Source organism: Spirillospora sp. NPDC048819, assembly GCF_040650055.1.
Classification (GTDB): domain Bacteria; phylum Actinomycetota; class Actinomycetes; order Streptosporangiales; family Streptosporangiaceae; genus Spirillospora.
In genome coordinates this window covers 1-55,432 of sequence record NZ_JBEZGN010000022.1, presented here as the reverse complement: position 1 = coordinate 55,432, position 55,432 = coordinate 1, and the positions used below count along the sequence as shown (strand labels likewise).

Genomic DNA, 55,432 nt, shown 5'->3' with positions numbered 1-55,432 from the left:
CGAGAATGTCGATGATCTCCAGGCCGCGGCCGTGGTCGAGCATCTCGCCGGCGCGGTCCGGGCGTGCCCCACCATCGGCGCGCCACTCCCTGAGCGTGTCGAACGCCTTGACGACCAGTTCGTCGTGGCCCCGCCCGTCGCCGCGCTGGTAGACCCAGAGTTCGGCGCCGGGAGATCTCTCCTGGGACGTGGCGTGCTGCAGGACGTTCGTGGCGAGTTCGCTGACCATGAGGGTGACGTCGTCGACGTCCCGGACGGACAGCCCGAGCGCGGGCAGCAGGCTCGCGACGTGGCGCCGGGCCATGGCGGCGATCGACTCGTCCCCGGGAAGAGGGAGGGATGCGCAACCGCCGTTCTCCAGCCTCCAGGGAATCCCGCATGCCATCGCGGTCTTCGTCATGACGCCCACCCTCAGAGTTCGCGGAGTCATACGCGCTTCAAACATTCGCAATTCAGACACTCGCGACATGAACCTCTATGGTTCGCGACTCGCTATGTGTGAATCACAGATCCAAGCTTCGCACATTCGGGCGGGTAAGGCCCGGCACACCACAAAGGTTCTCCGGGCACAGTTGAGACGTTCACCGAATGCCCCTGAAGGCGTACAAAACACATCTTCTCGCGGTGATCTGAACGTGTACCGGCGGAGGCGGGACCGGCCGGCGCCGGCGCTGTAGCGTTGACGACGCCTGAGAGAGGGCCGCACACATGAAGATCCCCCAGGGGTGCAGCCCTGGGGGATCCGGTGTGCGGCCCGATCAGCGGTCGTAGCGGCCCGCACGCACATCGTCGAGGAACGATGCGAACGTGGACCGGGCGACGACGTGCGCCCCGGCCTCTGGTGTCCTGCTGTCGCGCAGCGCCGTGGCCGTCTCGAGGTCGGCGACCTCGACACAGCCCCCGTTGCTGCTCGCGCTGGCGGTTGCCTTGAACCACCGTGCCTGAGAGAGGTCCATGTCGGTCTACTCCAGCGTCGTGATCAGTTTCTCCAGGTGTTCCGCGGTGTCGGCGGTGCTCAGCGCCGCCTCGCGGATCTGCTCGAAGATGCGGTCATGTGCCTCCACTTTGCCGGGGTCGTCGATCTGCTCGATGGCGGCATCGTTCTCCAGGAAGACCATGGGCGGCTCACCGTGGGGGAACCGGAAGATGTTGACCAGCGTCGACATGCCCGGGTGCAGGCCGTCCGACAGGCGCAGCAGCCTCAGCTCGACGTTCTGCCGCCCGGCCATGGCCAGCAGGTGGCGGAGCTGGGCGCGGCGGTCACCGGCGTCGCCCCACTCGTACATCAGGGACGCCTCGGTGACGAGCGCGACCAGCTTCGGCGCCGTCCCGTCGTCGCGGTCCAGGACCTGCTGCCGCCGCACCCGCGCCCGCAGCGACCGCTCCCGCCACTCGGGCGGCTTCGATCCCGAGGTCAGAAGTGCCTGCATGTACGGCAGGGTCTGCAGCAGCCCCGGCAGCACCAGCGGCATGACCACCCGGATGTCCGACGCGTCGCCCTCGAAACCGGGGAACTCGTTGTCGAACACTTCCGGGTAGTCACGCCACCAGGCCCGCTGCCGTGCGCGCGTCGCCAGCTCCTCGAGCTCGTCGAGATCGCTGCCGCCGTAGATGCGCGCCAGGTCGCGGATGTCGCTGAGCTCGGGCCGCACCCAGGTGTTGGCCTCGAACCGCCCGACCTTGCCGCGACCCCAGTTCAACCGGTCGCAGACCTGATTGGCCGTGTATCCCGCCTCGACGCGCAGCTCCCTCAAGCGGCGCGCCAGCCCCCGCTTGGCGACGGTGGCGCCGTACGCGTCGCTCACCGGCGCCACCTCCCTTGACATACGGCCGGCATCATCATACGCCTTCCGAATTTGTGAATCACAGATCTGTCGGCGAGGAACCCGCGTGATCGAACTCGCCGTTCTTGACACCGTCCAGGAAACAGGCCCACTCGTGTTCGTCGAACACCGAGATGAGGTCGCCCGACGTGCGCAGAAGGGTCCACTCGCCGACGAAAGCGACCTCGATGCCGCCTTCGTCACTCTGCGAGCGCTTCCAGTCCACGGTGTCCGGGTCGATGCCGAGTTCCTCCACGGACGGCTTCTTCATCCTGTCTTCCTCGCCACAGCGCAGTAGCCCCACCGCGACCCATCACTGTCGGCGGCTTCAGGGTCCTCGGCACCCCACATGCCGACGTAGGTGAGCGCCGCCTCCGCCCCCTCGTACGGCGGGACGATCTCCAGCCCGGTGAAGAAGCGCTCGACCTCCGAGCGGGTCCGCGGAAAGGCGCCGGCCGAGGAACGGGAGTACACCCGCTTGAGGTTGCCGACCGACTCGTCGACCTGCCGGTCACTGGTGATGGACGTCAGGGCCAGGTAGCTGCCCGGCACCAGCCGCTCCATGTACTGCCGGATGAGCCCCCAGGGGTCGTCGTCGTCCGGCACGAAGTGGGTCAGCGCCACCGCCAGCAGCGCGACCGGCTCCGAGAAATCGATCATCGCCAGGGTCTCCTCGTGCCCCAGCAGACCGTCCGGGTCGCGGAAGTCCGCCGTGATGAACGCCGTCCCGGACGAGCCCGCCAGCAGCTCGTTCGCGTGCACCGCGACCAGCGGATCGTTGTCGGCGTACAGGATCCGCGCGTCGGGCGCGACCGCCTGCGCCGCGTCGTGGGTGTTGTTCATCGTGGGCAGCCCGGCGCCGATGTCGATGAACTGCCGGACGCCCTGCTCGGCCAGCCACCGCACCGAACGCTGCAGGAACCCGCGGTTCGCCCATGCCGCGTCCTCGAGCTCGGGCATCTTCGCGCGGACCGCCTCCACGGCCGTGCGGTCGACCTCGTAGTTGTCCGTGCCGCCGAGGATGTAGTCGTACATCCGGGCCGGACTGGGGACCGTGATGTCCACACCCGGTGGAGCCTGCTCGATGTCGCTCACCGTTTCGCCTCCGTCGCCGCAACTTGTGATGCACGAATTATGAAACATGTCCGGCCTCGCGGCGATGGTTCCGCCGTGTCCGGTCGCCGGCGATGGTTCGGCCTCCAGGTCAGGGGCATGACCGGGGCTATCGCATCGGCCGGAGGGAGGAAGACCATGAAGACCGCGCCGGAACTCGCACTGAGGCAGCTCACGATGCAGTTCATCGGCAACGCGACGACGCTGCTGCGCTGCGGGCCGTTCACGCTGCTGACCGACCCCAACTTCCTGCACCGCGGGCAGCGCGCGTACCTCGGGCACGGGCTGACCTCACGTCGGCTGACCGAGCCCGCGCTGAGCGTCGACGACCTGCCGCACCTGGACGCCGTCGTCCTGTCCCACCTGCACGGCGACCACTGGGACCGGGTGGCGCGCGCGAAGCTCGACCGGGGTCTGCCGATCATCACCACACCGCACGCGTCCCGCCGCCTGCAGGGCCGGAACCGGTTCCGGCACACGGTCGGCCTGCGGTCCTGGGAGTCGCACACCCTGGTCAAGGACGGGGCCCTGCTGCGCGTCACCGCGATGCCGGGCCGGCACGCGCCCGGCCCCGCGAAGATGCTCCTCCCACCGGTCATGGGCAGCCTCCTGGAGTTCGGTCCCGCCACCGGCGACGTCCAGTTCCGCCTCTACATCACCGGTGACACCCTCATGTTCGACGGAATCCAGCAGATCGCGCGCCGGAACCGCCACATCGACCTGGCCGTCCTGCATCTGGGAGGCACCAAGCTGCCCGGCGGGCTCATCGTCACCATGGACGCCGCGCAGGGCGCCGACCTGCTGGAGACGATCCGTCCCGCGAACGCCGTCCCGATCCACTACGACGACTACACCGTGTTCAGCTCGTCGCTGGACGACTTCCGCCGCGAACTCGACCGCCGCGGCCTGGCCGGGGACGTCACCTACGTCGACCGCGGCCAGACCCACACGTTCACCCCCGACCGGAGCTGAACTCGCCCGGAGCCGAACTCGCTCGGATCGCGAGCGGTCTTCCATCGTGCGGGCCGATGCTGCGGCCATGCGCGAATCGACCCAGATCCTGATCATCGGCGGCGGGCCCGCCGGATCCACCGCGGCGTCCCTGCTGGCCTGCGAGGGGTTCGAGGTGACCCTGCTGGAACGCGACACCTTCCCCCGCTACCACATCGGCGAATCCATCCTGCCGTCCTGCCGCCCGATCTTCGAGCTGACCGGGGTCTGGGACAAGGTGCAGGCGCACGGCTTCCAGCCCAAGGGCGGCGCCTACTTCCAGTGGGGCCCCGAGGAGTGGGAGGTCAACTTCTCCGACCAGGGCTCCGACAACGTCAACGCCTGGCAGGTCGTCCGCAGCGAGTTCGACCAGATCCTGCTCGACCACGCCCGCGAGCTGGGCGTGGAGGTCATCGAGGGCGTGGGCGTCCGCGAGATCGAGTTCGACGGTGACCGGGCGGTCGCCGCGCAGTGGCAGGAGGCCGGGCGGCCCGACGTCCGCGGCCGCATCGCGTTCGGGCACGTCATCGACTGCTCGGGGCGCGGCGGCGTGCTGGCCACCCGCCACCTGAAGAACCGCCGGTTCCACGGGGTGTTCCGCAACGTCGCGACGTGGGCGTACTGGAAGAACTTCAAGCCGCTCGGCAAGGGGCCGGAGGGCGCGATCGCCATCCTCTCGCTGCCGAACGGGTGGATCTGGGGCATCCCCCAGCACGACGGCAACCTGAGCGTCGGCCTGGTCACCGGGCGGGACCTGTTCAACGACAGCCGCGCCCGGCTGGGCGGCGACATCCAGGCGGTCTACGACGAAGCGCTCGCCCAGTGCCCGGCCATCCAGGACATGCTCGACGGCGCCGAGCAGGTGACCGGGATGAAGACCGAGCAGGACTACTCGTACGTGTCCGACAGCTTCGCCGGACCCGGGTACCTGCTGTCGGGCGACTCCGCGGCGTTCCTGGACCCGCTGCTGTCGTCCGGCGTCCACCTCGCCACCTACAGCGCCATGCTCGGCGCGGCGTCCGTGTCCAGCGTGCTGCGCGGCGAGGTCGAGGAAGAGGACGCGTGGCGGTTCTACGAGACCGTGTACCGGCACGCCTACGAGCGGCTCCTCCTGCTCGTGTCGGTGTTCTACGAGAGCTACCGGGGCAAGGAGTACCACTTCTACAACGCCCAGCGGCTGACGTCCGACGAGCGGGACAACCTGCACCTCCAGGACGCCTTCGACCGCATCATCACCGGCATCGCCGACATGGACGACGCCGAGAACGCGTACAAGGCCGTCCGGGAGCACCTGCAGGGAGCCGACAGCGGCGACCCGAACCCGCTGAACAACCTCAACCGGGTGCACGAGATCAAGGCGTCGCCGCTCGACCCGGCCAACGCCGTCGGCGGCCTGTACCTGGTGACCCGGCCGCGGCTCGGGCTGGGGCGCGCCGACGCCGCGAAGGCGAGCTGACCGGAGACGCGAGCCGACCGGAAACGCGGGCCGGCCAGAGACACGAGCGGCGCACCACGTGGGAGGCGTGGTGCGCCGTTTCGCGTCCGGGTGGGGGACGGTTCGGGCGAGGTCAGACGAGGGACGCCGCCTGGGCCAGGCCGCGGACGGTCCCGGCCCGGTCGGCGAGCGGCGGGAGCGCCGCGAACACCCCCGTCAGGCCGGTCGCTTCGAGCCGGCCGAGATGCTCGGCCACCTGGGCGGCGTCGCCGGTGATGCCCGTCATGCCGAGCGCGAGGTCGACGAGCCCGAGCTCTTCGAGGAGCCTGGCGTTCTTCCCGCCGACGGTGTGGTCCCACACGTCGTAGCGCCGCTCCATCTCCTCCACCGCGCCGAGCAGCTCGGGCGGGACGGTCTTGCGCATGTGCGGCGACTTCAGCCGCAGCGCGACGTCGGAGGCCAGCGCGGCGCCGATCTCGGCGTTGGCCTCGGCGCGGGTCCGCTTGACCGAGATGAAGCTGAAGCCCCAGATCTGGACCGCGTCGGGGTCGCGTCCGGCCTTCTCCGCCGCCTCCCGGACGGCGGCGACCTTCCGCGCCACCCGCTCCTCCGACATCCCGACGGTGGTGACGACCCCGTCGGTCAGCTCGCCGCCCAGGCGCAGGCTCGCCGGGTAGTCCGCGGCGACGAAGATCGGCATGGGGCGGACCCGGGTCAGGGCCTCGGTGTCGTACCCGTCGACGTGCGCCGACCCGCCGTCCAGGACGGCGCGGACGGCCGTGACGTAGTCGCGGAGTTCGGCGGGCGTCGCCACCGGGGAGCGCCCGACGACGCGGCGGACGCTGCCGCCGTTGCCGAGGGCGAGCATCATCCGCCCGCCGGTCAGCTCGTCGAGGCTGGAGACGGCGGTGGCGGTCGCGACGGGATGGCGCAGGAACGGCGTGGTGACCATCGGCGTCAGCGTCGCGGTCCGGCTCTCCTGCGCGGCGACGGTGAGCGAGACGTACAGCTCCCAGGCGCGGGCGGGCGTGTCCCCGACGCCGATGACGTCATAGCCGAGGGCGTCGGCGAGCCGCACCAGATCCCGGAATTCGGTGAGATCGTCCGCCCATTCGATGATCGCTCCCAGTTTCAAGAATCAGCCCTCCCGGAAATAGCCGCACGCACACGATTCCTTAAAGATAGATATGGTCGATAGTGCGCGCAATAAGGCTCCAGGCGTCGTCGAGCCGTTCTCGACCGGCAACGCGCAGAACGGGGAAAACGCCCTCGGCGGGGCGGTTTCCATTTCCATTGAGGCTCGACCGCCGCCCCATCCTTTCACCCGACGATGGTGGCCACAGCCAGCCCGTGCACAAGTGCGAGGAGAGTTCGAATGGACATCGGAGTCTGCCTGCCGACGACCGTCCCCGGTGCCGACGGCGCGCAGCTGATCGAGTTCGCGCGCCGCGCGGAACGGCTCGGATTCCACAGCCTGACGGTGGTCGACCGTGTGGTCTACGACAACTACGACCCCATCGTGACGCTGTCGGCCGCCGCGGCGGTCACCGAGCGGATCAGGCTGACGACGGCGATCCTGCTCGCCGCGTCCCGGCCGAGCACCGTCGAGCTGGCCAAGCAGCTCGCCAGCCTGGACCGGCTGTCGGGCGGCCGGCTGGTCGTCGGCGTGTCCTCCGGGATGCGCGAGGACGACTACACCGCCACGGGCACCGATCACGCGAGCCGAGGCCGCCGGCTGGACGCGATGATCGAGGAGCTCCGGGAGGTGTGGCGGGGCGAGGGCCCGGTGCCCGGCGTCGGCCCCCGCCCGGTGAACGGCGACATCCCGATCTGGGTCGGCGGCCACTCGCCGGCCGGGCTGCGCCGCGCGGCCCGGTACGGGATCGGGTGGATCTCCCCCGGCGGCCCGCCGCAGAAGTACCCGGAGATCGTCAACCGGGTGAAGGAGCTGTGGGCCGAGGAGAAGCGCGAGGGGTCGCCGCGGATGGGCGCCAACTGCTACGTGGCGCTCGGCCCCGGCGGCAAGGAGGCCGCCACCGAGCACATGATGAAGTACTACTCCTACATGGGCGAGATGGCCGCGCACCTGGCCAAGGGCGCCATCTCGGAGGAGTCGATGCTCCGGGACGTCGTGGACGGCTACGCGGCCAACGGCTGCGACGAGCTGCTGCTCCTGTCCGTCACCGCCGATCCCGATCACCTGGATCGGATCGCCGAAGTCGTGTTCCGCTGAGCGGGGTGGACCCCATGGAAGCGACCCCGGAACGGCCCCCGCGCACGATCATCATCGGCGGCGGCATCGGCGGGCTCGCCCTCGCGCAAGGCCTCCGGCAGGCGGGTTTCGGCGACGTCGTCGTGCATGAGCGCGACCGGTCGCCGGTGGGACGCATGCAGGGCTACCGGCTGCGGATCAGCCCCGAGGGCGAGCAGGCGCTCCGCGAATGCCTGCCCCGCCGCGCGCAGGACCTGCTCGTGGCGACGTCCAACGCCCGTGAGCAGGAGGGCCTGGTCGCCTACGACGAGCAGCTCGTCAAGGCGTGGGCCCCCGAGTTCAGCGACCCGCGCGGCGACGACCCCGACAAGGTGGACGCCGTCGACCGGGTCACGCTGCGCCGCGTCCTGCTCGCGGGCATCGGCGACGCGGTGCGCTGGGGCAGCCGGTTCACGCACTACGAGGAGGCGGACGGCAAGGTCGTGGCGCACTTCGCCGACGGCCACCGCGACACCGGCGACGTGCTCATCGCGGCGGACGGGGCGAACTCGCAGGTGCGGGCGCAGCTGCGGCCGGACGACCGGCACCACGACCTCGGCGTGCGGGCGATCCTGACCCGGACGCCGAGGGAGACGGCGATCGGCGCCGGCATCCCGGACGTCCTGCGCGACCAGTTCGTCAACGTGACCGCCCCGGACGGGGTCCGGCTCGCGTGGATGCCGATGGTGTTCCGCACCCCGCCGCGGGAGGCGGCGGCTCGGCTGTGGCCGGGACTGGAGTTCGACGAGACCGACGACTACTACATGTCCGTGTTCAGCGTCCACCAGGACCACCTGGGGTACACCGACGACGCGTTCTTCGCGATGAGCGGCGCGGACCTGTGCAAGCTGGTCCTCGACAAGACCGCCGGCTGGCATCCGGACCTGCGCGCCGTGTTCGCCCACGCCCAGCCGGAGGAGACCTACCCGCTCGCACTGCGGGCCACGATGCCCGTCGAGGCGTGGCCGGCCGGGCCCGTGATCCCGCTCGGGGACGCGGCGCACACGATGCCGCCGACCGGCGGGGTGGGCGCCAACACCGCGCTGCGCGACGCCGCGGGCCTGTGCCGCGCGCTCACCGCCGCGTTCCGGGACGAACGGGAACTGGCGGACGCGGTGACCGGCTACCAGCGGGAAATGGTCGGATACGCGACGGAGGCGATCGACATGTCGCTGCGGATCGCCAAATGGTCAATGAAGAAGATCGACGTCAACGAGACCGAACATTCCACCACACCGGCGCAATGACGAGAACGAGGAGAACGCAGTGACGACCACCGCCCCGGACACCGGCACCCCATCGGGAATTCTGCAACTCGCCAATGCCTTCTGCGACGCGAAGGCCGTACTGACCGCCGTCGAACTCGGACTGTTCACGACGCTGCACGACAAGCCGGCCGGCCAGGAGGAGATCCGGGGGGCCCTCGGGCTGCACGGCCGGGGCCTCGCCGACTGGCTCGACCTCCTCGTCGAACTCGACCTGCTCACCAAGAAGGACGGCCGCTACCACAACAGGCCCGGAGCGGACCGCTACCTCGTGCGCGGCCAGGAGTCCTACATCGGCGGGTTCATCGAACGTTCCAACCGCAACCTGTACCCGGCGTGGGGGCGGCTGTCCGAGGCGCTGCGCACCGGCGAGTCGCAGACGGGCAGCAGCTTCGAGGCGGTCGTCCAGAACCCGAAGATCCTCGGCCAGTTCATCCACTCGATGGACGCGTTCACGCGCGTGCTGGGCCCGCAGCTGATCTCCGCCTACGACGGCTGGTCCGGCTACGGGTCGGTGCTGGACGTCGGCGGCTGCCGGGGCGCGCTGACGGCGCAGATCGTCAAGGCGCACCCGCACCTGTCCGGCAAGGTGTTCGACCTGCCGCAGATGGAGCCGTTCTTCGACGAGCTGGTGGCCGAGAAGAGCCTCGCCGACCGGGTGTCGTTCCACGGCGGCGACTTCTTCGCCGACCCGCTCCCGTCCGCGGACATCATCGTCCTCGGGCACGTCCTGCACGACTGGGACCGCGACCAGCGCGGCCTCCTGGTGCGCAAGGCGTACGAGAGCGTCAACCCCGGCGGGGTGCTGCTGGTCTACGACCGCATCCTCGACCGCGCGTCCAGCCGGTCCGCGAACCTGCTGGTCAGCCTGGACATGCTGCTGGTCACCGACGGCGGCTCGGAGTACGAGGTCAGTGAGCTGCGCGAGCACGCGGAGGGCGCCGGGTTCACCGACGTCACCGCCCAGGACCTCGGCGAGGACGACACCCTGGTGATCGCGCGGAAGGCCCGCTGATGGGACGGCCGGCGTTCCTGGTGCTCGGATCGACCGGCGGGGTGGGGCGGCACGTCGTGGCCGGGCTCGCCGCCGCCGGCGAACGGGTCCGCGCGTTCACCCGCGACCCCGGCCGGGCCCGCTTCGGCGGGTCCGTCGAGGTCTTCGCCGGAGACCTCAAGGACTCCGGCGCCGTGCTGGAGGCCCTCCAGGACGTGGAGGCCGTCTTCATGGCGACGAGCCCGGACGCGCTGGAGCACGAGTTGACCGTCGCCGACGCGGTCCGCGAACGCGGCATCGGCCGGGTGGTGAAGCTGTCGTCGGTGGCGGCGAACCCGCCCGTCGCCGGCTCCGACTCCTACGGGCGGGCGCACGCGGCGTCGGAGGAGGCGTTCGCCAAGTCGGGCGCGGAGCTGACCGCGCTGCGCCCGGCCGGGTTCGCGACGAACGTCCTGCAGTGGCGCCGGTCGATCGCGTCGCAGGGCAAGGTGTTCCAGCCGTACGGCGACGTCGCCCGCGCCATCATCGACCCGGCGGACGTGGCGGCGTGCGCCGTCGCATGCCTGACGAGCGGTGGGCACGGCGGGCGGTCCTACCAGCTCACCGGGCCGGAGGCGCTGACGGCGCCGGAGCTGACGGCGCGGCTGGGCAAGGCGCTCGGGCGGCGGCTGGAGTTCGTCGCCGTGGAGCCGGCGCAGGCCAGGGAGGGCATGACCCGCGCGGGGATGCCGCCGGACCTGGTGGACGGGCTGCTGGCCTCGATGGCGGAACCGGGCCCGCTGCGCGGCGGCGTCCCGCAGCCGGACGCGGAACGCCTCCTCGGCCGGCCGCCCGCGACGTTCGAGACGTGGCTGGCCCGCCACCTCGACGAGTTCCGCGACCAGACCGGCCAGACCGCCTAGCACGACCGGAAATTCAGCAGGCCCCTCGGAGATGACCACCCGAGGGGCCTGCCGCTTGTGGGGGCATTCGCCCTGTGCGGGCCTTAGCCCTGTGCGGGCCTTCGCGCTGGACGGGATCAGACGGTGGCGCCCGGCCTGGCCGCCCGGATCACCCTGCGGAGGCCGGGGGCGGTGGGCGGGGACCCGGCCGCCTCGAAGTCCTTGCGGCGCTGCCGGGCCCGCACCGCCAGATCCGAGTTGCCGAGGACGGCGTCGGCGGGGCCGACGAGGTTGACGCGGCGGTTGAACGCGCGGCCGAGCTCGACGTCGAGCAGCACGCCGCTCGCCACCCCCTCGGCGATGAGCCGCTGCCGCTCCATCTCCGCCCGGTCGTGCTCCGGTACGTCCTGACCGGTGATGCGGTAGATGCGGGAGCGGTCCATGGCGGCCGACTCGCGGTAGACGGCGTCGGCCTCGCGTCCGACCGCGTCCTCGTACGCGACGGCCATCGCGGCGGGGTCGCCGCCGTGGCTCCCGATGCAGGCCGCGGCCGTGAAGGCGTAGGTCAGCGCCATCGCCGCGCCCCAGCCGTAGGCGGGGTTGGTGGTGCACAGGGAGTCGCCGACGGGCAGCAGGCCGAGGACGGCGGGCTCGCCGCCCACCACGTAGCGCCTGCGGACGTTGTGATGCCCGCCCATGATCTGCACGCCGTCGAGCGGGGTGCCGTTGGACGGGTCGACCCAGGGCGCCACGTCCGGGACCGCGCACGCGGCGGCCTCGAACGCCCACGTGTTGCGCAGCAGCCGCAGATCCTCGTCGGCGGGCGGCCCTTCGAAGCAGATCGCGAACGTGTCGTTGTCGCCGGGGAAGCCGATGTAGGAGATGCCGTCGGCCTCGCCGCGCAGCGTCGCGACGGCCGTCTTGGGCAGGTCGCAGCCGGGGGTGAACCGGTAGTAGCGGCTGAAGTAGACGGTCTGGCAGTCCTGGACGTCCGCGCCGACGCGCACGCCCTCGGCGGCGAGCCAGCGGGGCACGGGCGTGCGCTGGCCGCCGCAGTCGAGGACGACGTCGGCGGGCAGCTCATCGCCGTCGGCCAGCCGGACCCCCGTCACGCGCGGCGGTTCGCCCGGCGTCCGCAGGAAGGTCAGGCCGGTCGCGACGGCCGGGCAGGCGAAGGCGACGCCCGCCTCGGCCTCGGCGGTGCGCCGCAGGGCGAGCTCGAAGGCGGCGCGCCGCGCCCACAGGTTGGCGAAGTCGTCGTCGGACGGCCGCCAAAGCTCCTCGGGGATGAGCCGCTTGAAGAGGTTGATCACCTCGATGCCGCCGGCGCGGAGCCGTTCGAGGACGTCCGGCGCGTGCTCGGCGAGCAGGTTGCGGGTCCTGGCGGAGAAGCCGTGCGGCAGCCGGAACTGGGGGACGCCGCGCCGCCGCCACTCCATGAACGGGTCCCGGTCGTCCGGCGGGGCGGGGTCGCGCTCGACCACCGTCGCGGGCAGGCCGCGCCGGGCCAGAGCGATCGCCGCCGCGAGGCCGGCGACGCCACCGCCGAGGATGACGATCCGAAGGTTGTCGTCCGTGGTCGCCCGGGCTTGCGTCACGGCTGCCTCTCCTCGCGCTGGACTCTCCTGCGGGCAGGGCGCCGGCGAGCAAGGACGGCGCACTCCCGGATCGTCGCCGGAGAACGTCCACGCCCGGTGGAGGAGCGCTCGAACGGCGCTCGCCAGTGGCGGTGACATCCCTCGGCGGAGCGCTGACATCCCCCGGCGGAGCCGAGTGCGCCTCTAGCCGCCCGTGTCAGCCTCGCCTGGGAAGGATGGAGGTCGATCATGGACGAGACCGTTCCGGTGCTCATCGTCGGCGGCGGCTACGCCGGCCTGGCGTCCGCGCTGTTCCTGGCGCACCACGGGGTGCGCTCGATTCTGGTGGACCGCCATCCGGACGTGTCGGTGCAGGGCCGCGCGCGCGGGATCAACCAGCGGACGATGGAGATCTACCGGCCGCTCGGCGTCGAGCCGCGCATCCGGGAGGCGGGCCGGCCGTTCGACGGGGAGTCCGGCGTCGTCCGGTGCGAGTCCCTCGCGGGCGAGTGGAACTGGCTGCTCGGCGAGGAGGCGCGGACGTCGCTGCCCGACCTGACGGCGTGCGAGTTCGAGATGGCCGACCAGCGCACCGTGGAGCCGATCCTCATCGAGGCCGCGCGGGCGAAGGGCGCCGACATCCGCTTCGGCACCCGGTGCCTGGCGGTCGACGCCGGCCCCGACGGCGTCACCGTCGAGATCGGGGACCGCGACGGCGGGCGGCGGCGCCTCATCCGCGCCGATCACGTCATCGCGGCGGACGGCTTCCGCGGCCGGACCGGGCCGTCGGCGGGCATCGTCCGCGAGGGGCCGGGCGTCACGCAGAGCTGGGTGACGTTCGTCGTCCGGGCGGACCTGTCGCACATCATCACCAAGCGGGCGATGTTCTGGATCGTGGTCAACCCCGAGATCGGCGGCTTCGGGTCGTTCCTGACGACCGCCGTCCCCGGCCAGTGGGCGATCAGCTTCACCTACGACCCGGCGAAGGAGTCGCCGGACGACTTCACCGACGACCGCTGCCGCAAGGCGGCCCGCGCGGTCATCGGCGCGGACGTGCCGCTGGACATCGTGGACATCGCCTGCTGGGAGGAGGCGGTGGGGGTCGCCGACCGGTTCCGCGCCGGGCGGGTGTTCGTCGTGGGCGACAGCGCGCACGTGTGGCCGCCCGCGGGCGCGATGGGCGCGAACGCGGCCGTGCAGGACGCCCACAACCTGGCCTGGAAGCTCGCCGCCGTGACCGGCGGCTGGGCGTCGGACGGGCTGCTGGACACCTACGAGGCCGAACGGCGGCCCGCCGCGCTGGCGCTCGCGGACATCACCGTCCGCCGCCAGCAGGCCAGGTTCGGCGAGGAGCCGGACGGGGACGACGTGGACGACGTCCTGTGCACGTTCGGGCAGCGCTACGACTCCGCGGCCGTCGTCGGCGCCGGGCACGGCCCCGTGTACGGCGGCGGCCTGGACCAGGGCGCCGCGCCCGGCACGCGAGCGCCGCACCTGTGGCTCGACGTGCCCACCGAGGACGCGGACGGCGAGCGGATCACCGTCCACGACCTGTTCCATGACGCGTTCGTGCTGCTCACCGGCGAGGACGGCGCGGCGTGGACGGACGCGGCCGACAAGATCGCCGCACATGCCGGGATTCCGCTGCGTGCGTACCGGGTCGGGTCGGCCGACGGCGGACGGCGGGCCGCCGAGCTGTTCGACGCCGAGGACGTCTTCGAGGCCCGCTACGGGCTCGGCCGCGCCGGCGCCGTCCTCGTCCGTCCCGACGGGTACGTGGCCTGGCGGTGCCCGTCGGCGGCCGGCGACCCGCACGCGCTGCTCACCGAGGCCCTGCACCGGATCCTGCGCCCGTCCGCCCGGCGGTCCTGAACGTGTGAAGGCCCGCCCGGGCCTGGACGAAAAGGCCGGGCGGGCCTGAACGGAAGTCCGCCCCGGCCCGCCGCCGCGGGGGCTCGGCGTGGGCCGGGGCGGAACTTGGCTAGCTTCCGGCGGCCGCCGTCTGCGGCGACGTCACCGGGGCGTCCCAGTCGATGAGGTAGCGCTGCTCGGGACCCAGCGTCTTCTCCGGGTTGAGGAACGTCTTCATCATGATGGGCATCATCAGCTTCATCATCGCCTTGGCGAACGAGCCCATCGTCTTGCTGTTGTTGGTCTTGTTGCCGCGGTCGATGACCTTCTCGACCCTTTCGCGCCGCAGCCCCTCGTAGGCGGTGAAGGCGCTCTGCGGGTCGGGGAGGTCGCGCAGGCAGCGGGCGAGCTGCACGGCGCTCTCGATGGCCTGCGAGGCGCCCTGGCCCGAGCTGGAGGACGGCGCGTGCGCGGAGTCTCCGACCAGCACCATCCGCCCCCGGTGCCAGGTCGGCACCTTCGGCATGTTCTCCAGCGAGCCCAGAACGACCAGGTCGCCGGCCTCGGTGTGGGCGAGGATGTCGCTGCACGGCTTGTCGTCGGCGTACAGCTCGCGCAGCCGCGCGAGCCAGTCGGCCTTGGACGTCTTGCGCGCCTCCGCCGACGACAGCGGCCGGTCGTTGGGCAGGTTCGCGAACCAGGCGGTGCGGTCGTCGGGCTGCACCCAGTAGCCGAAGAAGCCGCGCTTGCCGAAGACGAAGTACGACGACTCGCGGTCGGACGGGACGGCGATGTCGGCGGCCGCGCCGAAGTTCAGCAGCCGGGTCGTGGAGGGCTCCGGCGCCTTCGGGTCGATCAGCCTGCGGACGGTCGACCTGATGCCGTCGGCGCCGACGAGCACGTCCGCGGTCGCGGTGGTGCCGTCGTCGAACCGGGCGGTGACGGCGTCCGGCGACTCCTCGACGTCGACGAGCCGCTTGCCGTACTCGACCCGGATGCCCTGCGCCTCGGCGGTCTCGTGCAGGACGCGGCACAGCGTGTCCCGCCACAGCCCGCGGCTCGGCGGCAGGCCCTCCAGCCCGGGGAACTCGCCGATCTTCTCGCCGAACCCGTCGTACATCTGCCCGCGGTTCAGCGGCTGGCCGATGCCGAGCGCGGCCTCGTACGCACCGATGATCTTGAGGGCGTTGAGCCCGTTCGGCGCGATCGTGAGCGTGACGCCGACGCCCTCGGCGGTGCTCGCGTACGCCTCGTACACGGTCGCCTCGATGCCGGCCTTCCTGAGCGCCATCGCGGTGGCCGGCCCGGCGATCCCTCCGCCGATGACCAGTGCCGTCCTTGCTGCAGTCATGTTCGGCTCCCAAACAGTTCTTTCCATGTGCGGATGTAGTCCGGGTGCTCCATCGCCTCGATCAGCTCGGCCACGAAACGGCACTCGGCGTCCAGCATCGTGACCCGGTACTGCTCCTCCACCAGGAACACCCACGTGACGCCCTCGGCGGCGGCCGCGTCCATCCGGCCGCGGATCTCGCCGATCTCGGTGGTCAGGGCGGTCAGCCGCCTGGTGAGCAGCCCGGCGGTCTCGTCCGGGGACAGGACGCTCAGCAGCGACAGCGCGACCCCGAAGTGCGGGTACTCGTGGCGCGGCTGCGCGACCAGCTCGCTGAGCCAGTCGTGGAGTTCGGCGCGTCCCTCCCCGGTGAGCGCGTAGACGGTGCGTTCCGGGCGCTGGGTGTCGCGGACGGTCTCCTGCTCGACGATGAAGCCGGCCTTGACCAGCTGCTTCACCACCATGTAGAGGGAGCCCCGGTTGTAGTTGATGCTGCGGTCCTGCTCGGTCTCCTTCAGCCGCCGGCCGAGCTCGTACGGGTGCATCGGCTCCAGCATCAGCCAGGCGAGCACGGCCAGGGCCAGCGGATTCCCCACCTTGCGCCGTCTCTCCATCGAAGCCTCCTCACCTCTAGCCAGCTCTAATTATCCAACCATGAATAGTCAATGTCAACTATGAAGCCGCGGCGCATTCGGGGCGCCCGCCCCCCGGACATGCCAAAGGCCCCCGACCTGCATGGCCGGGGGCCTTGACCAGGGGAATCAGCTGTTCACCAGGTGACGGGGACCTCGCTGAAGCCCTCCATGAACCCGCCGAGCCCGCGCGGCAGCTCCGCCGCCGGGACGGCCAGGCGGACGTCCGGGAACCTGCGCAGCAGCGTCTCCGTCGCCACCTGGAGCTCCATCCGGGCCAGCGCCGCACCCACGCAGTAGTGGATGCCCGCCCCGAAGGTCATGTGGTGGTTCTCCTTGCGCCGGATGTCGATCGTGAACGGGTCCTTGAACACCCGCTCGTCGGTGTTGGCGCCCTCCTCCGACAGCAGGACGCTGGTCCCCTCCTTGATCACCGAGCCGTCGGACAGCTCGATGTCGGTCAGCGCGTACCGCAGCGTGCCGATCGACGACCCCATGATCTGCGTGCGCAGCAACTCCTCCACCGCCGACTCGACCAGCGACGGATCCGCCTTCACCTGCTCGAACAGGTCCCGCCGGTGCAGCAGGACCGCCGTCCCGGTGCCGATCTGGCTGGCCGTGGTGACATAGCCGGCGATGAGCAGGCTCTGCGTCCAGTGGTGCAGCTCGTAGTCCGACAGGCGGTTGTCGTCCTCGTCGCGGATCTTGATCAGGCTGCCGATGAGGTCGTCGCCGGGGTCGGCCCGCTTTGCGACGATCAGGTCCGCCAGGTACGACCACAGGCCCTTGCGGCACTCCTCGACCTCCTCCGGCGGCAGCTTGCTCACCGAGAGGAAGCCGTCCACCAGCCCGCGGAACTTGTCGCGGTCCTCCGGCGGCACGCCCAGCAGCTTGCAGATCACCAGGATCGGCAGCGGGAAGGCCAGCGCCTCGTTCAGGTCCGCCGGCTTCGGCCCGGCCTCCATCGCGTCCAGCAGCTCGTCGGTGACCGACTGCGCGAACGGGCGCAGCCGCTCGATCCGGCGCGCGGTGAACGCCCGGGTGACCAGCCCGCGCATCGCGGTGTGGTGCGGCGGGTCGCCGTCGATCTTGGGGTCGACGAACAGGTCGTTGTCCTTGGACACCCGCGCCATGCCCGGACGGGCGATGTTCTTGCTCAGCCGGGGATCGGCGAACAGGCTCCGGACGTCCTTGTAGCGCGTCACCATCACCGCGGTGTCGCCGCTCGGGAGCCGCACGTCGACCTGGGCCGTCTCGTGCAGGCCGCGCAACCGTCCGGGGACCTCCATCACCGGGGTCCATTCGAAGGGATAGGGAATCGGGGTGCTCGAACTCATCTGGTCGGCGACCTTTCTCGTCGGCTGTCCGTGACCGTTGCCGTGACCGGCCGGTCCCGCCCGTTCACACCGGCCAGGACGGTCGTCGCAGGCAGCATTCGGCGAACGCCCATTCGTAACGGACGCTGATGGAGAACTGCTCGATGATCAGTTGGCGCTGCCGGGCCGAGCAGCCGTCGCCGGCCCGGTCGACCATGTCCAGGAACGCCTGGACGGCGTACCCGTAGGACTCGCCCGGGTGGTAGACCTCGATCCACGGCGCGTACCGCGAACCGGGCTCGACGCCGCTCTTCAGCCCGTCGGAGACCTCGGCGTTGAACCACACCATGGGGAGCAGCGCGCCGAGGCCGTCATGGAACGACCGTGCGCTCGCGGCCGCGAAGAACGAAGCGTGCGCGTGGGTCGCCGGGTCGGCCGGAGCCTGCTCCCCGAGCTTCGGCAGACCCAGGTCGCCCGCCAGGCCCGTGTAGGCCTCGCGCAGCCGGCCGGCGGCCTCCAGCGTCCCGACGACCGACTGGCCGAGCAGGCACGCGTCGAGATCGTCCGGCGCCAGCGCGGCGCACCGGGCCAGCGCCCGCGCGTAGGCGGGCAGCAGGTGCCCGGTGTCCTGCTGGACGAAATGGGCCAGCGACTCGCCCGGCAGGGAACCGTCCCGGAGACCGGACCAGAACGGATGGTCGTGGACCTTCCGCAGTACCGGGTCCCGGATCTCCCTGAGTTCGTCGTGAAGCATCCGTCTCCTCCATCGCAAGGCACGGCTCGGGCTCCGACGCGGACGCTACGGACCGGCGCTCGAAATCCCCTGGAAGACGTCCGGCGGTCCTTTGGAACGCGTCCCGAGCGGCCTTCGAGCCCGCCGATGGACATTGCCCGCATGGATCTCGGATTGACGGACAGGCGGGTGCTCATCACCGGCGGCACCCGGGGCATCGGACGGGCGACCGCGCACGCGTTCGCCGCCGAGGGCGCACGTGTCGCCCTCACCTTCCACAGCTCCGACACGGCCGCGAAGGATCTCGCGGAGGAGCTGGGCGGCGGCGGGCGGGCGCTCGCCCTGCGCTGCGACCTCGCCGACCCCGGCTCCATCCGGCGGACGGTCCGGGACGTCGAGGACGCCTGGGGCGGCGTCGACGTCGTCGTGGCCAACGCGCAGACCTGGGTGTGGGTCGATCCCGAGAACGTCCCGCCGTACCAGGAACAGCCCATGGACCACTGGCTCGGCCTCTTCCGGGAGAACGTCGAGGGCCATATGTGGACGGTGCGTGAGGCCCTCGGCGGCATGCGGGAGCGCGGCTGGGGACGGATCGCCCTGCTGTCGTCCGTCACCGCGCACTACGGCAACCCCGGCTCGGAGTTCTACAGCGCGGCCAAGGCCGCCCTGCACGGGTTCGCGCGATCCCTGATGTGGACCCGCGACGGCGTCCTGGCCAACGTGGTGGCGCCCGGGGCCACGCTGACCGAGAGCCTGGACGCGGTGGACCCCGTCCTCCTGGAGAAGGCGACGGAGGAGACCCCGAGCGGCCGCCTCAGCACGGCGGACGACGTCGCGCGCCTGATCGTCTTCCTCTGCTCCGAGGCGAACGGCAACGTCAACGGCGAGGTCGTCCACACCGCCGGCGGCCGCTGACTAGCGGCGCCACTCCACGAGTTCCTCGTTGGGCCTGCGCGTCGCCGCACCCGGCGGGACGGGGGTCTGCACGGTGTCGTCGAGGTGGCCGACGGTGATGATGCCCGCGAGGGACACGTCGTCGGGGAGACCGACCACGTCGGCCAGGGACTGCAGCTCGTCGGTGTAGACGGAGCTGACCATTCCGGTGGCCAGGCCCTCGTTCAGGGCGGCCAGTTGCAGGAGCATGAACAGGGCGCCGCAGTCGAACCACCAGAACGGGACCGGCCAGGGGATCTCGGAGTAGCCCTCCCGGATGTCCCCGGCCGCGTTGTAGCGCTCGTGGTAGGAGTTCTCGCGCGTGCACACGTAGAGGTGGACGGGCGCCGAGGCGATCCAACGCGGGAACCCGAGTTCCACGTAGCGGGCCTCCGCGATGTCGGCGGCCGCCTGGCGCAGCTTCGGGTCGGTGACGACCACGACCCGGTGCCCCTGGCTGAACCCCGCGCTGGGCGCGCGGCGCAGGCCCTCCAGGATCCGCAGGATCGCCTCGTCGGAAACGGGCTCGTCGGTGTAGCTGCGCTCCATCCGGCGCCGGCGCAGGACGTCAGAGAAATCCATGACGATCTCCTCTTCTCAGATGGCGCTGTCAGATGGCCAGTTCGACGCCGTAGGTTTCGAGCCAGGTGTTGAACTCCAGCGCCATCTCGATGTTCATCCTGCTCACCCACTCGTGGGCGATGCTCGACGGCTCGTCGATCGTGCGGCGCATGGCGGCCGTGTCCAGGAACGGCAGCGCGGGCGACGAGGGGTCGGTGAGCACGTCCCGCAGCTCCTCGTGGAGCATCGCCGCGTAGGCGGGGTCCTGGGTGACGGGCCACGGGCTCTTGGTCCGCTTCAGCACCGACTCCGGTACCAGGTCGGAGACGGCCGCGCGCAGGATGCTCTTCTCCCGGCCGTCGAACGTCTTGAACGCCCACGGCGTGTTGTACATGTACTCGACGAGCCGGTGGTCCGCGTACGGCACCCGCAGCTCCAGGCCGTGCGCCATGGAGAGCCGGTCGCCGCGGTCGAGCAGCATCGGCAGCCACCAGGTGAGGGTGGTGTAGGCGACGTCGCGCATCCGGCGTTCCTCGTCGCTCTCGTCTTCCTGGTGCGGCGCTTCGGCCACCGCGTCGTGGAAGTGGTCGGCGTAGTAGACGCCGAGTTCCAGCTTGTCCATGAGGCCGCTGTCGAACAGGCCGCGGCCCTGGCCTTTGGGGGAGCCCGGCTGCCGCGGCTCGTTCGCCGTCCATGGGAACGTCCCCGCGCCCAGCAGTTCGGGGTCGTGCATCCAGTTGTAGCCGCCGAAGATCTCGTCGGCGACCTCGCCCGCGAGCGCGACCGTGGAATGCGTCTTGATCCTGCGCGAGGTGAGGTAGTTCGACGTGTCCATGTCGCCGAGCGTCGTCGGCATGTCCTGCGCCAGCAGCACCTGCCGGCGCGTCTCCCGGTCCATCAGGTCCCGGGTGCCCAGCACGATCGGGACGTGGTCGGTGCCGAGATGCCGCGACACCTCCGCCGCGTACGGCTCGTCGGGCGAGAAGCGGACGTCGTCCGGCTGGAACTTCTTGGCGTACTCGTCGAAGGTGGTCACGAACGTCCGGACGCGTTCGCCCTCAAGCTGCCAGCGCCATTTCGCCGCGATCGCGGTCAGGGCGCTGGAGTCCACGCCGCCCGACAGGGCCGTGCACAGCGGGACGTCCGCGACGAGCTCGCGGAGCACGATCTCCTCCAGCAGCGACCGGACATGCCGGACGGTCCCGTCGACGTCCTCGGTGTGCGGGCGCGCCTCCAGCCGCCAGTACGTCGTGTCGGTCACCCCGTCGCGTCCCACCGTCAGCAGATGGCCGGGACGCAGCTCCGCCATGTCGCGGAACACCGACTGCCCCGGCCGCTTGGCCGTGGCGAACAGCTCCCGCAGCCCGTCGACGTCGACGACCGGGCGGACCAGCCGGTTCGCGAGCAGCGCCTTCGGCTCGGAACCGAACAGGACGCCGTCCGGCCGCACCGAGTAGAACAGCGGCTTGACGCCCAGCCGGTCGCGGACCAGCACCAGTTCCTCGCGGCGCACGTCCCAGATGGCGAACGCGAAGATGCCCTCCAGCCGCTCGGCGAAGGCGGTGCCCCACTCCAGGTAGGCGCGGAGCACCACCTCGGTGTCGCTGCGGGTGCGGAACCGCTGCCCGCGCGCCTCCAGCTCGCTGCGCAGCTGCTTGAAGTTGTAGACCTCGCCGTTGTAGACGATCACGGCGAGGGGACGGCCGTCCTCCTCGACGGTCAGCGGCTGCGCGCCGCCGGCCAGGTCGATGACGGACGTCCGGGTGTGCCCGAGGGCGGCGTGCCCCCTGATCCACACGCCCCGCGCGTCCACGCCCCGCTTGGCCAGCGTCTCGGTCATGGCGCGCAGGGTCGGTGCCTCCCCGGCGAGATCACGCCCGAAGTCCACCCAGCCGACGATGCCGCACATCCACGTCTCCCTCTCAGTTGTTCCGGCCGCGGGCCCGCAGCGGGCCCGCCCGATGTGGATCTATTCGATGTGGATCGACCGGGTCGGGCAGCCGCGCGCCGCCGTCCGGACCGCCTGGTGCAGGTCGTCCGGCGGGTCCGCGTCCAGGAGTTCGACGGTGCCGTCCTCGTCCTGGTCGAAGACCTCGGGGACGCGGTAGACGCACAGGCTCGCCACCGCGCACGTCTCCTTGGTCACGCTCACACGCACCGCACATCACCGTCCCGGATCTTCACCGCCGCGTGGGTCCTGCTGGAACTGTGCGGGGCGGAGGTCGCGCGACGCTCGAAGATCGGTACAGCACCGGGCCGGGGCGCCGGGGCGTCTCGACCGAGGCTCCACCCCGGTGCGGCACGGTCACCGGAACGTGTCGGCGACGGAAGGACGTCCGGTGACTGTGCGCACGGCCCCAGACATCGGTTCTGTGCAGGGGATACTCCGCCTCGGCAACGCCTATTGCGAGGCGCAGGCGCTGCTGACGGCGGTGGAGCTCGGCCTCTTCACCGCGTTGCACAAGGCGCCCGGCACCGAGCGGGACGTCCGCGACCGCCTGGCCCTCGACGGGCGCGGCCTGCGCGACCTCCTGGCGCTGCTGGCCGGGCTCGGCCTGCTGGAGGAGGAGGGCGGCCGGTACCGCAACTCCGAGGGCGCCGACCGTCACCTGGTGAGCGGCATGCCCGGGTACGTCGGCGGGTCCCTGCTGGGCGCCAAGGCGAACCTGTACCCGCTGTGGAACGGGCTGACCGAGACGCTGCGCACCGGCAGGCCGCAGGCGGAGGCGGACGGCTTCGACGCGATGCTCGGCGACCCCGCGGAGCTGCGACGCTACGTCCGGATGATGGAGGGCGCGCTGCGTCCGCTCGTCCCGGAGCTGCTGAAGGCGGTCGACTGGCCGGCGCACCGGTCCGTCCTGGACGTCGGCGGCTGCGCGGGCGACCTGGTGGGACGTCTCGTCGCCGATCACCCGGCGCTGACCGGGCACGTGTTCGACCTCCCCCAGATGAAGGCCCCGTTCGACGAGCGGATGGCGGCGCTGGGGCTGTCCGGCAGGACGGTCTTCCACGCCGGCGACTTCTTCCGCGACCCGCTCCCCCGCGCGGACGTGCTGGTCTTCGGGCACGTCCTGCACAACTGGTCGCCGGGACGGCGGGAGATCCTGATGCGCAAGGCGTTCGAGGCCGTCAATCCCGGCGGCGTGCTGCTCGTCCACGACCGGATGCTCACCGAGGGCGGCGCGGGCGGCGGCGCGGACGTGGACGGCCTGGTCGCGAGCCTCATCATGGCCCTGGTCACCGAGGAGGGGTCGGAGTACGGCGTCGGCGAGCTGACCGCGCTGGCGGAGGCGGCCGGGTTCGCGTCGACGTCCTGCCGGCCGCTCGCCGAGAACGAGACGCTGGTGCTCTGCCGCAAGAGCTGAGCACCGGCCCCACCGCGCGGGCCGGGTCAGCCGCGGCGGAAGACGGCCACGGCCAGTCCCGCGAAGACGACCATGATGACGGCGCACCAGGCCAGGGCCCGCGGCACGAAGTAGCCGGCGTCGTGCCCGAGCACGTGCACGGCATGGTCCCCGAGCGTCAGGGCCCGGACGGCGTCGGCCATCCAGGTCATCGGCTGGTTCTCGGCGAACGCGCGGAGCCAGCCCGGCATGGTGTCGACGGGCACGTACGCGCTCGACCCGAACGTCACCGGGAAGACCAGCAGGGACAGGCCCTGCGCGGCCTGCCCGTTGCGGGCCAGCAGGCCCAGCGTGATGAAGACCCAGCTGAACGCGAGCCCGAACACCAGGCACAGCCCGAACGCCGCCAGCGCCGCCAGGGCCGTCCCGTGCGGGCGGAAACCGATCCCGAACCCGACGAGGGCCGCGATCGCGAGGCTCCACGCGAGCACGGCGGTGTCGGCGAGGACCCGCCCGGTCAGCACCGCCGCGGACGGCGACGGCAGCGAGCGCAGCCGGTCCACGAACCCGGTGTGCAGGTCCTCGGCCATCACGACGGCGGTCCCGATGAGCGTGAACGGCACCCCGGCGGCGATGAAGCCGGGGACGGCGAAGTCGACGTAGTCCAGGCCCTTGTAGGTGCCGAACGCCCCGCCGAACACGTAGCGGAACGTCACCAGGAACCCCACCAGCTGCACCGTCCCGACGATGACGAGCTGGGGCGTGCGCAGGAAGGTCAGCACGGCCCGTTTCGCGACGAGGAACGTGCCCATCGGCAGGCCGGCACCCCGGCCCCCGGCGGTCGCGCTGACGGTCATGGTCGTCTCCTCAGACATCGGTGGAGGTTTCGGCGGGTGCTTCGGCGGGGGACGCCTTTCCGGTCAGCGCGAGGAACACCTCGTCGAGGCTCGGCCCGCGCACCCCGATGTCCGCGACCGTCACGCCGGCCGCCTCCGCCGCGCGCAATCCGTCGACCAGCGCGTGGACGGTCCCGGCGTCGCCGACGCCCGCGCTGACCCGCCGCACCGCCGCGTCGATCTGCGGTTCGTGGCCCGCCCGTGCGAGCACCGCGGCGACCGCCGCCAGGTCGGCCTCGTCGCGCACGTGGACCTCCAGCACGTTGCCGCCCACCCGGCGTTTCAGCTCGGCGGGCGACCCCGCCGCCACCGCGCGGCCATGGTCGATGATCACGATGTGCCCGGCGAGCCGCTCGGCCTCGTCCAGGTACTGGGTGGTGAGCAGCACGTCGGTGCCGCGCTCGACGAGCCCGTCGATGGCGTCCCACAGGTCCAGCCGCGCCCGCGGGTCGAGGCCGGTCGTCGGTTCGTCGAGAAGCAGCAGCCGGGGCGCGCTCACCATGCTGGCGCCGAGGTCCAGCTTGCGCCGCATCCCGCCCGAATACGTCCGGACGAGCCGGCCCGCGACGTCCGTCAGGCCGAAGCTCTCCAGGACGGCCGTCGCGGCGGCCCTGGCCGCGCGGGCGGACTGCCCGTACAGGCGGGCGACCAGCTCCAGGTTCTCGCGGCCGGTCATGGCGGGCTCCACCGACGCGAACTGCCCGGCGAGCCCGATGGCGCGGCGCACCGCCCGCGGGTCGCGGCGCACGTCGTGCCCGGCGACCCGCAGCACGCCCGCGTCCGGCTTCACCAGCGTCGCCACGGACCGGACGAACGTCGTCTTCCCCGCTCCGTTCGGCCCGAGGACCGCCACGACCTGGCGGGGCATGACGTCGAGGTCGAGCCCGTCCAACGCCGTCGTCCTGCCGAAACGCTTCACCAGGCCGCGCGCCTCGATGGTCGGTTCGCTCCCGGTCGGTTCGCTCCCGGTCGGTTCGCTCTCGGTCGGTCCGGTCACCGCCGCCTCCCTCCGCACACCCGGGGGCAGTCGATCACCGCGGGCTTGAGCGGCACTGGAGCCGACGGCGAGCGGCCGGTGGTCCGGTGGGACGATGCGCGTCATCTTCGCCACCTGGGCGTGGCCGTCACATCTGTACGCAATGGTTCCGCTCGCGTGGGCCTGCCGGGCCGCGGGGCACGAGGTGCTGGTCGCGAGCGAGCCGCAACTGACCGGGACGATCCTGCGCACCGGGCTGCCCGCCGCGCCGGTCGGACGCGACGTCGACGCGGTCGCCGTCTTCCGCGACATCGTGCACCCGCCGGAGGGGCGGCCGGGCAAGGGCGGCGGCGGCCCGCGCGTGCTCGGGCTGCTGGCCGAGCTGGCCGAATCCATGACCGACGACCTCGTGAAGCTCGCCGAGGGCTGGCGCGCCGACCTGATCGTGTCCGAGCCCACGGCGTTCGCCGGGCCGCTGGCCGCCGCCGCGGTGGGCGTCCCGGCCGTCCGGCACCTGTACGGGGTGGACCTGCTGAGCGCCGCGGGCCGGTTCCTCCCGGACGTGCTCGCCCCGATGTGCGAGAAGCTCGGGCTGGACGGCGTCGAACCGTTCGGCGCCGCCACCGTGGACCCGTGCCCGGCCGGGCTGCAGGTCCCCACCGGGTCCCGGCGGCTGCCGATGCGCTACGTCCCGTTCAACGGTGCGGGGGCGCTCCCGCCGCCGACCCCGCGTCCCGCCGCCCGCCGCCCGCGCGTGTGCGTCACCTGGGGCACCACCTACAGCAGGCTCTACTCCCGGATGTTCCTCGCCGGGGACATCGTCCGGGCCATCGCCGATCTCCCGGTGGACGTGATCGTGGCGGTCGCCCCCGGGCAGCGCGACCTCCTCGGCGCGCTGCCGCCGGAGGCGCACGTCGTCGAGGGCGCGCCGCTGCACCTGCTGCTGCCGAGATGTGACGCCGTCATCGCGCAGGGCGGCGCCGGGACGATCCTCACCGCGCTGGACAACGGGCTGCCGCAGGTCCTCGTCCCGCGCCTGCCCGACCATGTGCGGCACGCGGCCCGGATCGCCGAGACGAACGCCGGCGTGGTGGTCCCCGCACCGGGCGTGGAGGCCGCCGCGATCCGCGACGGGCTCACCGCCGTCCTGGACGACCCCGCCCACCGGGACGCCGCCCGGTCGCTGCGGGACGAGATGCGCGACCAGCCGCCGCCCGCGCGGGTCGTCGCCGAACTCGCCCACATCGGCGTGGGCGCCACGGCGGACCGGTGACCACCGGGACTGCCGGGACCGCCGCATGACGTCCGCGTCGAGCCGTTCGCGAGCCGCCTTCGATCTCGCGTGGACAGGCTCGGTGCGGGCCGTCCCGGCCGTACGCAGACAACGGACACGAGCAGGCAACGGACACGACGGGAGCACACGGTGGGTTCCTCCCCGGAATTCGAGCACGAGTCCTTCGCGCGGCGGCACCGCGGAGGGATGCTGCTGGAAAGGCACGGCCTCGACCTCTATCCGCATCCCTTCCTGGGCTTCACCCTCTCCCCCGGCCACCGCTCCGACGTCATCAACATCGACGACGAGGGGTTCCGGCTGTCGGACTCCCCGTCGGGCACGGTCGACTGCGCCGGCTGGCTCGCCGCCGGCGGGGGCGGCATCGTGCTCGGCAACTCGGTGGCGCTCGGCCTCGGTGCGACCGCGGACCGCTTCACGCCCGCCTCGCACCTGGCGGACCTGACCGGGATCCGCTGGCTGAACCTCGGCCTGTGCGCCGCGATCTCGCTGCAGGAGGTCATCGCCGCCGCGCCGTTCCTGCACGCCGCGTCCGACGTCGCGATCATCGGCGGCGGCACCGACCTCGTCAACCAGTTCGGCTCGCTGACCCCGGACGGCGCCTACGGGACGATCTCCTACGAGCGGACGTTCGACGACCTCGTCCGCGTCCCGGTGTTCGACCTCGCCGCGCTCGCCGCCGGCAAACCCGTCCCCGACCTGGACGAACGGCGCCTCGCCCCGCGGGCCACCCGGACGTGGGACCTCGCCGAGGCGCAGGCCCGGATGGAGGACACCGCCCGCCGCAGGCTCCGCGACCTCGCGCTTCTCGCGCGGGCCGCCGCGCCGGGCACCCGGATCGTCCTGTGCCTGCAGCCCCTCGCCACCCCCCGCACCCGCGACCTCACGGCCGCGGAGCGGGAGCGCTTCGACTTCGACGCCCCCGTCTTCGGCATCCTGCACAGCACGTTGGAGAAGTGCTGGGACGCCTACGCCGGCCTCCTCGCGGAGGGCTGCGCCGAGCTGGGGGTGTCGTTCCTCAACATGTCCGCCGACCGGTTCGAGGGGGACGCCTTCGCCGACATCGTGCACCCGCACGACGACGGAAACCGGCAGGCGGCGCGGATGATCCAGCGGACGCTCGACGAAGCGCCCCTCCCCACCCTCTGAGCCCTCCCAACCTTGTGAAAGGCGTATGCGATGTCCCAGGCGGCGACCACCCGGACCGAGCAGATCCAGCAGTTGCGCGACATCCTCACCGACGTCCTGGAGGTCGAGCCGGACGAGTTGACGGAGACCAGCCATTTCGTTAACGACCACGGCGCCGACTCGCTGATGGCCATCGACATCATCTCCAGCATCGAGCGGGACATGGGCGTCCACCTGCCCAACGAGGTGCTGCCGGAACTGACGACGCTGACGGCCGTGCTGGAGGTCCTGGAGCGCTACAGCGGGGCGTCCGATGAGTGAACGCGTGGTGGTGACCGGGCTCGGCGCCGTCAGCAGCCTCGGGACCGGCGCCCACGTGTTCGCGCGGGCCGTCCGCGAGGGACGCAGCGGCGTGGCGCCCATCCGGGGCTTCGACACCACCGGCTTCCCCTACACCTACGGGGGCGAGGTCGCCGACTTCGAGCCGGAGCGGATCCTGCACCGGCTGGAGACCGGCCGCTGGGGGCGCAGCGCCCTGTTCGCCGCGTCGGCCGCGCGGCTGGCCGTCGAGGACTCCGGCATCGACCCCGACCGGATCTCCGGCGAGGTCACCGGCTCGGCGATGGGCACGACGTTCGGCGAGTCCGCCGTCATCGAGGCGCTCACCGGCCAGTCGGTCGAGGGCGGCATGAAGGCGCTCGACCCGGCGCTCGTCCCGCAGGCCCCGGCCGGGCGGATCGCCGCCGCGGTCAACGCCGAGCTGGCGCTCACCGGCGAGGCCCACACGATCGCGACGGCCTGCTCGGCGAGCAACTACGCGCTCGGCTACGCCTACGACATGATCCGCACCGGCGAGGCCGCGTTCATGCTCGCGGGCGGCGCGGACTCGGTGAACCGCTGGTCGCACGCCGGCTTCTACCGGCTCGGCGCCCTCGCCGAGTCGGTGTGCCGCCCGTTCGACGCCGGCCGCTCGGGGATCCTCACCGCCGAAGGCGGCGTCGCGCTGTTCCTGGAGACGCTCGACGGCGCCGTGGCGCGCGGCGCCCGCGTCTACGCCGAGGTCCTCGGCTACGGCGTCAACTGCGACGCCAAGCACCCCGTCGCCCCCGACCCGACGAGCATCGCCGCGTGCGTCCGGGCGGCGCACCAGGACGCCGGGGTGCGCCCGGCGGACATCGACTACATCTGCGCGCACGGCACCGGTACCCCCACCAACGACGCCACGGAGGTCGCGGCGATGCGCACCGTGTTCGGCGACGCGCTGCCGCCGATCAGCTCGATCAAATCCATGATCGGGCACACCATGGGCGCGGCCAGCGGGTTCGGCGCGCTGATCTGCTGCATGGCGCTGCACGAGGGGTTCCTGCCGCCCACCGCCAACGTGACCGAACCCGATCCGGCGCTGGGGGACGGGCTGGACTGCGTGCCCGGCACCGGCCGCGCCGCATCCCCGCAGATCGTGCAGAACAACGGGTTCGCGTTCGGCGGCAACAACGCGATCACCGTGCTGGGGCGAGTGGCATGACGCCCGCACAGGCACAGGCACAGGCACCGGCACAGGCACAGGCACCGGCGACCACGATCGTCGCGCCGCTCGTCATCACCGGCTGCGGCGTGGTCTCCCCCGCGGGCCACGGCCTGGCGCCGCTCACCTCGGCGGGCGGGCCGCCGGCCGCCGACCTCGACGCGATCGGCGGGGACTTCCCGCCGGTGGCGCTCGCCGCGGCACCGGACCTGCGGGTGGCGGAGTCCCTCGGCACGAAGGGGATCCGGTCGCTGGACCGCACCACGCTGCTCGCCCTGGTGGCCGCGCACAACGCCCTCGGGACGCTCGGCGCCCCACTGGCGGACGAGGAACGCGCGCGGACCGGCGTCGTGATCGGCAGCAGCACCGGCAGCGTCCGCAGCTCCAGCGAGTTCTCCCGGGAGACGCTCGTGCGGGACAAGCCGTACCTGGTGCGCGCCAACCGGTTCCCCAGCGCGGTCATGAACTTCTGCGCCGGCCAGCTCGCGATCTGGAACTCCCTGCGCGGAGTGAACGCCACGATCGCCGACGGCCGCGTGTCGGGGCTGGCCGCCGTCCGCTACGCCCGCAACGCGATCGCGCGGGGGCGGGTCGACCGCGCCCTGGTCGGCGCGGCGGAGGAGCTGTGCGCCGAATCCGCCTGGGCCTGGCACCACTCCGGCGCCCTCGCGCCGGGGACGGCGGTCGGCGAGGGCGCGGCCGTGTTCGTCGTCGAGACACCGGCCGGCGCGGCGGCGGCCGGGCGGACGCCGCTGGCCGAGCTGCTCGCCTGCGAAGTCGGAACCCCCGGTTCCGGGGGGATGCGCGCTTCGCTGGCGGGATGCGTGGACCGGGCGCTGCGGCGCAGCGGCGTTTCCGCCGCCGACGTCGACACCGTCTCGCTCGGCGCGACGGGCATCCGGGGGCTGCGGGCCGCCGAGGAGGACGCCGTCCGGGCCGCCCTTCGCCGTCCGCCCGCAGACGGGCCGACGCCGCACTGGATCCGGCCGGCGGCACGGCTGGGCGAGAGCTACAGCGCGAGCGGCGCACTGCAGATCGCCGCCCTGCTCGCCGCCTGGCAGGCCCCCGACGCCGCCGGCGGCTCGGTGGCCGTCGTGACCTCGCTCGGCGACGACGGCCACGCCGGATGCCTCGTGATGCGCCGCCCCCAGCCCCCTTCAACCGGGCATTGAGCCCGCCGGGTCACGCTTCAGACGTGACTGCGCCAACTGCGGCATGGACCCGCTGCCCCCAGTGCTCAGAACTGATCTACGGCGGCCGCTACGAACGCATCCTGCGGACATGCCCGGGATGCGGCCGCCACGACCGGCTCACCGCCGAGCAACGCGTCGAGCAGCTCCTGGACGCGGGCTCGGCCGAGCCGCTGACGCCTCCGCAGGTACCGGAGGACCCGCTCGGCTTCGTCGACTCCCGCCCCTACGTGGAGCGGCTCCGCGAGGCCCGCGCCGAGACGGGCATGACCGACGCCGTCCTCTGCGTCACCGGGGAGGTGATCGGACGTCCCGTGGTGGCGGCGGTCATGGACTTCCGGTTCATGGGCGGCAGCCTCGGCGGCGGGGTCGGGGAGGCCATCACCCGCGCGGCGGAGACCGCGCTGCGGCTGCGCCGCCCCCTCATCATCGTCACCGCGTCGGGCGGCGCCCGGATGCAGGAGGGCGCCCTCGCGCTGATGCAGATGGCGAAGACCAGCCAGGCGCTCGCCGAGCTGGACGAGGCCGGCATCCTCACCATCTCGCTCATCAGCGACCCGACGTACGGGGGCGTCGCCGCCTCCTACGCGACGCTGGGGGACGTCATCCTGGCCGAGCCCGGCGCACGCGTCGGCTTCGCCGGCCCCCGGGTCATCCGGCAGACGATCCAGGCCGACCTGCCCGAGGGGTTCCAGACGGCCGAGTTCCTGCTGGCCCGCGGGCTGGTGGACGCGGTCGTCCCGCGCACCGCGCTCCGCACGACGATCGCCGACCTGCTCGAAGCCCAGCGTCCGGTGCGACCGCGGAAGCAGGACCCGTCCGCCGCCGAGCCCCCGGCCGCGACCACGGGCAAGGGCACGGGCAAGGGCACGGACACGGCGCGGGCACGGCTGATCCGCGACCCGGCGCTGCTCCCCGACCTAGACCCCGAACAGGTGATCAAGGCCGCGCGGCACGAGAACCGGCCGAACACCCTCGAATACGCGAACCAGCTGCTCGACGGCTTCCAGGAACTGCGGGGCGACCGGCTCACCGGCGACTGCCCGGCCATCGTGGGAGGCGTCGGGCGGCTCGGCGACCGGCAGGTCGTCCTGATCGGGCACCAGAAGGGCCGCGACACCGCCGAGCGGGTGCGGCGCAACTTCGGCATGGCGCTGCCGGAGGGATACCGCAAGGCCGCGCGGCTCATGCGGCTGGCGGTCAAGCTCGGGCTGCCGATTCTCACCCTGGTCGACACGCCGGGCGCGCATCCGGGCATCGGCGCGGAGGAGCGCGGGCAGGCGTGGGCGATCGCGGAGAACATCCGGCTGATGTCCGGGCTGCCCGTCCCGGTCATCGCGGCGATCACCGGTGAGGGCGGCAGCGGCGGCGCGCTCGCGCTCGCCGTCGCCGACCGGGTGCTGGCCTGCGCCGGCGCCATGTACTCGGTGATCAGCCCGGAGGGCTGCGCGGCGATCCTGTGGAAGGACCAGGCCGCCGCGCCCCGGGCCGCCGCCGCCCTGCAGATCGGCGCCCGCGACCTGCTCGGCAACGGCATCGTCGACGCCGTCGTCCCCGAGCCGGACGGCGGCGCCCACCACGACCCCTCCCAGGCCGCCGAGCTGCTGCGCGCCGCGCTCGGAGAGGCGCTCGCGGAGGTCGCCGGTCTCCCGCCCGCGGAGCTGGTGGCGCTGCGCCGCCGCCGTTTCCGCCGCTACTAACGGTCCGCCGCTGCTGGGGAGTCCCCCGGCCACAAGAGCTTCCCGCCACAGGAACCCCCGCCACAGGAATCCATCGCCACCAGGAGTCCCCGCTACAGGAATCCGCCGTCACCAGGAATCGGCCGTCCGCCGCGCCAGCCCGCGCGGTCAACGAGAGGAAGCCCGTTGTTCTCGACCATCCTGATCGCCAACCGAGGTGAGATCGCGCTCCGCGTCGCCCGCACCTGCCGCGACATGGGCATCCGAACGGTCGCGGTGTGCTCCGACAGCGACCGCGGCACGGCGGTGACGCGGTTCGCCGACGAGTGCGTCCGCATCGGCCCCGCCGCCGCGCGGCACAGCTACCTCAACGCCGCCGCGATCGTCACGGCGGCGCTGCAGACCGGCGCCGACGCGATCCACCCCGGGTACGGGTTCCTGTCGGAGGACCCCGACTTCGCCGAGATCTGCGAGGCGGAGGGGCTGACGTTCATCGGGCCGTCGGCCGAGCTGCTCGGCCGGCTCGGCGACAAGGCGCGGGCCCGGGAGATCGCCAGGGCCGCCGGGCTGCCGGTGCTGCCGGGCAGCCCCGAGTCGCTGACGACGCTGGAGCAGGCCCGCTCCATCGCCGCCGAGGTCGGCTACCCGCTGATCCTGAAGGCGACCGCGGGCGGCGGCGGACGCGGCATGACCGTCGTCCGCAACGCCCGCGAGCTGCCCCGCGCGTGGGCGCAGGCCCGCGCGAGCGCCCAGGCCGTCTTCGGGGACCCGCGCCTCTACCTGGAGCGGTACCTCGAACACGCCCGCCACATCGAGGTCCAGGTGCTCGGGGACGGGCGCGGCGGCGTCGTCCATCTCGGCGAGCGGGACTGCTCGGTGCAGCGGCGCCGGCAGAAGCTCATCGAGGAGACGCCGGCGCCCGGCCTGCCCCGCGAGCTCGCCGACCGCATCTGCGCCGCCGCGGTGCGCGCCGCCGAGCAGGTCGACTACCCCGGCGCCGGCACCTACGAGTTCCTCGTCGACGACGACGGCGGCTTCACGTTCATGGAGGTCAACTGCCGCATTCAGGTCGAGCACCCGGTCACCGAGCTGGTCACCGGCGTCGACCTGGTCCGCGAGCAGCTGCGGGTCGCGGCCGGGGACGGGCTGTCGGTCACCCAGGACGACATCGCGCCGCGCGGCGTGTCGATCGAATGCCGCGTCAACGCCGAGGACCCGCGCCGCGGGTTCATGCCGACGCCCGGAGTCGTCGACGAGTTCCAGCCGCCCGCCGGCCCGTTCGTCCGGGTGGACACCCACGGCCACCCCGGCTTCCGGGTGACGGCCGACTACGACCCGCTGCTGGCGAAGGTCGCGGTCTGGGCGCCCGACCGGCGGCAGGCCATCGAGCGCGCCGGGCGGGCGCTGGAGGAGTTCCGCGTCTCCGGGCGGGGCGTCCGGACGACGCGGGAGTTCCTCGGCGAGGTGCTGGACGACCCCACGTTCCGCGCGGCCAAGCACACCACGAGCCTGGTCGACGAGATGGGCGTCGCCGAGCTGCGCCAGGCCGGCTGACGTCCGGCCGGAGACACGGCACGCGAAAGGGCCGGTGGTGGCCTTCCCTGGGAGGGGCCACCACCGGCCCTTCGCTTCACCGCCCGCTAACGCGCGCAGCGCCCCTGGTAGACGCCGATGTTCGGCGGCGAGGGGATCCGGTTGCCGAACAGGCCGTGGCCGCCGTCGCCGGCGATGTCGACGCCCGCTCCGATGGCCGGGGAACCGCAGCGCAGGCGGTAGCCCCACGGTCCCGAGCCCGGGGCGGTGAACCTCGGGTCCTCGGTGATCGCGTGCTGGTCGCCCGCCGGGATCGCGGTCACGTTCCGGTAGATGTTGTGGTCGTAGATCCCGACGTCGTCCACGATCGACGCGCCGGCGTCACGGCCGGAGAACACGTTGTTGCTGAACTTGATCGGCGTGTGCGGGAGGCTGCGGACCAGCCGCCCCGCGCGCTCGCTGTGAATGACGTTGTTGTAGAACTCGACGTTCTCGATCGGGTTGTCGCAGCCGTTGGACACGATGGGGATGGTGAACGTCCCGATCGCCAGGTCCAGGTCGTTCTCGCTGACGTTGTAGCGGATCTTCGCGCCGTCGCCGGACGTCCCGGCGAACGCGCAGAACAGGATGAACGGACCGTCGTTGTCGTGGCTGTAGTTGTACTGGTAGACGAGGTCGCGGTTGCCGGCGTCGACGCTGAACGCGAACGACGGCGGGTTGCTCGACCCGCCCGTCACCTCGTTGTACTGGACGACAGGGCGGTCGGAGTTGAACGCCAGGATCCCCGCGTGGGCCTGGACCCCGCGAAGCCCGAAGCCGTCGACCTTGTTGTAGGCCGTCACGGAGTCGACGCCGTTGGACACCAGGATCCCGTCGCCGCCGGTGTTCGTGACGCGGTTCCAGGTGACCTGGACGTCCTTCATCGGGACCCAGTGGTTGGTGCCGCCCGGGTACAGGTCGCGTTTCACCCACTGCGACACGGTGCCGATGCCGACGTTGTCGATGTCGCTGATCTGGTTGCGGGTGACGCGGATCCCGTCGAAGCCGGTGGGCGTCACGGACCCGGCGGCCTTGAACACGATGCCGCCGCTGTTCTCCTTCTCCGCCTGGAGGCAGTCGCAGCCCGGAACGTCGTGGATCTTGACGTTGTCGACCACGTAGTGCTCGCCGGTGCCGTAGTCGTCCAGCAGCACGTAGATGCCGATGCGGGGGGCGCCGTCGTCGGGGCCGGGGTTGGTGATCTCCAGTCCGCGGATCTCCCAGCCCTGGACGTCGTGCAGGAACACGACCGCGCGGGCGCCGCCCCCGTTGATCACCGGGCGGGCGCCGGTCCCGTAGGCGTCCAGGGTGATCGGTGAGCGCTCCGTGCCGGAGCCCTTCGGTTCCAGTGTCCCGTTGCAGGTGGTGCCGCGGCGCAGCGAGATGGAGTCGCCGGGCTGGAACGTGACGGTGCCGACCTTGGCGAGGGTCTTCCACGCCTCGCCGGGGCTCGTGCCGGGCGAGGCGTCGTCGCCGGAGCCGCAGTCGACGTAGTACCGCGTCCCGTCGTTCCACCAGCCGTGCTGCTGCTGGGCGGCCGCCGTTCCCGTCAGGGCGAACGTCGCACCGAGAACGGCCGCCATGACGACGGCGGCGGCCCGGGGCGTCCGGCGGACTCTGCTTCGGATCTTCTCGCGAGCGGGGTGTCTGACTCTGCCCATCAATCTTCTCCGTGCCGGTGTGGGTTCCGGATGCTGACCGTGCGAGTGTGGAACCGTCGGCTCGAAGAACACTCGAATCCCGAGACGAATGAACGGGCTTGTGGACCGGGCCAGGCCGGGATTACGTCGGCCACTCCCGGAGCCGCCATGCCGAATCGGCGAACGCCAGCTCCAGCCGGGCACCGAAGAGGAACCGCCGGGCGAGCAGCCGCCGCTCGCCGGGCGTCGCGCCGGCGGCCACCTCGTCGATCATGTCGAGGTAGCCGTCCACGTACTCCTGCAGGTAGTCGCCATCGGGAAGGTACCGCGCGATCCACTCGGCGTAGCGGGAACCTGGGTCGTGGCGTTCCCGCAGGTCGTCGGAGACCAGGAGGTGGAACCAGGTCATCGGCAGCAGCCCGCCGATCCCGCCGGCGAACGGGCCGGCGGGAGCGGCGAGCATGAACGAGGTGTAGGCGTGCACGTCCGGGACGGGACCCGCGGCGGCGGCCGGACGTCCGAGCGACGCCGCGAGCTTGCCCAGCTCCTCGTCCAGGCGGGGCAGCGACCCGAAGGTGGCGCTGGCCGCCGAGGCGAGCAGCGCCCCGTGCGCGTCGGCGTCGGCGATCGCCGCGCACCCCGCCAGCGCCCGCGCGTACGCGGGCACGACGTGGTGCGCGTCCTGTTCGGCGAAGTGCCACAGCGCCGCCGGCGGCAGCGTGCCGCGCCGCAGGCCGGCCCAGAACGGGTGCCCGGTGATCCGGGTCACCACGGGCCGGGCGATGGCCGTCAGCTCCTCGCGCATCATCGGCTCGTGTTCATCGGCTCGCGGTCACCGCGCCACCGCGCCGGCGCCGACGCCGGCCGTCGGGCCCGGCACGTCGGCGTCGGCCATCTGGGCGAGGACGTCCGCGAGGACCAGCTCGGGCTCGGGCAGCCGGTCCGCGGTCCGCCAGGCGACGAACGCGTCCGGCCTGACCAGGACCGCGCCCCGGGGCGACACCCCGAACGCCGACGCCCAGTCCAGGTCCACGTCGGTGTAGTCGCCGCCGTCGCCGATCTGCACCGCCCGCAGCGGGACGCCGGTCCGGGCGGCGATCCGGACCGCCGCCTCGTGCCAGTCGCCGCCGTCCGGCCCGCTCAGCAGCACGAACGAGTCCCAGAACAGGTCGACGGTGGAGATCTGCTTCCCGCCGCGTTCGAGCCAGACGTGCGGCGCCCGCGTCCCCGGCTCCCCGGTCAGGGTGAGCGGCTGCGTGAGCACCGGGCCGCGCTCCGCCGACGCGACGGCCCGGGAGCCGTAGCGGTAGCCGAGCGTGATGACGATGTCGTCCACCATCTGCGCGCGGACCTCGTCGTCGGCGTAGCCGTGCCGGATGCGGTTGCGGACCATCGCCTGCTCGGCCATGGCGCCGCCGACCGCGTGCCGCTCCTCGTGGTAGGTGTCCAGCAGCGCGTCGCCCGCCCAGCCGCCCAGCCGGGCCGCCAGCTTCCACGCGAGGTTGTGCGCGTCGTGGATGCCGGTGTTGGCGCCGAACCCGCCGGCCGGCGGGTGGACGTGCGCGGCGTCCCCGGCAAGGAACACCCGGCCGTCGCGGAACCGCTCCGCGACGAGCTGCGCGCCCTCCCACGGCACCTTCGCCATGATCTCGACGTCCATCTCGGGGAGCCCGGACGCCGCCCGGACGATCTCCACGCAGCGCTCGTCGGTGAAGTCCTCGGGCGTCTCGCCCTTCTCCGGGTGGTAGACGGGCGCGGCCAGCCACGGGTCGCAGCCGTGCAGCCGGGACAGCCCCGTCATCGACCCGCCCGCGGTGGCGTAGCAGAGGATGAACGGACGGTCCGCCAGCGCCGCCTCCAGCTCCGGCGCCCGGAAGTAGATGCTGAGCGCGTTGAACACGGTGCCGCGGCCGGAACGCTCGATCCCGAGGACCCGCCGGACCGTGCTGCCCGCACCGTCCGCGCCGATCAGGTAGCGGGCGCGGACGGTGCGGACCGCACCGGTCGCGGTGTCCTCCACCTGGGCGGTGACGCCGTCGGCGTCCTGTTCGAGGGTCCGCAGCCGGACGCCGAAGCGGATCTCGGCGCCGAACTCCCGGGCCTTGCCCGCGAGCACCACCTCGTAGCGGTCCTGGCCGCAGCCCATGACCCGCTCGGGGCTGATGTCGGGGCCGTCCAGGGACGGGGCCTCCACGACCTCGGCGTCCGCGATCTCGGAGTAGGTGTTGACGCGCAGGATGCCGCCCTCGAAGAAGACGTGCGAGTCGCCGATCTCCAGCGCCCGCACCTCCTCGCCCATCCCGGCGGCGCGGAAGATCTCCATGGTGCGGGCCTGCAGGCCCGGCGCGCGCGGCAGCACGGAGGTGTCGGCGCGCTTCTCCACCAGCAGCGTCCGCACGCCGTACCGGCCGAGGAACGCCGCCGCCGACAGCCCCACCGGCCCGGCACCGACGATCAGCACGGGAACTTCGTCGTCGTAGTCACTCACCGTTGGCGTCCCAGACGTAGAAGGGTTCGGCCATCGCGTCCCGCGGCTCTTTCCAGTTCGGGTCGTACGGCCGGATGTGATGCGACAGCCGTTCGTTGATCTCGCCGTAGAGCGGGTGGCTGCGCGCCTTGTACAGGTTCGGCGCGATGTCCTCGTCCGCCTCGACGAGATGGAAGTACAGGTCGTGGAAACGGAAGAGCGTGCGTCGTGACACGCCGATCATCCGGGGCAGGTCGCTTGCGTCGGAATCCGCGAAGATCCGCGCCACGTCGCCCGCCTCGGCCGGATCCATGTGCGCGACGATCAATGTCCGGTGCACGCCGGCCTCCTCTCGTGGTCCTCGCCATGGTCGGGCGCGGTCCTCCGGTCCCGGTCGAACCCGGCTCGAACCGGGAGTCGCACGGTGGGAGCGGGCCTCCAGCCCGGCGCGAGCGTCCCCGGGCATCGTCGGCGTCGACATCGCTGAGAAGGGCCATGTCCCCCGCGCGAGGAGGGAAAGCCGTGGATCTCGGATTGGCCGGAAAACGCGTCCTGATCACCGGCGGCACCCGCGGTATCGGCCGGGAGACCGCGGTCTCCTTCGCCCGGTCCGGGGCCGCCGTGGTGGCCTGCCACCGCAGTGCCGGCGAGGCCGCGGAGAGCCTCGCCCGCGAGTTGAAGGCGCTCGGCGGCGACCACCGCGTCGTCCAGGCCGACGTGACCGACCCGGACGGCGTCGCCGCGCTTGCGGACGCCTGCCGGGACGTGCTCGGCGGACTGGACGTCGTCGTGAACAACGTCGGCATCGACGCGCGGTCGCCGCTGGAGGAGCTGACCGCCGCGGAGTGGAGCCGCGTCCTGGAGACCAACCTGACGAGCTGCTTCACGGTGACGCAGGCGGCGCTGCCGCTGCTCGCCGACGGTGGCTCGATCGTCAACGTCGGCGCCGTCGCCGGATTCCGCGGGCGGCCGGAGAGCTCCCACTACGGCGCGTCCAAGACGGCGCTCACCGGGCTGACCCGCTCGCTGGCCAAGGAGATCGGGCACCGCCGCATCCGCGTCAACGTGGTCGCGCCCGGCGTGATCGTGACCGAGCCCGGCGGCGGGCCGCCGCCGCCGGTCGCCGACATCATCCGCGGCATGACGGCGCTCGGCGAGCTCGGCTCGAACGCCGACGTCGCCGGCGCGGTGCTGTTCCTGGCGAGCGACATGTCCCGGTACGTCACGGGCGCCACCCTCAACGTGGACGGCGGTATCTGATGGACATCGGGATCGGGCTGCCGACGATGATCCCCGGCACCCCCGGAAGCGCGCTGCTCGGCTGGGCGCGCCGGGCCGAGGACCTCGGGTTCTCCTCGCTGGGCACCCTCGACCGGCTGATGTACGACGGGTACGAGCCGCTGACCACGCTCGCCGCCGCGGCGGGCGCCACCAGCCGCATCAGGCTGGCCACGACCATCCTGATCGCCGCCTACCGCGGCGACCGGGCGCTGCTGATCAAGCAGCTCGCGAGCCTGGACCGGCTGTCGGGCGGGCGGCTCACGATCGGCGTCGCCGCCGGGGGGCGCGCCGACGACTACGACGCCTGCGGGACGCCCTACGCCGGGCGGGGCCGCCGCCTCGACGCGCTCCTCGGCGAGCTGCGCGGCTTCTGCGACGGGACGGGCGAGGGCCCCGTGCCCGGCCCCGTCCCGGCGGGCGGCTGCCCGCCGCTGCTGGTCGGCGGCCATTCCGACGCGGCCATGGAACGCGCCGCCGCCTACGGCGACGGCTGGATCGCGGGCGGCAGCTCCGCCGCCGGCTACGGCGAGCTGGCGGGCCGCGCCCGCAAGGCGTGGGCGTCGGCCGGACGGGACGGCGAGCCGCGGCTCGTCGCCATCGCCTACGTGGCCCTGGGCGCGGGTGCGCGCGAGCGCGCCGAGAGCTACCTGGTCGACTACTACTCCTTCATCGGCTGGAAGGCCGAGATGGCGGTGAAGAGCGTGATCACCGACGAGGGGCGGCTCCGCGACTTCGTCGCCGGCTACCGGGACGTGGGCTGCGACGAGCTGATCCTGTTCCCGTGCGTCGAGGAGCCCGCGCAGGCCGACGTGATCGCCCGCGCCCTCCGAATGTGAGGCCCTCCCCAGGCGCCGCCCGAACGTGACGCACTCCCCGGGCGCCGCCCGGACGTGAGGCCCTCCCCGGGCGCCGCCCGAACGTGACGCGCCGCCCGGACGTGACCGGCCCCCGGCCGCTGCTCAATCGCAACGACCGGGGGCGGTGTCCATGTGATCTTCGCGGCCCTGTGTTCCCTGCGGCTCCGCGTTCCCAGCGGCTATGTGTTCCCAGCGGCTATGTGTTCTTCAGCAGCCCGGCGTCGACCGACAGGTCGGCGCCGGTGACGCTCGGGATCCGTCCGGACGCCAGCAGCACCACCAGCGCCGCGATCTCCGACGGCTCCACCATCGCCCCCGTGGTCAGCCCGGCCCGGCCGGGCACCGCCGCGACGAACTCCTCCGCCGACATCCCCGACTTCTCGACGATCTCCGGCTTGGTCCAGATCCGCGTCCGGACCGGGCCGGGGGAGATCGTGTTGACCCGCACGCCCTTCGGCGAGAACTCCAGCGACAGCGACTTGCCGAGGTTGGACAGCGCGGCCTTCGCCGCCGCGTAGTGCGCGAGCTGCGGGTCCGCGGCACGCGAGTTCGCCGACCCGATGTTGACGAGCGTCCCGCCGCGCTCGACCAGGCTCGGCAGCGCCGCACGGCTCGCCCGGACCGTGCTGAAGAGGTTCAGTTCGAACGACCGCCGCCACACGTCGTCGTCGATGTCGAGGAAGCTCGCCGCCCAGCTGACGCCGCCGCCGACGTTGTTGACGAGGACGTCCAGGCCGCCGAACTCCTCGATCGCCGCCTCCACCAGCAGCCGCGGCCCGTCCTCGGTGGCGAGGTCGACCTCCATCGTGTGCTTGGTGACCGCGCGCAGCTCCGGGCCGACGGTGCGGGCCCCGCCGAACACCTCGGCGCCCGCGTCGGCGAGCGCGCCGGCGACGGCGAGGCCGATCCCCTGGCCCGCCCCCGTGACCACGGCCTTCTTGCCGGCCAGTTCCAGTTCCATGCCGTCTCCTGTTCCCGCGCCGCCGGGCTCAGCCGGGGCCGCGCTTGTCGGTGAGGAATCCTCCGGTCGGTCCGTCCGCCGGGAGCGTCGCCGCGTCGGCGATGAACGGGGCCACGTCCTCGGGCGTCCGCCGCTGGCCCGGCATCATCCGGGTCCTGACCCGTCCCGGGTTCACCGCGTTCACCAGCACGCCGGTCCCCTCGGTCTGCGCGGCCAGCAGCGAGGCGAGCCCGTTGAGCGCGCTCTTGGAGATGGAGTAGCCGGGGGCGCCGCCGAACAGCCTGCCGCCGAACTCCGCGGTGGTGCCGCTGGAGATGATCACCACGCGGCCCCACCCGCGCTCGACCATGCCGGGCACGAACGCCTGCGCGACCCGCCACGTCCCGAGCAGGTTCACCTTCAGCGTCTGGTCGACGAGGTCCACCGGCACCGACAGCGGGTCGGTGCCCGCGTCCAGCAGGACGCCGGCGTTGCACACGAGGACGTCCACCGGGCCGGTGTCGGCGGCGACGCGCTTGGGCGCGTCCGGGTCGGTGACGTCCAGCTCGTGGCCCTCGACGTCCGGACCGAGCCGCGCGGCCGTCTCGCGGGCGTCCCCGGCGGTCCGCGCGGTCACCACCAGGCGCAGGCCGCGGCGGTGCAGCTCGGCGGCGACCGCGCGGCCGATGCCGCGTCCCGCGCCGGTGATCAGGGCGGTGCGCGGCGTCGCGGCCGCGTGCGCGTCATCCATCCGCGCATCGTCGCCGGGCCGGCTCGATCCCCGCTGGAGTCCCGCTCGCGGACGCGCCTCGACGCCACCAGGACGGGACCGCGGGCGGTGCTCCAGCCGCCCTCGACCCGGGCTTCAGGCGCTCGGACGCAAAGTCGGTGGCAAGGCGGAGCGGCACGCGCTCCTAGATCCCCAGCGGAGACACGATGCACCCTCACACCCTCGCGGCGGCGCAGACCGACCCGAACCTGGAACTCACCCTCAAGGTTCTCCCGGCCGTGATCGTCATCCTCATCGTCTCGGCCCTGTGCGGGCGGCTCGCGAACCGGCTCTGGCAGCCGCGCGTGCTGGGCGAGATGATCGCCGGCGTCCTGCTCGGCCCCACCCTGTTCGGCTGGCTCTTCCCCGACGTCCAGGCCAAGATCTTCCCGCCCGAGGTGACCCCCATCCTGTACGTGCTGAGCACGATCGGGCTCACCCTGTACATGTTCCTCGTCGGCGCCGGCATGGAGCACGGCGGCGGCTCCGGGCCCCGGCAGCCCGCCCACCAGCCGGCGATCGTGGCGATCGCGGGAATCCTCCCGGCGCTGCTCCTCGGCATGGGCGCGGGGCTGCTGCTGTGGAGCACGCTGTCCGATCCCGGCATCGACCGGTGGTTCTTCGCCGCCTTCCTCGGCGGCGCGCTGTCGATCACCGCCTTCCCGATGCTGGCGCGCATCCTCTACGAGCGCGGGCTGGAGAACTCGCCGCTGGGCAAGCTGTCGCTGATGGCCGGCGGTGTCGACGACGCGGTGGCCTGGTGCGGCCTGGCGATCCTGACCGCGATCCACCTCGACTCCGGCCCCGGCGGCGCGATCCGCACGATCGGGCTGGCGGCGCTGTTCGTGGCGCTGATGCTGACCGTCGTGTCCCGGGCGCTGGGCGCCCTCGGCCGGCACGTGCTGCGGTCCGGGCACATCAGCAACGGCGCCATGTACCTGGTGATCCTCGTCCCGCTCATCGCCGGCTGGCTCACCGACTGGATCGGCGTCTACTCGGTGTTCGGCGGGTTCATCGCCGGGCTCGCCATGCCGCGCGACGCCGCCTTCCGGCGGATGCTGCACGGCCGGATGATGGACGTGGTCTCCACGCTGCTGCTGCCGATCTTCTTCGCCTTCTCCGGGCTCAACACCCGGCTGGACGGGCTCGGCGGCGCCACGATGCTGCTGGCGTTCGTGACGATCCTGCTGGCCGGGTTCGCCGGCAAGTACTTCGGCTGCTCGCTGGCCATGCGGTCGCTCGGGTTCGGGTGGCGTGAGTCCAACGCGGTCGGCGCCCTGATGAACGCCCGCGGGCTGATGATCCTGATCTTCATCAACATCGGGCTGGCGCAGGGAATGATCGGCCAGCAGGTGTTCTCGATGCTGGTGCTGGTGGCCGTGCTCACCACGGCGGCGGCGCTGCCGCTCTACAAGGCGGCGATGCCGGACCGCCTGGAGAGGGCTCAGCGAAACGAGCCGTCCGGGGAGAAGGAACTCGCGACCGCCGCCTGACGGCCCGCCGATCCGGGACCGGCACACGCCGGCCCCGGATCACGCGGTCACGCGGTCACTCGGTCACACCTGCCGCTGGTAGACGCGGAGCGCCAAGGTCGACAGCCAGAAGCCGGCGACCGCGACCACCAGCAGCCCGAAACCCCGGTCGAGGACATGACTCCACGCGACGTCGTCACGGATCGACTGCCGTCCGACCTGGACGAGCCAGTTCACCGGGTTCACGGTGGCGATGGTGCTCATCCAGCCCGGCATCTCGTGGCGCGGGACGAAGATCTCCGACAGGAACACCAGTGGGAGCACCATGAGCTGGGCGATGCCGACCACCGCCTGGTGGCTGCGGGTGAGCAGACCGAGCACGTTCGATATCGACGCGAACGCGACGGTGCTGAGGGCGATGCAGGCGAAGAACGTCAGCAGGATGGGGACGCCGCCGGGGAACCGCGCCCCGAGGGTCACCCCGATGACCAGGATGACGACGCTCTGCGCGAGCACCACGAGGGCCTGCTGGGCCAGCCGCCCGGCGATCAGCGCCCAGCGCTGGACGGGGGTCACCAGGAACCGGTTCAGCATGCCCTGGTCCATCTCGGTCACGAAGAGCATCCCGCTCCAGCCGCTGGCGAACACGGCGGTCAGCGCGACGATCCCGGGGGTCAGGAAGATGATGTAGGAGCCGTCGACGATCCGGGCCTCCATGACCGGCGCCAGCAGCTGCCCGAACAGCAGCAGCCAGACCACCGGCTGGATCAGGGCGGCCAGGACGTAGGAAGGCTGGCGGACGGTGTTGCGCAGATCGCGGACGGTCATGTGGTAGAGGTGCGTGGGGCCGTCACTCATCGGCTCGGCGCCTCCTGGGCGCTGCGAAGCAGTCGGCCGGCGTGGCGGAGGTAGACGTCCCCGATCGTGGGGGCCGACAGGGTCAGCGACACCACCCGGACGCCGGCCGACTCCAGCGCCGCCACGAGGTACGGGGCGCTGACGGCGCCGCGCTCGACCCTCGCGCTGAGGCCGCAGCCCGCCACGACGATGTTGCCCACCCCCTCGACACCCGCCAACGCCTTGCGCACCTTGCCCTCGCCCGGCGGTTCCACCAGCTCCACCCGCAGCGCGTCCCCGCCCGCCTCGCGTTTGAGCTGGCTCGGCGACCCCATCGCGACGATCTTGCCGCGGTCGAGGATGGCGAGCGTGCTGGCGAGTTCGTCGACCTCTTCCAGATAGTGGGTGGACAGCACGACCGTGATGCCGACGGCGGCCATGCCGAAGATCTCGGCCCACAGGTCGGTGCGGGTCTCCGGATCGAGCCCGGTCGTGGGTTCGTCCAGGAACAGCACGTCCGGCTCGTGCACCAGGCCCAGGGCGACGTCGAGCCGGCGGCGCATGCCCCCGGAGTACGTCCGGGCCGGCCGGTCGGCGAGGTCGGCCAGGGCGAAACGTTCGAGGAGGGAGTCCACCCGGTTCCGCAGGAGCCGCCCGTTCAGCCCGTACAGCCTGCCCTGCAGGGTGAGGGCCTCCCGGCTGGTGGCACACGGGTCGACGCCGCTCTGCTGGGTGACGCAGCCGATCCTGCGCCGCGCCTGCGCCGGTTCCCGGACGACGTCCACACCGGCGACCCGGACGTCGCCGGATCCGGGCCGGGTGAGCGTTGTGAGGATCTTGATAATGGTGGACTTGCCCGCGCCGCTCGGCCCGAGCAGGCCGAACACCGTGCCATTCCGGACCGAGAACGAGATCCCGTCCACGGCGCGGACGCCGTTGGGGTAGGTCTTGGTGAGGTCGGTGACCTCAATGGCCGTGCCGTTAATGGCCGTGCTTCCAAGGGTCGTGCTGTCAAAGGTCATCAGCGCACTCCCACAGGGGTGATCGTCCGGCGATCGTGGCCGGGGGAGGCGATCAGGCGGCGCAGGGGAGCTTCGCCGTTCTCTCGGATCGCCCCCGCCGGCACCGTCAAAGGTCATTGCCCCGGCCGGCACTGGCCGCCGGGGCCGATCGTCAGTGCATGCTCTCCTCCTCGGTGAACCCGCGTTCGGCGATGACCTCGGCGTGCCAGCGCCGCCAGGCGTCAAGGTCCTCGTACGCGCCGCCCTGGAACTCGGTGATGAGCGCCCGCACCCAGCACTGCTCGGCGCGCAGGAGCGCCTCGTGGTACTCGGTCTCGATCATGAACAGCCGGCGCAGCCCGGTCTCGCGCATCCGCTCCATGAACCCCCGCACCTCGGCGAGCCGGCCGTCCAGCGCCTTGATCCGCTCCTCGAGCAGCCGGATCACCTCCTCCGGCAGCAGCACCGGCAGGAGCGACAGCCCCGACTCGAACTCCGGGTACTCCTTGGCGGGGGTGCGCAGGATCTCGCTGAGCCAGTCCTTCAACTCCGCCCGGCCGGACACGGTCAGCGCGTACACGGTGCGTTCCGGGCGCCGCCCCTCCCGGAAGGTGTCCACGGGCTCGATGAAACCGGCGCGGGCCAGCGCGTCGACAACGGTGTAGAGCGATCCGTAATTCATCCGGACGCTCTGCTCCTTGCCGCGGGTCTTGAGCATCCCGGCCAGTTCGTACGGGTGCATGGACCGCTCGAAAAGCGCCGCGAGCACCGCTAATGCCAGCGGATTTGAGACCTTTCGCTTCACCACTGAAAACTCCCCGTGAACGGATACTCCAGCACGAGTATACGGAGCCGGAGATTCAAATACCAGATGACAATCTGTCAGAAACCAGTCAGCACCATCGTCCGCAGACAATGGTGCTGAGACAATGGCGTTGAGCTGCGAATATGTAAAACCGGCCCGGCGGCACGGGAAATGTTGACGCGAAGACGCCGGCGGCCGTCACATGATCAGAACGACGGCCGCGGTGAGGTTGACGGCGAGCGCGGACAGGGCCAGCGCCGAACGCACCGCGTTCCACCGCTGCCAGCGGCTGCGCCGCTCCGGCCAGTCGGCCGGCAGCGACGCCGGGTCCTGCGCCGCCACCCAGTGGTTGATCGGCACGTTCTTGGTGATCGACACCGTGATGACCGACGCCATCACCAGTCCCGCCGCGCCGCCGAGCAGCCGCAGCGCCGTCCCGGGCCCGGCCGCGACCAGCGCCAGGTCCGCCAGCACCGTCAGCAGGATGGTGATCGGCATGAACGGGTCGTAGCGGGTCGCCAGGAACCCGTGGGCGTGCACGTACTGCTCGCCGGGCAGCGCCAGCAGCAGCGGGACGCCTCCCAGCACGGTCGCGCTGAACACCCCCACCGCGATCGCGTTGCCCATCAACGCGACCAGCATCAGGATCTCCGACATCCACGCCTCCTTCCGTCCCTACGCGCTTCCGTCCCTACGCGCTTCCGTCCCTACGCGCTTCCGTCCCTACGCGCTTCCGCCCGGCGGCACACGCGCCCCCTCTCAGGGGACCGCGCGCACGACGAGCGCCGAGTTGAACCCGCCGTATCCCCGCGCCACGACCAGGGCGCACCGCACCGGCGCGGGGCGGGGCCGCCCGATGACCAGGTCCAGCCCGCCCGCCCCCTCCCGGACGCCCACGGTCGGCGGGATCACCGCGTCGCGGACCGACAGCAGCGCCGACACCGCGTCCAGCGCCGCGCCGCCCGCGTACAGGCGTCCGGTCATCGTCTTCGGTGCGGTGACCGGCACGCCCGCCGGGCCGAAGACGCCGTTCAGCGCGTCCGCCTCGATCCGGTCCAGTTCCGGGACGCCCATCGCGTCGGCGAATACGACGTCCACGTCACCGGGCGCGGCGCCCGCGTCGGCGAGCGCGTTCTCGATCGCCCGCCGGAGCGCCGGCGGGCGGCTCGAACCCGGCGGCGGGTCGAACGTGACGCCGTACCCGGCGATCTCGCCGTAGACGCGCGGGGCGCCCCGCCGCGCCGCATGGTCGGCGTCCTCCACGATCAGCAGCGCGCCGCCCTCGCCCGGCAGGTACCCGCAGGCGTCCGGGTCGAAGGGCAGGTAGGCCCGCGCCGGATCGGTCCGGACGCTGAGCCGCCCCGAGCTGAGCTGCGCGACGAGCCCGTACGGGCACAGCGACGCGTCGGCGCCGCCGCTGACCGCGACGCGGGTGCCGTCGCGCAGCAGCCGGCGCGCGTGCGCGAGCGCGTCCAGCCCGCCCGCCTGCTCGGTGGCGATCACGCCGCACGGGCCGCGCATGCCGTGCCGGATGGAGATCTGGCCCGTGGTCGCCGCGTAGAACCACGCGATCGACTGGTAGGCGCCGACGAACCCCGGCCCCCGCCCCCACAGGTTCACCATCTCCCGCTGCCCGAACTCGGTGCCGCCGGACGAGGCGGCGGTGACCACCGCCATCTCGTACTCGGGCAGCTCCGCCGGGTCGACCTCGGCGTCGGCGAGCGCGAGCCGCGCCGCCGCCAGGCCCATGTGGGTCCAGTGGTCGGTCTGCGGGATGGCCCGGCTCGGCACATGGTCGGCCGCCGTGAACCCGCGGACCTCCCCGGCCAGCCGCACCGGGTAGGACGACGGGTCGAACCGGGTGATCGGCCCGAGCCCCCGGCGTCCCTCCAGCGTCGCGGCCCAGAAGTCGTCCGTCCCGAGCCCCAGCGGCGTGATGACGCCGAGGCCCGTGACGACCGGCGCGGCCACGCCCGTCCCCGGACGCTCCATCACCCGGTCCGGCGCGGTCACGGGGTCTCCCCCGGCCGGGCCAGCAGCATCGCGGTCTGGAAACCGCCGAAGCCGCTGCCGACACTGAGCACGACGTCGGTGCGGTGGTCGCGCGCCGTGAGCGGCACGTAGTCCAGGTCGCACTCGGGGTCGGGGGTGTGCAGGTTGGCGGTCGGCGGCACCACGTCGTGCTCGATCGCCAGCGCGCTCGCCGCCACCTCGATGGAGCCGATCGCGCCCAGCGAATGCCCGACCATCGACTTGATCGAGCTGACCGGCACCTCGTAGGCGCGCTGCCCGAGGCTCCGCTTGAACGCCGCGGTCTCGTGGCGGTCGTTCTGCTTGGTGCCCGACCCGTGCGCGTTGATGTAGTCGATGTCGTCCGGCCCGAGCCCCGACTGCCGCAGGGCGACGCTGATCGCCTCGGCCATCTCGCGGCCGTCCGGCTTGAGGCCGGTCATATGGAAGGCGTTGCTCCGGCTCGCGAACCCGGCGATCTCGGCATAGACGTGGGCGCCGCGGGCGCGGGCGGCGGACAGTTCCTCCAGCACGAACACCGCCGAGCCCTCGCCGAGGACGAAACCGTCCCGGTCCCGGTCGAACGGCCGGGACGCGTGCTCGGCGTCGGCGTTGTTCGGCGTCGTCGCCTTGATCGCGTCGAAGCAGCCGGAGGTGATCGGGGAGATCGGCGCGTCCGTCGCCCCGGCGATCATGACGTCGGCGCCGCCCTCCCGGATGAGCTGCGCGCCGTGCGCGACGGCGTCCAGCCCGGACGTGCAGCCGGTGGAGATCAGCGACACCGGGCCCTCGGCGGCGGCGCGCCAGGCCACCTCCACCGCCAGCGTGCTCGGTACCATGTACCCGTACAGCTGGGGGACGCCGTACTCGTGGTCGACCTCCCACTGCCGTCCGCCGTCGCTGAGGACGATGTACTCCTGTTCGAGCCCCATCGTGCAGCCGACCGCGCTGCCGAGGCTCACGCCGACCCGCTCCGGCCGCAGCGCGCCCTTGTCCAGCCCGCTGTCGGCGATGGCCTCGTCGGCGGCGACCGACCCGAGCTGCGCGGCGCGGTCCATCCGCCGGATCTCCTGCGGCGTGAGTCCCTGCGCCGCGGGGTCGAAGTCACATTCGGCGGCAACCCGCGACCGGAACCCGGTCGGGTCGAACAGCGAGATCGTGCGGGTCGCGGTCCGGCCGGCGGTCAGCAGGCCCCAGAAGGCCTTCGTGCCGATCCCGCCCGGGGCCACCACGCCGATCCCGGTGATGACCGCCCTGCGTTCGCTCCTCACGGTCAGCCGACCTTCGGCGCCGACTCGGCGGGATGCGGCAGCGGTTCGGTGTCGACGTGGCCGAGGTCGGGCCGCGGCGCCAGCGGGCTCAGGTGGAACACGACGAACGCCTGCTCGGCGCCGTCGTTCTCCAGCCGGTGCCGGTCGTTGATGGCGACCATGAGCGAGTCGCCGGGGCCGAGCCGGACGGTCTCGTCCTCGACCCTCATCAGCAGCGAGCCGCGGACGACGTACAGGAACTCCTCGGAGTACGGGTGCCGGTGCTCGGAGACGAACTCACCCGGCTCCAGGGTCAGCTCCCCCATGAATCCGGACGTGGACTTGACGGTCTTGGGGCTCAGCAGCACCCGGATGTCCCCGCCGCGGCGGCGGTTGGGCACGACATCAGCGGCGGTGACCTTCTGAGCTCGCGGTGTGGACACGAAACGGCTCCTTAACCAGACGGTCCCGTGACGGGATCACCGCACCAACGGTGACGGCATGCGCTTGACCGGCGATGCAGAAGCGCTGGAAGCCCCGTCCTGGACGACGACGGCCGGCGCCGCGCGGCCCAAGCGGTCTTCGAGCGGCCGGCCGGACACTGCACCGGACGTACCGGAACGGGAGGGCCATGCGAATCCCCGACTCGCGGACACCCGACCCCGTGCTGCCCCGGCGGCTCCGCGCGGCGTTCGGCAGGTTCGCCACGGGCGTCGCCGTCGTGACCGCCGCGACCCCGGACGGGACGCCCGTCGGGATGACGGTGAACTCGTTCACCTCGGTGTCGCTCGATCCCCCGCTCGTGCTGTTCTGCGTCGGCCGCCGGTCCCGCCTGCACCCGGTGTTCGCCGAAGCGGAGGCGTTCGCGGTGAACGTCCTGCGCGAGGGGCAGCTGGCGCTCTGCCGCCGCTTCGCCAGCCCCGGCTTCGACCGTTTCGACACCATCGAGCCGCGGGAGGGCAGCACCGGCGTCCCGCTGCTGCCGAGCGCGCTGGCCGTGTTCGAGTGCGTCGAGCCGCAGACCGTCCCCGCCGGCGACCACGACGTCATCATCGGCCGGGTCGCAGCGCTGGAGACCGCTCCGGACGACCACGCCGAGCCGCTGGTGTTCTTCGGCGGCGGCTACCGCTTCCTCAGCACCGAATTCCAATGGTGGTCCGCCTGGCACTCCTAGCCCGCGGACGGCAGAAAAGGAGAACCCGATGACGAGTCCCGTCCAGGCGCCGCCCTTCGCGCCCGCGAAGGTGTACGCGCTCAGCACCGCGTTCTGGCAGACGAAACTGATCATGACGGCCGGGGAGCTGGAGATCTTCGCGCGGCTCGCCGAGGGACCGGCGACCGTGGAGGGGCTCGCCGAGAAGCTGTCCCTGCACGCGCCCGTGCTGCACGACTTCCTGGACGCCCTGGTCGCGCTGGACCTGCTCGAAAGGGACGGCGGCCGGTACTCCAACAGCCCCGAGGCCGACTACTACCTCGTCCCGGGCAAGCGCTACTACATGGGCCACTACCTCACCTTCGTCGACAAGTTCATGAAGCCGACGTGGGACGGGCTCGGCGAGGTGCTCCGCACGGGCAAGCCCCCGGAGCCGCAGGCACCGCCGCAGGAGGCCGCGCCCGGCAAGGAGGGCGCCGAGTTCTTCGAGCACACCTACGCGAACGTCGACCTCCAGCGCATGTTCATGGAGGCGCAGGACTCGCTCAGCAGCGAGGTCGCCTGGGAGCTGAGCCGGCGGATCGACTGGAGCCGCTGGACGCGGCTCGTCGACCTCGGCGGGGCCCGCGGCAACACCGCCGGGATCCTGCTGCAGGCCCACCCGCACCTCAACGCGACCGTGTTCGACATGCCGCCGATCGAGCCGCTGTTCCACGAGCACATGGAGCGGCTCGGCGTCCAGGACCGGGCGCGGTACCAGGGCGGGGACTGGTTCGAGAACCCGCTGCCCGAAGGCGACGTCCTGCTGTGCGGCCACGCGCTGCACAACTGGACCGCCGAGCAGCGCAAGACCGTGATCGGCAAGGCGTACGAGGCGGTCAAGCCCGGCGGCGTGTTCATGGTCCACGACCTGATGATCGACGCGGACCGCCGCCGGCTGAACCCGCTGATGCTGAGCCTGGCGATGACCCTCAGCGTCGGAGGGTCCGGCTACAAGGCCGGCGAATGCGCCGGCTGGATGGGCGAGGCCGGGTTCACCGGCGTCGAGACCGTCCCGCTGCAGGACTACGACGGCCACACGGTCGTCATCGGGCACAAGCCGGAGTAGCAGCCCGCTCGATCCGGTTCCGCCGACAGGGGCGGGACCGGATCGAGTGCGTTTCGGCTGCGGTCAGACGCGGTCGGCGCGGAGCTGCTCGACCATCGCCCATTCGTCGAAGACGTTCAGGTCGTCGACGACGAGGCCGTCGCGCACCGTCCAGACCTGGACGCCGGACGCGGCCACCGTCCGTCCCGTCGGCGGGATGCCCCGGTACTCGCCCACATGCTCGCCCCGAGCCGTGAAGTGGGTGACGACGAGGTCCCCTTCGGCCACCTGGACGTCGACGTTGATCGTGAGGCCGGCGAAGGCCGAGCGGATCCGGCGGATGCTGTGCCGGGGCCCGTCCGGGCCGACGCGCCGCCCGCGCAGCATGAAGTCAGGCGCGAAGACACTGGAGGCGAGGTCGAGGTCGCCCCGGCACCAGCCCTCCTCAAGCCAGCGCCGGGCAAGCGCCTTGTTCGCCTCCTGGACGTCCACGGCGGTGCCCGCGGTCCCGGTCATCGCGAGCCCACGCCCGGCGGCGGCCCCACCTGCTCCAGCCCCTCGACGTGGTACCGCGTCGCCAGCTCGATCATGTCGGGCGCCGACGGCGGCCCGCCGCCGGCCATGAGTTCGCTCAGCCCCTCGAAGAAGCCCTCCACACCGCCCGGCGTGGCGACGACGAGGAGCTTGCTCGGCCCGTCGGAGATGTTGCGGAACTTGTGCGGCACCCCGCGCGGCCCGTACACCAGCCGCCCCGCCGGCGCCTCGTACTCCTCGTCGCCGAGGACGATCGAGTAGCGGCCCTCGATGACGTAGAACGCCTCGTCCTCGCCCTCGTGGATGTGCAGCGGCGGGCCCCCGCCGGGGGAGGTGGTCACCTCGAAGAACGAGTAGAGGCCGCCGGTGTCCTCGGCGCGGAGCAGGAACCGCCCCTCCTCGCCCAGCCAGCGGACCGGCGCCACCTCATCGCGCGCGACGACTTTTCCGGGGGTGTGAGTCATTACCCCGCCTCCATTCAAAGAATCCTTTCCCATAATCGTCGGACGCCCGCCGAAATTAGTCAACAGTCGAATTCTTCCAGCCATTCACAAGTCATTCTCTAGCCGCCCGCGAGACAATTGTCGCGCCGACCGTGAGGAGCTGGAAATGCCGAACAGCGTCATGACCGACATCGACATCGACGTCCCGCCGGAACGCGTGTGGGAGGTGCTCACCGACCTCGCCGCCTACCCCCGGTGGAATCCCTTCATCGTCCGGGCGGAAGGAACGCCGGCCCCGGGTTCGCGGCTCACCCTGCGCATCAAGTCGTCGGCCGGGTGGAGCGCCACCAACAAGGCCAAGGTCCTGGACGCCGTCCCCGGTGTGGTGCTGCGCTGGTCGGCCCGCCTCATTCCCATTCCGGGCCTGGCCGCCGGACGCCACGAATTCGCGCTCAGCGCCACCGAGACCGGCACCCGCCTCCGCCACTCCGAGCAGTTCTCCGGCATCCTCGTCCCCCTGATCGGCAAGCTGCTCGTCAAGACCGAACGCGACTTCCGGCTCCTGAACGAGGCCCTGAAGAAGGAGAGCGAGAACGCCTGACCCCGTTCTCCCATCAGTGCGCGATACCGCCGATCAGGTCGCGGGCGCCCTTGCGCAGCAGATCACCCGCCACGTACGCGCCCAGATGCTCGCCCTTGTCCGGCGCGGACCACTCGTGCGAGTGCACGAACGTGGACCCGTCACGGGTGAAGACCATCCCGCGCAGGGTCAACTGCCCGTCCCGCTCCAGCCGCGCATGACCCGCGATCGGGCTGTTGCAGTGCCCTTGAAGCCCGTGCAACATCGTGCGCTCCGCGCGCACGCACCGCCGCGTGTCCCCGTCGTCCAGCAGCCGCACCAGCTCCACGATGTCGGGATCGGCACGCCGGCAATCCACCGCCAGCACCCCCGCACCCACCGCCGGAATGATGTCGAGCGCCTCGCCCACCCGATCGATCCCCAGCCGTACCAGGCTCGCCCGCGCCAAGGCGATCGCGTCGAACTCCTCTCCAGAGTCCAACCGCCCGAGCCGGGAGTTGACGTTGCCGCGCAGGTACTCCACCCGCAGATCCGGCCGGATCTGCCCGAGCTGCGCACGCCGCCGCACCGCCGACGTCCCCACCCGCGCCCCAGGCGGCAGATCCGCCAAGCACTGCACCTTGCTCGCCATCGGGAACAGCATCACGTCGGACGTGTCATCACGCTGCACGTACGCGGCGAACACCAGCCCATCGGGGCGCGGCACATCACCGGGCACGTCCTTGAGGCAGTGCACCGCCACATCCACCCGCCCCGTCAACAACGCTGCGCGCCTGCACCATCGCCAGCGGAGACGTACGCGTCCCCAACCGCAACACCCCACCCCCACCCGACCACGAGAACACCGCCTCCACCACACCCGAGCCGGCCTGAACCAGATCCGTCACCGACGACACACCACCCGCACCGCCGGACACTCCCTCACGCCGCACCCTTACCCGCCGTTCACTCGCAGGTGACCCGCCATCTCGTCGTTTCCGCGGGGCATCACGGTCAAGCCCACTCCCGGCGCGGAAACATGCGGTCCTTCAGCAGCAGGTCCAGGGCTTCGGCCGCCGCCTTCACATCCCCGCACGGCGAGATGAAACCACCCCGTCCGTCCCCCGCCTCGAAGTAGCCCCACATCTCACCCGGCAGCGCCCGCACCGTCACCGCGGCCCCGATGTCGTCGGCCGCCCCGCTGGCGTACACCCACAGCAACGGCACCGGGAACCGGAACTCCCGCTTGTCGTACAACCCGACGCACCGCCAGCCCAGCGGCATCAGCGCGACCCGCAGGACCTCCAGTTTCCGCACCGCCGGGTCATGGCCCCGCAACGTCCGAGCCTCCAGGACGAGCCGCCACCGGCCGACCGCCTGAACCAGACCCCGCGCCACCGCACACACCCCTATCGTTCCTGATCCGCTTGCTTCTGCCCTGGTTCGACGCCCGTCCTGTCGCACGCCGATCACGTCAGCCGGCACCGGGCCCACACCCATTTCCCGTGTGGCTCGGTCCGGTACGCGCCGCATTCGGCGGCCAGCATCTCCACGATCGGCAGCCCCCGGCCGCTCAGTCCCTCCGTGTCGTGCTTGCGTACCGGCATGCCATCGCAGGAGTCCCACACCTCCAGCAGCACTCCGCGCGCCTCACGCGTGAACCGCACGCGGATCTCCCGCTCGGAAGGCGCGTGCTGGACCGCGTTCGTCACCAGCTCACTGGCGATCAAGGTCACGTCATCGCGCAGCACCGCCAGCCCCCACGACGCCAGCCGCAGCTCTACCAGCGTCCGGACCTGCCCCGGAGCCGTCCGCGCCGCCAGAAATCCGACGTCCAACATGCCAGCCGTGCTGATGCAGGCCCCCACCGTGTAGCCGCTCATCACGACCACCGGGCCAGTTGCCGCAGCACGAGCACGGCCCGCTCCGCCGCCGCACCCTCGTGCCCTACCTCGCCGAGCACATGACCGCGCTCACCACCCCACCGAAACCGCCGACCATCACACGCGATCACCCGCTCACGACGCGCCCCCAGCGACGCCAAGAGCGTTCCCCCGTGCACCTCCCCCCGGACGCCCTGTTGTGTGAGCTGCGCGGCCAGCGTCTCCAGCGGGTTGGCTCTAACATCTGCCGTTGAACCGGTTTCCTTCGCCGGGCTGTGAACGGCACCCCCCGAGTGGCCGGTTTGGCGGGTCGTGTCTGACATTGCGGGTACGTCTCCCTGGTCGGCAAGCCCTGGACCGAGCATGATTTGTTTCAACAAATCTGCCCGGCTTCATGGTGCCGGTAGGCTGCGTCCCCGTCAATAAGATTCAACAAATCCGCCCGACACGAGGAGATGAGCACGTGGGGTCAGCGCGGTACAACGACATCGCCGACGACTTGCTACGGCGCATTGACGCAGGTGAGTGGCAGTCGGGCGAGACCCTGCCGCCGATGGAGAAGCTTGCGGAGCACTACGAGGTCAGCCGCAACGCCGTAGCCCGCGCAGTAGGCAAGCTGGCGAAGCAAGGTCGTTTGGTCTCAGTGCCTCGCCGGGGGACGGTGGTCCGACCCAAGCACCGCAAGACCGTGATGCGGACCGACCTTGTGAAACGGAACACCAGGCACCAGAGGGACGGAAAGCGGAGCCTGTCAAACTCGTTGAGACAGCTCAGGCTGCGGGTTGTGCCTGCTTGTTCTCCTTGTTCTCGTCCTTGGGCGGTTCGTTGATCCAGGCCTTGTCGGGCAGCTTGGGCGCGATGGGCTTGGTGCGGAACCGTTCGGGGTGGGCGGTGTAGGCGGCGGCCAGGACTTCGCAGCGGCGGTCTCGGATCTTGGTGGCGGTGCCGTCGTGGACCGAGGCCGGGGTGTGCAGCCCGATCCCCGAGTGCCGGTGCTCGTTGTTGTAGTAGGTGAAGAACGCTGCGCAGAATCGTGTCGCCGTCTGGATCGAGGTGAACCGGTCGGGGAAGGCGGGGCAGTACTTCAAGGTCTTGAAGCCGGCCTCGGAGTAGGGGTTGTCGTTGCTCACGTGCGGCCTGGAGTGGCTGCGGGTGATA

Annotated in this window: 58 protein-coding genes (1 of these 58 cut by a window edge); 23 read left to right on the top strand and 35 right to left on the bottom strand. The window is 72.0% G+C overall.

Features of this window, described 5'->3' with window-relative positions; genetic code table 11:
• From AB0C35_RS26775 to AB0C35_RS26755, 5 genes are all read right to left on the bottom strand, one after another.
• A protein-coding gene (locus tag AB0C35_RS26775) for an ATP-binding protein (RefSeq protein ID WP_358461127.1) crosses the window boundary here: on the bottom strand, positions 1–400 show its 5' portion. Its footprint begins 389 nt before the window's first position; 400 of the gene's 789 nt are visible here — the first part of the coding sequence; it begins with the start codon at positions 398–400; its stop codon lies beyond the left edge, outside the window.
• A gap of 358 nt (positions 401–758) precedes the next feature.
• Positions 759–956 carry a DUF397 domain-containing protein gene (locus AB0C35_RS26770; RefSeq protein WP_358461124.1) on the bottom strand — a complete coding sequence of 66 codons (198 nt, stop codon included), beginning with the start codon at positions 954–956 and terminating at the stop codon, positions 759–761.
• 6 nt (positions 957–962) lie between these two features.
• On the bottom strand, positions 963–1,805 hold the full coding sequence (locus AB0C35_RS26765) for a helix-turn-helix transcriptional regulator (protein WP_358461121.1): 843 nt from the start codon (positions 1,803–1,805) through the stop codon (positions 963–965).
• 58 nt (positions 1,806–1,863) lie between these two features.
• Complete coding sequence (locus tag AB0C35_RS26760) at positions 1,864–2,094, bottom strand: hypothetical protein (RefSeq protein WP_358461112.1); 231 nt, start codon at positions 2,092–2,094, stop codon at positions 1,864–1,866.
• On the bottom strand, positions 2,091–2,918 hold the full coding sequence (locus AB0C35_RS26755; protein WP_358461109.1) for an SAM-dependent methyltransferase: 828 nt from the start codon (positions 2,916–2,918) through the stop codon (positions 2,091–2,093). Before AB0C35_RS26755 ends, AB0C35_RS26760 begins: the two co-directional genes overlap by 4 nt.
• A 156-nt stretch (positions 2,919–3,074) precedes the next feature.
• On the opposite strand from AB0C35_RS26755, the gene AB0C35_RS26750 reads away from it, so the two are divergent.
• Positions 3,075–3,908, top strand: a complete 834-nt coding sequence (locus AB0C35_RS26750) for an MBL fold metallo-hydrolase (RefSeq protein ID WP_358461106.1) — start codon at positions 3,075–3,077, stop codon at positions 3,906–3,908.
• A gap of 67 nt (positions 3,909–3,975) precedes the next feature.
• Positions 3,976–5,382, top strand: a complete 1,407-nt coding sequence (locus AB0C35_RS26745; protein ID WP_358461103.1) for an NAD(P)/FAD-dependent oxidoreductase — start codon at positions 3,976–3,978, stop codon at positions 5,380–5,382.
• A 112-nt stretch (positions 5,383–5,494) separates the two neighbouring features.
• Here the strand turns inward: AB0C35_RS26745 and AB0C35_RS26740 are convergent, their stop codons facing one another.
• Positions 5,495–6,496: an LLM class flavin-dependent oxidoreductase gene (locus AB0C35_RS26740; RefSeq protein WP_358461100.1), complete on the bottom strand. Its 1,002-nt coding sequence runs from the start codon at positions 6,494–6,496 to the stop codon at positions 5,495–5,497.
• Between the two features lie 240 nt (positions 6,497–6,736).
• Between AB0C35_RS26740 and AB0C35_RS26735 the strand changes: the two genes are divergently transcribed.
• The 4 genes from AB0C35_RS26735 to AB0C35_RS26720 are packed head-to-tail and all read left to right on the top strand — an operon-like array spanning position 6,737 to position 10,773.
• Entirely contained in the window at positions 6,737–7,594 is an 858-nt protein-coding gene (locus AB0C35_RS26735; RefSeq protein WP_358461097.1) for an LLM class flavin-dependent oxidoreductase, read from the top strand.
• A 14-nt stretch (positions 7,595–7,608) separates the two neighbouring features.
• Positions 7,609–8,859, top strand: a complete 1,251-nt coding sequence (locus AB0C35_RS26730) for an NAD(P)/FAD-dependent oxidoreductase (protein WP_358461094.1) — start codon at positions 7,609–7,611, stop codon at positions 8,857–8,859.
• Between the two features lie 19 nt (positions 8,860–8,878).
• Complete coding sequence (locus AB0C35_RS26725; protein ID WP_358461091.1) at positions 8,879–9,892, top strand: methyltransferase; 1,014 nt, start codon at positions 8,879–8,881, stop codon at positions 9,890–9,892.
• Positions 9,892–10,773, top strand: a complete 882-nt coding sequence (locus tag AB0C35_RS26720; protein ID WP_358461089.1) for an NAD(P)H-binding protein — start codon at positions 9,892–9,894, stop codon at positions 10,771–10,773. The genes AB0C35_RS26725 and AB0C35_RS26720 overlap by 1 nt, the downstream gene beginning before the upstream one ends.
• 116 nt (positions 10,774–10,889) lie before the next feature.
• On the opposite strand, the gene AB0C35_RS26715 is transcribed toward AB0C35_RS26720, so the two are convergent.
• The gene (locus tag AB0C35_RS26715; protein ID WP_358461086.1) at positions 10,890–12,350 is read right to left on the bottom strand and encodes an FAD-dependent oxidoreductase; all 1,461 of its coding nucleotides are present in this window, start codon (positions 12,348–12,350) and stop codon (positions 10,890–10,892) included.
• A gap of 228 nt (positions 12,351–12,578) precedes the next feature.
• Here AB0C35_RS26715 and AB0C35_RS26710 point away from each other — a divergent pair, with 228 nt between their 5' ends.
• Positions 12,579–14,201, top strand: a complete 1,623-nt coding sequence (locus tag AB0C35_RS26710) for an FAD-dependent monooxygenase (RefSeq protein WP_358461083.1) — start codon at positions 12,579–12,581, stop codon at positions 14,199–14,201.
• 109 nt (positions 14,202–14,310) lie between these two features.
• On the opposite strand, the gene AB0C35_RS26705 is transcribed toward AB0C35_RS26710, so the two are convergent.
• The 4 genes from AB0C35_RS26705 to AB0C35_RS26690 form a co-directional block, all read right to left on the bottom strand.
• A complete protein-coding gene (locus AB0C35_RS26705; protein ID WP_358461080.1) occupies positions 14,311–15,531 on the bottom strand; it encodes an FAD-dependent monooxygenase in 1,221 nt (406 codons plus the stop codon).
• The gene (locus tag AB0C35_RS26700; RefSeq protein WP_358461077.1) at positions 15,528–16,124 is read right to left on the bottom strand and encodes a PadR family transcriptional regulator; all 597 of its coding nucleotides are present in this window, start codon (positions 16,122–16,124) and stop codon (positions 15,528–15,530) included. Before AB0C35_RS26700 ends, AB0C35_RS26705 begins: the two co-directional genes overlap by 4 nt.
• A gap of 155 nt (positions 16,125–16,279) precedes the next feature.
• A complete protein-coding gene (locus AB0C35_RS26695; RefSeq protein WP_358461074.1) occupies positions 16,280–17,479 on the bottom strand; it encodes a cytochrome P450 in 1,200 nt (399 codons plus the stop codon).
• Between the two features lie 64 nt (positions 17,480–17,543).
• Positions 17,544–18,212 carry a TenA family transcriptional regulator gene (locus AB0C35_RS26690; protein ID WP_358461071.1) on the bottom strand — a complete coding sequence of 223 codons (669 nt, stop codon included), beginning with the start codon at positions 18,210–18,212 and terminating at the stop codon, positions 17,544–17,546.
• 141 nt (positions 18,213–18,353) lie between these two features.
• Between AB0C35_RS26690 and AB0C35_RS26685 the strand changes: the two genes are divergently transcribed.
• Positions 18,354–19,106 (top strand): SDR family oxidoreductase, encoded by a 753-nt coding sequence (locus AB0C35_RS26685; RefSeq protein WP_358461069.1) that lies wholly within the window; start codon positions 18,354–18,356, stop codon positions 19,104–19,106.
• On the opposite strand, the gene AB0C35_RS26680 is transcribed toward AB0C35_RS26685, so the two are convergent.
• Genes AB0C35_RS26680 through AB0C35_RS26670 form a run of 3 tightly spaced genes read right to left on the bottom strand, consistent with a single transcriptional unit; the run spans position 19,107 to position 21,837 of the window.
• Positions 19,107–19,706: a nitroreductase family protein gene (locus AB0C35_RS26680; RefSeq protein WP_358461066.1), complete on the bottom strand. Its 600-nt coding sequence runs from the start codon at positions 19,704–19,706 to the stop codon at positions 19,107–19,109. It lies immediately after the preceding gene.
• 28 nt (positions 19,707–19,734) lie between these two features.
• On the bottom strand, positions 19,735–21,594 hold the full coding sequence (gene asnB / locus AB0C35_RS26675) for an asparagine synthase (glutamine-hydrolyzing) (RefSeq protein WP_358461063.1): 1,860 nt from the start codon (positions 21,592–21,594) through the stop codon (positions 19,735–19,737).
• Positions 21,595–21,654: 60 nt separating this feature from the next.
• The gene (locus AB0C35_RS26670) at positions 21,655–21,837 is read right to left on the bottom strand and encodes a ferredoxin (protein WP_358461060.1); all 183 of its coding nucleotides are present in this window, start codon (positions 21,835–21,837) and stop codon (positions 21,655–21,657) included.
• Positions 21,838–22,024: 187 nt separating this feature from the next.
• On the opposite strand from AB0C35_RS26670, the gene AB0C35_RS26665 reads away from it, so the two are divergent.
• Positions 22,025–23,050: a methyltransferase gene (locus AB0C35_RS26665; RefSeq protein WP_358461058.1), complete on the top strand. Its 1,026-nt coding sequence runs from the start codon at positions 22,025–22,027 to the stop codon at positions 23,048–23,050.
• A 26-nt stretch (positions 23,051–23,076) separates the two neighbouring features.
• On the opposite strand, the gene AB0C35_RS26660 is transcribed toward AB0C35_RS26665, so the two are convergent.
• On the bottom strand, positions 23,077–23,886 hold the full coding sequence (locus tag AB0C35_RS26660; protein WP_358461055.1) for an ABC transporter permease: 810 nt from the start codon (positions 23,884–23,886) through the stop codon (positions 23,077–23,079).
• Positions 23,887–23,896: 10 nt separating this feature from the next.
• Positions 23,897–24,922 carry an ATP-binding cassette domain-containing protein gene (locus AB0C35_RS26655; protein WP_358461052.1) on the bottom strand — a complete coding sequence of 342 codons (1,026 nt, stop codon included), beginning with the start codon at positions 24,920–24,922 and terminating at the stop codon, positions 23,897–23,899.
• Positions 24,923–25,016: 94 nt separating this feature from the next.
• On the opposite strand from AB0C35_RS26655, the gene AB0C35_RS26650 reads away from it, so the two are divergent.
• From AB0C35_RS26650 to AB0C35_RS26620, 7 genes are all read left to right on the top strand, one after another.
• Positions 25,017–26,174, top strand: coding sequence for a nucleotide disphospho-sugar-binding domain-containing protein (locus AB0C35_RS26650; protein ID WP_358461049.1), 1,158 nt, complete (start codon positions 25,017–25,019; stop codon positions 26,172–26,174).
• Between the two features lie 150 nt (positions 26,175–26,324).
• Positions 26,325–27,341 (top strand): hypothetical protein, encoded by a 1,017-nt coding sequence (locus AB0C35_RS26645; protein ID WP_358461046.1) that lies wholly within the window; start codon positions 26,325–26,327, stop codon positions 27,339–27,341.
• Positions 27,342–27,371: 30 nt separating this feature from the next.
• Positions 27,372–27,641 (top strand): acyl carrier protein, encoded by a 270-nt coding sequence (locus AB0C35_RS26640; protein ID WP_358461043.1) that lies wholly within the window; start codon positions 27,372–27,374, stop codon positions 27,639–27,641.
• On the top strand, positions 27,634–28,845 hold the full coding sequence (locus AB0C35_RS26635; RefSeq protein ID WP_358461040.1) for a beta-ketoacyl-[acyl-carrier-protein] synthase family protein: 1,212 nt from the start codon (positions 27,634–27,636) through the stop codon (positions 28,843–28,845). The genes AB0C35_RS26640 and AB0C35_RS26635 overlap by 8 nt, the downstream gene beginning before the upstream one ends.
• Entirely contained in the window at positions 28,842–30,017 is a 1,176-nt protein-coding gene (locus AB0C35_RS26630; RefSeq protein WP_358461037.1) for a beta-ketoacyl synthase N-terminal-like domain-containing protein, read from the top strand. The genes AB0C35_RS26635 and AB0C35_RS26630 overlap by 4 nt, the downstream gene beginning before the upstream one ends.
• 23 nt (positions 30,018–30,040) lie before the next feature.
• Positions 30,041–31,735 (top strand): acetyl-CoA carboxylase carboxyltransferase subunit alpha, encoded by a 1,695-nt coding sequence (locus AB0C35_RS26625; RefSeq protein WP_358461034.1) that lies wholly within the window; start codon positions 30,041–30,043, stop codon positions 31,733–31,735.
• A 165-nt stretch (positions 31,736–31,900) separates the two neighbouring features.
• A complete protein-coding gene (locus tag AB0C35_RS26620) occupies positions 31,901–33,268 on the top strand; it encodes an acetyl-CoA carboxylase biotin carboxylase subunit (RefSeq protein ID WP_358461031.1) in 1,368 nt (455 codons plus the stop codon).
• Positions 33,269–33,354: 86 nt separating this feature from the next.
• On the opposite strand, the gene AB0C35_RS26615 is transcribed toward AB0C35_RS26620, so the two are convergent.
• The 4 genes from AB0C35_RS26615 to AB0C35_RS26600 all read right to left on the bottom strand — a co-directional run bounded on the left by AB0C35_RS26615 (position 33,355) and on the right by AB0C35_RS26600 (position 37,733).
• Entirely contained in the window at positions 33,355–34,947 is a 1,593-nt protein-coding gene (locus AB0C35_RS26615) for a hypothetical protein (protein ID WP_358461028.1), read from the bottom strand.
• Between the two features lie 121 nt (positions 34,948–35,068).
• Entirely contained in the window at positions 35,069–35,731 is a 663-nt protein-coding gene (locus AB0C35_RS26610; protein WP_358461025.1) for a TenA family transcriptional regulator, read from the bottom strand.
• A 27-nt stretch (positions 35,732–35,758) separates the two neighbouring features.
• Positions 35,759–37,414, bottom strand: a complete 1,656-nt coding sequence (locus AB0C35_RS26605) for an FAD-dependent monooxygenase (protein WP_358461022.1) — start codon at positions 37,412–37,414, stop codon at positions 35,759–35,761.
• On the bottom strand, positions 37,407–37,733 hold the full coding sequence (locus AB0C35_RS26600; RefSeq protein WP_358461019.1) for a TcmI family type II polyketide cyclase: 327 nt from the start codon (positions 37,731–37,733) through the stop codon (positions 37,407–37,409). The genes AB0C35_RS26605 and AB0C35_RS26600 overlap by 8 nt, the downstream gene beginning before the upstream one ends.
• A gap of 182 nt (positions 37,734–37,915) precedes the next feature.
• Here AB0C35_RS26600 and AB0C35_RS26595 point away from each other — a divergent pair, with 182 nt between their 5' ends.
• Together AB0C35_RS26595 and AB0C35_RS26590 are read left to right on the top strand one after the other, a co-directional pair.
• Complete coding sequence (locus AB0C35_RS26595; RefSeq protein WP_358461016.1) at positions 37,916–38,653, top strand: SDR family NAD(P)-dependent oxidoreductase; 738 nt, start codon at positions 37,916–37,918, stop codon at positions 38,651–38,653.
• The gene (locus AB0C35_RS26590; protein WP_358461013.1) at positions 38,653–39,510 is read left to right on the top strand and encodes an LLM class flavin-dependent oxidoreductase; all 858 of its coding nucleotides are present in this window, start codon (positions 38,653–38,655) and stop codon (positions 39,508–39,510) included. Before AB0C35_RS26595 ends, AB0C35_RS26590 begins: the two co-directional genes overlap by 1 nt.
• Before the next feature lie 217 nt (positions 39,511–39,727).
• On the opposite strand, the gene AB0C35_RS26585 is transcribed toward AB0C35_RS26590, so the two are convergent.
• Together AB0C35_RS26585 and AB0C35_RS26580 are read right to left on the bottom strand one after the other, a co-directional pair.
• A complete protein-coding gene (locus AB0C35_RS26585; RefSeq protein WP_358461011.1) occupies positions 39,728–40,492 on the bottom strand; it encodes an SDR family oxidoreductase in 765 nt (254 codons plus the stop codon).
• Between the two features lie 28 nt (positions 40,493–40,520).
• Positions 40,521–41,222 carry an SDR family oxidoreductase gene (locus tag AB0C35_RS26580; protein WP_358461008.1) on the bottom strand — a complete coding sequence of 234 codons (702 nt, stop codon included), beginning with the start codon at positions 41,220–41,222 and terminating at the stop codon, positions 40,521–40,523.
• A 185-nt stretch (positions 41,223–41,407) separates the two neighbouring features.
• Between AB0C35_RS26580 and AB0C35_RS26575 the strand changes: the two genes are divergently transcribed.
• Entirely contained in the window at positions 41,408–42,733 is a 1,326-nt protein-coding gene (locus AB0C35_RS26575) for a cation:proton antiporter (RefSeq protein ID WP_358461005.1), read from the top strand.
• 63 nt (positions 42,734–42,796) lie between these two features.
• Here the strand turns inward: AB0C35_RS26575 and AB0C35_RS26570 are convergent, their stop codons facing one another.
• From AB0C35_RS26570 to AB0C35_RS26540, 7 genes are all read right to left on the bottom strand, one after another.
• Entirely contained in the window at positions 42,797–43,570 is a 774-nt protein-coding gene (locus tag AB0C35_RS26570) for an ABC transporter permease (protein ID WP_358461002.1), read from the bottom strand.
• A complete protein-coding gene (locus AB0C35_RS26565) occupies positions 43,567–44,571 on the bottom strand; it encodes an ATP-binding cassette domain-containing protein (RefSeq protein WP_358460999.1) in 1,005 nt (334 codons plus the stop codon). The genes AB0C35_RS26570 and AB0C35_RS26565 overlap by 4 nt, the downstream gene beginning before the upstream one ends.
• 151 nt (positions 44,572–44,722) lie before the next feature.
• Positions 44,723–45,358 (bottom strand): PadR family transcriptional regulator, encoded by a 636-nt coding sequence (locus AB0C35_RS26560; RefSeq protein ID WP_358460996.1) that lies wholly within the window; start codon positions 45,356–45,358, stop codon positions 44,723–44,725.
• Between the two features lie 195 nt (positions 45,359–45,553).
• Entirely contained in the window at positions 45,554–46,012 is a 459-nt protein-coding gene (locus AB0C35_RS26555) for a DUF1772 domain-containing protein (RefSeq protein ID WP_358460993.1), read from the bottom strand.
• Positions 46,013–46,114: 102 nt separating this feature from the next.
• A complete protein-coding gene (locus AB0C35_RS26550; protein WP_358461396.1) occupies positions 46,115–47,347 on the bottom strand; it encodes a ketosynthase chain-length factor in 1,233 nt (410 codons plus the stop codon).
• A gap of 17 nt (positions 47,348–47,364) precedes the next feature.
• Complete coding sequence (locus AB0C35_RS26545) at positions 47,365–48,636, bottom strand: beta-ketoacyl-[acyl-carrier-protein] synthase family protein (RefSeq protein WP_358460990.1); 1,272 nt, start codon at positions 48,634–48,636, stop codon at positions 47,365–47,367.
• Between the two features lie 2 nt (positions 48,637–48,638).
• A complete protein-coding gene (locus AB0C35_RS26540; RefSeq protein WP_358460987.1) occupies positions 48,639–49,058 on the bottom strand; it encodes a cupin domain-containing protein in 420 nt (139 codons plus the stop codon).
• 188 nt (positions 49,059–49,246) lie between these two features.
• Between AB0C35_RS26540 and AB0C35_RS26535 the strand changes: the two genes are divergently transcribed.
• Positions 49,247–49,789: a flavin reductase family protein gene (locus tag AB0C35_RS26535; protein WP_358460984.1), complete on the top strand. Its 543-nt coding sequence runs from the start codon at positions 49,247–49,249 to the stop codon at positions 49,787–49,789.
• A 28-nt stretch (positions 49,790–49,817) separates the two neighbouring features.
• A complete protein-coding gene (locus AB0C35_RS26530) occupies positions 49,818–50,876 on the top strand; it encodes a methyltransferase (protein WP_358460981.1) in 1,059 nt (352 codons plus the stop codon).
• A 63-nt stretch (positions 50,877–50,939) separates the two neighbouring features.
• Here the strand turns inward: AB0C35_RS26530 and AB0C35_RS26525 are convergent, their stop codons facing one another.
• Together AB0C35_RS26525 and AB0C35_RS26520 are read right to left on the bottom strand one after the other, a co-directional pair.
• Positions 50,940–51,371 carry an ester cyclase gene (locus tag AB0C35_RS26525; protein ID WP_358460978.1) on the bottom strand — a complete coding sequence of 144 codons (432 nt, stop codon included), beginning with the start codon at positions 51,369–51,371 and terminating at the stop codon, positions 50,940–50,942.
• Positions 51,368–51,853: a cupin domain-containing protein gene (locus tag AB0C35_RS26520; RefSeq protein WP_358460975.1), complete on the bottom strand. Its 486-nt coding sequence runs from the start codon at positions 51,851–51,853 to the stop codon at positions 51,368–51,370. Before AB0C35_RS26520 ends, AB0C35_RS26525 begins: the two co-directional genes overlap by 4 nt.
• A gap of 145 nt (positions 51,854–51,998) precedes the next feature.
• Between AB0C35_RS26520 and AB0C35_RS26515 the strand changes: the two genes are divergently transcribed.
• Positions 51,999–52,433 (top strand): SRPBCC domain-containing protein, encoded by a 435-nt coding sequence (locus AB0C35_RS26515; RefSeq protein WP_358460972.1) that lies wholly within the window; start codon positions 51,999–52,001, stop codon positions 52,431–52,433.
• Between the two features lie 13 nt (positions 52,434–52,446).
• Here AB0C35_RS26515 and hemC read toward each other — a convergent pair whose 3' ends face one another.
• The 3 genes from hemC to AB0C35_RS26500 form a co-directional block, all read right to left on the bottom strand.
• Entirely contained in the window at positions 52,447–53,235 is a 789-nt protein-coding gene (gene hemC / locus AB0C35_RS26510; protein ID WP_358461393.1) for a hydroxymethylbilane synthase, read from the bottom strand.
• Positions 53,236–53,405: 170 nt separating this feature from the next.
• On the bottom strand, positions 53,406–53,789 hold the full coding sequence (locus AB0C35_RS26505; protein ID WP_358460969.1) for a hypothetical protein: 384 nt from the start codon (positions 53,787–53,789) through the stop codon (positions 53,406–53,408).
• 71 nt (positions 53,790–53,860) lie between these two features.
• A complete protein-coding gene (locus tag AB0C35_RS26500) occupies positions 53,861–54,274 on the bottom strand; it encodes an ATP-binding protein (RefSeq protein ID WP_358460966.1) in 414 nt (137 codons plus the stop codon).
• A 394-nt stretch (positions 54,275–54,668) separates the two neighbouring features.
• Here AB0C35_RS26500 and AB0C35_RS26495 point away from each other — a divergent pair, with 394 nt between their 5' ends.
• On the top strand, positions 54,669–55,103 hold the full coding sequence (locus tag AB0C35_RS26495) for a winged helix-turn-helix domain-containing protein (RefSeq protein WP_358460963.1): 435 nt from the start codon (positions 54,669–54,671) through the stop codon (positions 55,101–55,103).
• On the opposite strand, the gene AB0C35_RS26490 is transcribed toward AB0C35_RS26495, so the two are convergent.
• A partial coding sequence (locus AB0C35_RS26490) for an integrase core domain-containing protein (RefSeq protein WP_358460960.1) occupies positions 55,045–55,432 on the bottom strand: 388 nt, incomplete at its 5' end. The genes AB0C35_RS26495 and AB0C35_RS26490 overlap by 59 nt on opposite strands.

Bases quoted from the DNA above. Each gene is read 5' to 3' on its own strand.
- AB0C35_RS26770 (WP_358461124.1), bottom strand. From the start codon at position 956: ATGGACCTCTCTCAGGCACGGTGGTTCAAGGCAACCGCCAGCGCGAGC.
- AB0C35_RS26760 (WP_358461112.1), bottom strand. From the start codon at position 2,094: ATGAAGAAGCCGTCCGTGGAGGAACTCGGCATCGACCCGGACACCGTG.
- AB0C35_RS26750 (WP_358461106.1), top strand. From the start codon at position 3,075: ATGAAGACCGCGCCGGAACTCGCACTGAGGCAGCTCACGATGCAGTTC.
- AB0C35_RS26745 (WP_358461103.1), top strand. From the start codon at position 3,976: ATGCGCGAATCGACCCAGATCCTGATCATCGGCGGCGGGCCCGCCGGA.
- AB0C35_RS26735 (WP_358461097.1), top strand. From the start codon at position 6,737: ATGGACATCGGAGTCTGCCTGCCGACGACCGTCCCCGGTGCCGACGGC.
- AB0C35_RS26730 (WP_358461094.1), top strand. From the start codon at position 7,609: ATGGAAGCGACCCCGGAACGGCCCCCGCGCACGATCATCATCGGCGGC.
- AB0C35_RS26720 (WP_358461089.1), top strand. From the start codon at position 9,892: ATGGGACGGCCGGCGTTCCTGGTGCTCGGATCGACCGGCGGGGTGGGG.
- AB0C35_RS26710 (WP_358461083.1), top strand. From the start codon at position 12,579: ATGGACGAGACCGTTCCGGTGCTCATCGTCGGCGGCGGCTACGCCGGC.
- AB0C35_RS26705 (WP_358461080.1), bottom strand. From the start codon at position 15,531: ATGACTGCAGCAAGGACGGCACTGGTCATCGGCGGAGGGATCGCCGGG.
- AB0C35_RS26700 (WP_358461077.1), bottom strand. From the start codon at position 16,124: ATGGAGAGACGGCGCAAGGTGGGGAATCCGCTGGCCCTGGCCGTGCTC.
- AB0C35_RS26695 (WP_358461074.1), bottom strand. From the start codon at position 17,479: ATGAGTTCGAGCACCCCGATTCCCTATCCCTTCGAATGGACCCCGGTG.
- AB0C35_RS26690 (WP_358461071.1), bottom strand. From the start codon at position 18,212: ATGCTTCACGACGAACTCAGGGAGATCCGGGACCCGGTACTGCGGAAG.
- AB0C35_RS26685 (WP_358461069.1), top strand. From the start codon at position 18,354: ATGGATCTCGGATTGACGGACAGGCGGGTGCTCATCACCGGCGGCACC.
- AB0C35_RS26680 (WP_358461066.1), bottom strand. From the start codon at position 19,706: ATGGATTTCTCTGACGTCCTGCGCCGGCGCCGGATGGAGCGCAGCTAC.
- asnB (WP_358461063.1), bottom strand. From the start codon at position 21,594: ATGTGCGGCATCGTCGGCTGGGTGGACTTCGGGCGTGATCTCGCCGGG.
- AB0C35_RS26660 (WP_358461055.1), bottom strand. From the start codon at position 23,886: ATGACCGTCAGCGCGACCGCCGGGGGCCGGGGTGCCGGCCTGCCGATG.
- AB0C35_RS26650 (WP_358461049.1), top strand. From the start codon at position 25,017: ATGCGCGTCATCTTCGCCACCTGGGCGTGGCCGTCACATCTGTACGCA.
- AB0C35_RS26640 (WP_358461043.1), top strand. From the start codon at position 27,372: ATGTCCCAGGCGGCGACCACCCGGACCGAGCAGATCCAGCAGTTGCGC.
- AB0C35_RS26635 (WP_358461040.1), top strand. From the start codon at position 27,634: ATGAGTGAACGCGTGGTGGTGACCGGGCTCGGCGCCGTCAGCAGCCTC.
- AB0C35_RS26630 (WP_358461037.1), top strand. From the start codon at position 28,842: ATGACGCCCGCACAGGCACAGGCACAGGCACCGGCACAGGCACAGGCA.
- AB0C35_RS26615 (WP_358461028.1), bottom strand. From the start codon at position 34,947: ATGGGCAGAGTCAGACACCCCGCTCGCGAGAAGATCCGAAGCAGAGTC.
- AB0C35_RS26610 (WP_358461025.1), bottom strand. From the start codon at position 35,731: ATGCGCGAGGAGCTGACGGCCATCGCCCGGCCCGTGGTGACCCGGATC.
- AB0C35_RS26590 (WP_358461013.1), top strand. From the start codon at position 38,653: ATGGACATCGGGATCGGGCTGCCGACGATGATCCCCGGCACCCCCGGA.
- AB0C35_RS26585 (WP_358461011.1), bottom strand. From the start codon at position 40,492: ATGGAACTGGAACTGGCCGGCAAGAAGGCCGTGGTCACGGGGGCGGGC.
- AB0C35_RS26580 (WP_358461008.1), bottom strand. From the start codon at position 41,222: ATGGATGACGCGCACGCGGCCGCGACGCCGCGCACCGCCCTGATCACC.
- AB0C35_RS26575 (WP_358461005.1), top strand. From the start codon at position 41,408: ATGCACCCTCACACCCTCGCGGCGGCGCAGACCGACCCGAACCTGGAA.
- AB0C35_RS26570 (WP_358461002.1), bottom strand. From the start codon at position 43,570: ATGAGTGACGGCCCCACGCACCTCTACCACATGACCGTCCGCGATCTG.
- AB0C35_RS26565 (WP_358460999.1), bottom strand. From the start codon at position 44,571: ATGACCTTTGACAGCACGACCCTTGGAAGCACGGCCATTAACGGCACG.
- AB0C35_RS26555 (WP_358460993.1), bottom strand. From the start codon at position 46,012: ATGTCGGAGATCCTGATGCTGGTCGCGTTGATGGGCAACGCGATCGCG.
- AB0C35_RS26550 (WP_358461396.1), bottom strand. From the start codon at position 47,347: ATGGAGCGTCCGGGGACGGGCGTGGCCGCGCCGGTCGTCACGGGCCTC.
- AB0C35_RS26535 (WP_358460984.1), top strand. From the start codon at position 49,247: ATGCGAATCCCCGACTCGCGGACACCCGACCCCGTGCTGCCCCGGCGG.
- AB0C35_RS26530 (WP_358460981.1), top strand. From the start codon at position 49,818: ATGACGAGTCCCGTCCAGGCGCCGCCCTTCGCGCCCGCGAAGGTGTAC.
- AB0C35_RS26525 (WP_358460978.1), bottom strand. From the start codon at position 51,371: ATGACCGGGACCGCGGGCACCGCCGTGGACGTCCAGGAGGCGAACAAG.
- AB0C35_RS26520 (WP_358460975.1), bottom strand. From the start codon at position 51,853: ATGACTCACACCCCCGGAAAAGTCGTCGCGCGCGATGAGGTGGCGCCG.
- AB0C35_RS26515 (WP_358460972.1), top strand. From the start codon at position 51,999: ATGCCGAACAGCGTCATGACCGACATCGACATCGACGTCCCGCCGGAA.
- AB0C35_RS26500 (WP_358460966.1), bottom strand. From the start codon at position 54,274: ATGAGCGGCTACACGGTGGGGGCCTGCATCAGCACGGCTGGCATGTTG.
- AB0C35_RS26495 (WP_358460963.1), top strand. From the start codon at position 54,669: ATGGTGCCGGTAGGCTGCGTCCCCGTCAATAAGATTCAACAAATCCGC.